48 protein-coding genes and 1 tRNA gene (1 of these 49 running past the window's edge) are annotated in these 56,576 nt (G+C 73.1%); 25 read left to right on the top strand and 24 right to left on the bottom strand.

The window, feature by feature from the left end; translation table 11 throughout:
• Positions 1-521, bottom strand: partial view of an acyl-CoA dehydrogenase family protein gene (locus ACZ4VF_RS09115; RefSeq protein WP_467924219.1) — the 5' portion only. Its footprint begins 463 nt before the window's first position; only the first 521 of its 984 coding nucleotides appear in the window; its start codon is at positions 519-521; the stop codon falls past the left edge of the window.
• The gene (locus ACZ4VF_RS09110; protein WP_467924217.1) at positions 521-1,660 is read right to left on the bottom strand and encodes an acyl-CoA dehydrogenase family protein; all 1,140 of its coding nucleotides are present in this window, start codon (positions 1,658-1,660) and stop codon (positions 521-523) included. The genes ACZ4VF_RS09115 and ACZ4VF_RS09110 overlap by 1 nt, the downstream gene beginning before the upstream one ends.
• Positions 1,661-1,712: 52 nt before the next feature.
• Here ACZ4VF_RS09110 and ACZ4VF_RS09105 point away from each other — a divergent pair, with 52 nt between their 5' ends.
• Genes ACZ4VF_RS09105 through ACZ4VF_RS09095 form a run of 3 tightly spaced genes read left to right on the top strand, consistent with a single transcriptional unit; the run spans position 1,713 to position 4,318 of the window.
• Entirely contained in the window at positions 1,713-2,498 is a 786-nt protein-coding gene (locus tag ACZ4VF_RS09105; RefSeq protein ID WP_467924215.1) for an SDR family oxidoreductase, read from the top strand.
• 26 nt (positions 2,499-2,524) lie between these two features.
• Positions 2,525-3,136 (top strand): TetR/AcrR family transcriptional regulator, encoded by a 612-nt coding sequence (locus ACZ4VF_RS09100; protein WP_467924213.1) that lies wholly within the window; start codon positions 2,525-2,527, stop codon positions 3,134-3,136.
• A 24-nt stretch (positions 3,137-3,160) separates the two neighbouring features.
• Complete coding sequence (locus ACZ4VF_RS09095; RefSeq protein ID WP_467924211.1) at positions 3,161-4,318, top strand: acetyl-CoA C-acetyltransferase; 1,158 nt, start codon at positions 3,161-3,163, stop codon at positions 4,316-4,318.
• 87 nt (positions 4,319-4,405) lie between these two features.
• On the opposite strand, the gene ACZ4VF_RS09090 is transcribed toward ACZ4VF_RS09095, so the two are convergent.
• From ACZ4VF_RS09090 to ACZ4VF_RS09075, 4 genes are read right to left on the bottom strand one after another with little or no spacing between them, the layout of a single operon-like run.
• A complete protein-coding gene (locus tag ACZ4VF_RS09090) occupies positions 4,406-5,464 on the bottom strand; it encodes an NAD(P)H-dependent flavin oxidoreductase (RefSeq protein WP_467924209.1) in 1,059 nt (352 codons plus the stop codon).
• Positions 5,464-6,204, bottom strand: coding sequence for a CoA-transferase subunit beta (locus ACZ4VF_RS09085; protein WP_467924207.1), 741 nt, complete (start codon positions 6,202-6,204; stop codon positions 5,464-5,466). Before ACZ4VF_RS09085 ends, ACZ4VF_RS09090 begins: the two co-directional genes overlap by 1 nt.
• Positions 6,201-7,052, bottom strand: a complete 852-nt coding sequence (locus ACZ4VF_RS09080) for a CoA transferase subunit A (RefSeq protein WP_467924206.1) — start codon at positions 7,050-7,052, stop codon at positions 6,201-6,203. Before ACZ4VF_RS09080 ends, ACZ4VF_RS09085 begins: the two co-directional genes overlap by 4 nt.
• Complete coding sequence (locus ACZ4VF_RS09075; protein WP_467924204.1) at positions 7,053-7,805, bottom strand: enoyl-CoA hydratase family protein; 753 nt, start codon at positions 7,803-7,805, stop codon at positions 7,053-7,055.
• 217 nt (positions 7,806-8,022) lie between these two features.
• Here ACZ4VF_RS09075 and ACZ4VF_RS09070 point away from each other — a divergent pair, with 217 nt between their 5' ends.
• The gene (locus tag ACZ4VF_RS09070) at positions 8,023-8,769 is read left to right on the top strand and encodes an SDR family oxidoreductase (protein WP_467925580.1); all 747 of its coding nucleotides are present in this window, start codon (positions 8,023-8,025) and stop codon (positions 8,767-8,769) included.
• Between the two features lies 1 nt (position 8,770).
• The gene (locus ACZ4VF_RS09065; RefSeq protein WP_467924202.1) at positions 8,771-9,676 is read left to right on the top strand and encodes an SDR family oxidoreductase; all 906 of its coding nucleotides are present in this window, start codon (positions 8,771-8,773) and stop codon (positions 9,674-9,676) included.
• Between the two features lie 236 nt (positions 9,677-9,912).
• On the opposite strand, the gene ACZ4VF_RS09060 is transcribed toward ACZ4VF_RS09065, so the two are convergent.
• Positions 9,913-10,812, bottom strand: a complete 900-nt coding sequence (locus ACZ4VF_RS09060; RefSeq protein ID WP_467924200.1) for a hypothetical protein — start codon at positions 10,810-10,812, stop codon at positions 9,913-9,915.
• Positions 10,813-10,879: 67 nt separating this feature from the next.
• The gene (locus tag ACZ4VF_RS09055; RefSeq protein ID WP_467924198.1) at positions 10,880-12,631 is read right to left on the bottom strand and encodes a glycoside hydrolase family 35 protein; all 1,752 of its coding nucleotides are present in this window, start codon (positions 12,629-12,631) and stop codon (positions 10,880-10,882) included.
• Between the two features lie 169 nt (positions 12,632-12,800).
• Between ACZ4VF_RS09055 and ACZ4VF_RS09050 the strand changes: the two genes are divergently transcribed.
• From ACZ4VF_RS09050 to ACZ4VF_RS09025, 6 genes are all read left to right on the top strand, one after another.
• Positions 12,801-13,691: a helix-turn-helix domain-containing protein gene (locus ACZ4VF_RS09050; RefSeq protein ID WP_467924196.1), complete on the top strand. Its 891-nt coding sequence runs from the start codon at positions 12,801-12,803 to the stop codon at positions 13,689-13,691.
• A 33-nt stretch (positions 13,692-13,724) separates the two neighbouring features.
• Complete coding sequence (locus ACZ4VF_RS09045) at positions 13,725-14,075, top strand: chorismate mutase (RefSeq protein WP_467924194.1); 351 nt, start codon at positions 13,725-13,727, stop codon at positions 14,073-14,075.
• A 245-nt stretch (positions 14,076-14,320) separates the two neighbouring features.
• Positions 14,321-16,813 (top strand): aminopeptidase N, encoded by a 2,493-nt coding sequence (gene pepN / locus ACZ4VF_RS09040; RefSeq protein ID WP_467924192.1) that lies wholly within the window; start codon positions 14,321-14,323, stop codon positions 16,811-16,813.
• Positions 16,814-16,921: 108 nt separating this feature from the next.
• Positions 16,922-17,746 carry an NAD(P)H-binding protein gene (locus ACZ4VF_RS09035; RefSeq protein WP_467924190.1) on the top strand — a complete coding sequence of 275 codons (825 nt, stop codon included), beginning with the start codon at positions 16,922-16,924 and terminating at the stop codon, positions 17,744-17,746.
• 173 nt (positions 17,747-17,919) lie between these two features.
• A complete protein-coding gene (locus tag ACZ4VF_RS09030) occupies positions 17,920-19,284 on the top strand; it encodes a pyridoxal phosphate-dependent decarboxylase family protein (protein ID WP_467924188.1) in 1,365 nt (454 codons plus the stop codon).
• Positions 19,281-20,684 carry a lysine N(6)-hydroxylase/L-ornithine N(5)-oxygenase family protein gene (locus ACZ4VF_RS09025; protein WP_467924186.1) on the top strand — a complete coding sequence of 468 codons (1,404 nt, stop codon included), beginning with the start codon at positions 19,281-19,283 and terminating at the stop codon, positions 20,682-20,684. The genes ACZ4VF_RS09030 and ACZ4VF_RS09025 overlap by 4 nt, the downstream gene beginning before the upstream one ends.
• 139 nt (positions 20,685-20,823) lie before the next feature.
• Here ACZ4VF_RS09025 and ACZ4VF_RS09020 read toward each other — a convergent pair whose 3' ends face one another.
• A complete protein-coding gene (locus tag ACZ4VF_RS09020; RefSeq protein WP_467924184.1) occupies positions 20,824-22,629 on the bottom strand; it encodes a bifunctional metallophosphatase/5'-nucleotidase in 1,806 nt (601 codons plus the stop codon).
• A 219-nt stretch (positions 22,630-22,848) separates the two neighbouring features.
• Between ACZ4VF_RS09020 and pyk the strand changes: the two genes are divergently transcribed.
• Positions 22,849-24,285, top strand: a complete 1,437-nt coding sequence (gene pyk / locus ACZ4VF_RS09015) for a pyruvate kinase (RefSeq protein ID WP_467924183.1) — start codon at positions 22,849-22,851, stop codon at positions 24,283-24,285.
• 85 nt (positions 24,286-24,370) lie between these two features.
• On the opposite strand, the gene ACZ4VF_RS09010 is transcribed toward pyk, so the two are convergent.
• Positions 24,371-24,454, bottom strand: a tRNA-Leu gene (locus tag ACZ4VF_RS09010).
• 94 nt (positions 24,455-24,548) lie between these two features.
• On the opposite strand from ACZ4VF_RS09010, the gene ACZ4VF_RS09005 reads away from it, so the two are divergent.
• Positions 24,549-25,208, top strand: a complete 660-nt coding sequence (locus ACZ4VF_RS09005; RefSeq protein WP_467924181.1) for an ANTAR domain-containing response regulator — start codon at positions 24,549-24,551, stop codon at positions 25,206-25,208.
• 69 nt (positions 25,209-25,277) lie between these two features.
• Here the strand turns inward: ACZ4VF_RS09005 and ACZ4VF_RS09000 are convergent, their stop codons facing one another.
• From ACZ4VF_RS09000 to ACZ4VF_RS08960, 9 genes are all read right to left on the bottom strand, one after another.
• A complete protein-coding gene (locus ACZ4VF_RS09000; RefSeq protein ID WP_208031676.1) occupies positions 25,278-25,994 on the bottom strand; it encodes an ABC transporter ATP-binding protein in 717 nt (238 codons plus the stop codon).
• Positions 25,991-27,082 carry an ABC transporter ATP-binding protein gene (locus ACZ4VF_RS08995; protein ID WP_467924178.1) on the bottom strand — a complete coding sequence of 364 codons (1,092 nt, stop codon included), beginning with the start codon at positions 27,080-27,082 and terminating at the stop codon, positions 25,991-25,993. The genes ACZ4VF_RS09000 and ACZ4VF_RS08995 overlap by 4 nt, the downstream gene beginning before the upstream one ends.
• A gap of 5 nt (positions 27,083-27,087) precedes the next feature.
• Positions 27,088-28,914: a branched-chain amino acid ABC transporter permease gene (locus ACZ4VF_RS08990; protein WP_467924176.1), complete on the bottom strand. Its 1,827-nt coding sequence runs from the start codon at positions 28,912-28,914 to the stop codon at positions 27,088-27,090.
• A 5-nt stretch (positions 28,915-28,919) separates the two neighbouring features.
• Positions 28,920-29,849: a branched-chain amino acid ABC transporter permease gene (locus ACZ4VF_RS08985; protein ID WP_467924174.1), complete on the bottom strand. Its 930-nt coding sequence runs from the start codon at positions 29,847-29,849 to the stop codon at positions 28,920-28,922.
• A 112-nt stretch (positions 29,850-29,961) separates the two neighbouring features.
• On the bottom strand, positions 29,962-31,197 hold the full coding sequence (locus ACZ4VF_RS08980; protein ID WP_467924172.1) for a branched-chain amino acid ABC transporter substrate-binding protein: 1,236 nt from the start codon (positions 31,195-31,197) through the stop codon (positions 29,962-29,964).
• A 290-nt stretch (positions 31,198-31,487) separates the two neighbouring features.
• Positions 31,488-32,135: a Tat pathway signal sequence domain protein gene (locus ACZ4VF_RS08975; RefSeq protein WP_467924170.1), complete on the bottom strand. Its 648-nt coding sequence runs from the start codon at positions 32,133-32,135 to the stop codon at positions 31,488-31,490.
• Positions 32,132-32,560 carry a hypothetical protein gene (locus ACZ4VF_RS08970; RefSeq protein ID WP_467924168.1) on the bottom strand — a complete coding sequence of 143 codons (429 nt, stop codon included), beginning with the start codon at positions 32,558-32,560 and terminating at the stop codon, positions 32,132-32,134. Before ACZ4VF_RS08970 ends, ACZ4VF_RS08975 begins: the two co-directional genes overlap by 4 nt.
• A gap of 230 nt (positions 32,561-32,790) precedes the next feature.
• Complete coding sequence (locus tag ACZ4VF_RS08965; protein WP_467924166.1) at positions 32,791-33,282, bottom strand: hotdog fold thioesterase; 492 nt, start codon at positions 33,280-33,282, stop codon at positions 32,791-32,793.
• 47 nt (positions 33,283-33,329) lie between these two features.
• Positions 33,330-35,642 carry an FdhF/YdeP family oxidoreductase gene (locus ACZ4VF_RS08960; RefSeq protein ID WP_467924164.1) on the bottom strand — a complete coding sequence of 771 codons (2,313 nt, stop codon included), beginning with the start codon at positions 35,640-35,642 and terminating at the stop codon, positions 33,330-33,332.
• Between the two features lie 510 nt (positions 35,643-36,152).
• On the opposite strand from ACZ4VF_RS08960, the gene polA reads away from it, so the two are divergent.
• Together polA and ACZ4VF_RS08950 are read left to right on the top strand one after the other, a co-directional pair.
• Positions 36,153-38,879, top strand: coding sequence for a DNA polymerase I (gene polA, locus ACZ4VF_RS08955; protein ID WP_467924162.1), 2,727 nt, complete (start codon positions 36,153-36,155; stop codon positions 38,877-38,879).
• Between the two features lie 587 nt (positions 38,880-39,466).
• Positions 39,467-39,943 (top strand): hypothetical protein, encoded by a 477-nt coding sequence (locus ACZ4VF_RS08950; RefSeq protein WP_467924160.1) that lies wholly within the window; start codon positions 39,467-39,469, stop codon positions 39,941-39,943.
• Here the strand turns inward: ACZ4VF_RS08950 and ACZ4VF_RS08945 are convergent.
• A complete protein-coding gene (locus ACZ4VF_RS08945) occupies positions 39,831-40,718 on the bottom strand; it encodes a DUF4184 family protein (protein WP_467924158.1) in 888 nt (295 codons plus the stop codon). The genes ACZ4VF_RS08950 and ACZ4VF_RS08945 overlap by 113 nt on opposite strands.
• A gap of 318 nt (positions 40,719-41,036) precedes the next feature.
• Between ACZ4VF_RS08945 and ACZ4VF_RS08940 the strand changes: the two genes are divergently transcribed.
• From ACZ4VF_RS08940 to pgfA, 3 genes are all read left to right on the top strand, one after another.
• Positions 41,037-42,812 (top strand): lytic transglycosylase domain-containing protein, encoded by a 1,776-nt coding sequence (locus tag ACZ4VF_RS08940; protein WP_467924156.1) that lies wholly within the window; start codon positions 41,037-41,039, stop codon positions 42,810-42,812.
• A gap of 182 nt (positions 42,813-42,994) precedes the next feature.
• Positions 42,995-43,129 carry an SPW_0924 family protein gene (locus tag ACZ4VF_RS08935; RefSeq protein ID WP_467924155.1) on the top strand — a complete coding sequence of 45 codons (135 nt, stop codon included), beginning with the start codon at positions 42,995-42,997 and terminating at the stop codon, positions 43,127-43,129.
• Between the two features lie 25 nt (positions 43,130-43,154).
• Positions 43,155-44,147: a cell envelope lipid trafficking protein PgfA gene (pgfA, locus tag ACZ4VF_RS08930; protein WP_467924153.1), complete on the top strand. Its 993-nt coding sequence runs from the start codon at positions 43,155-43,157 to the stop codon at positions 44,145-44,147.
• Here pgfA and ACZ4VF_RS08925 read toward each other — a convergent pair.
• Both ACZ4VF_RS08925 and ACZ4VF_RS08920 read right to left on the bottom strand, forming a co-directional pair.
• Positions 44,137-47,370: an ATP-dependent helicase C-terminal domain-containing protein gene (locus tag ACZ4VF_RS08925; RefSeq protein WP_467924151.1), complete on the bottom strand. Its 3,234-nt coding sequence runs from the start codon at positions 47,368-47,370 to the stop codon at positions 44,137-44,139. The genes pgfA and ACZ4VF_RS08925 overlap by 11 nt on opposite strands.
• Positions 47,371-47,431: 61 nt before the next feature.
• Positions 47,432-48,409: a class I SAM-dependent methyltransferase gene (locus tag ACZ4VF_RS08920; protein WP_467924149.1), complete on the bottom strand. Its 978-nt coding sequence runs from the start codon at positions 48,407-48,409 to the stop codon at positions 47,432-47,434.
• Positions 48,410-48,631: 222 nt separating this feature from the next.
• On the opposite strand from ACZ4VF_RS08920, the gene rpsA reads away from it, so the two are divergent.
• The 4 genes from rpsA (at position 48,632) to ACZ4VF_RS08900 (ending at position 52,541) form a co-directional block, all read left to right on the top strand.
• The gene (gene rpsA, locus ACZ4VF_RS08915) at positions 48,632-50,128 is read left to right on the top strand and encodes a 30S ribosomal protein S1 (RefSeq protein WP_467924147.1); all 1,497 of its coding nucleotides are present in this window, start codon (positions 48,632-48,634) and stop codon (positions 50,126-50,128) included.
• 381 nt (positions 50,129-50,509) lie between these two features.
• The gene (locus ACZ4VF_RS08910; protein WP_467924145.1) at positions 50,510-51,448 is read left to right on the top strand and encodes a PAC2 family protein; all 939 of its coding nucleotides are present in this window, start codon (positions 50,510-50,512) and stop codon (positions 51,446-51,448) included.
• Positions 51,449-51,493: 45 nt separating this feature from the next.
• The gene (gene coaE / locus ACZ4VF_RS08905) at positions 51,494-52,111 is read left to right on the top strand and encodes a dephospho-CoA kinase (RefSeq protein ID WP_467924143.1); all 618 of its coding nucleotides are present in this window, start codon (positions 51,494-51,496) and stop codon (positions 52,109-52,111) included.
• 49 nt (positions 52,112-52,160) lie between these two features.
• Entirely contained in the window at positions 52,161-52,541 is a 381-nt protein-coding gene (locus ACZ4VF_RS08900) for a tetratricopeptide repeat protein (protein WP_467924141.1), read from the top strand.
• 321 nt (positions 52,542-52,862) lie between these two features.
• Here ACZ4VF_RS08900 and ACZ4VF_RS08895 read toward each other — a convergent pair whose 3' ends face one another.
• Entirely contained in the window at positions 52,863-53,159 is a 297-nt protein-coding gene (locus ACZ4VF_RS08895; protein WP_467924139.1) for a DUF6343 family protein, read from the bottom strand.
• Between the two features lie 47 nt (positions 53,160-53,206).
• On the opposite strand from ACZ4VF_RS08895, the gene ACZ4VF_RS08890 reads away from it, so the two are divergent.
• Positions 53,207-54,115, top strand: coding sequence for an acyltransferase domain-containing protein (locus tag ACZ4VF_RS08890; RefSeq protein ID WP_467924137.1), 909 nt, complete (start codon positions 53,207-53,209; stop codon positions 54,113-54,115).
• 74 nt (positions 54,116-54,189) lie between these two features.
• Complete coding sequence (locus ACZ4VF_RS08885; protein ID WP_467924135.1) at positions 54,190-54,870, top strand: class I SAM-dependent methyltransferase; 681 nt, start codon at positions 54,190-54,192, stop codon at positions 54,868-54,870.
• Between the two features lie 82 nt (positions 54,871-54,952).
• Here ACZ4VF_RS08885 and ACZ4VF_RS08880 read toward each other — a convergent pair whose 3' ends face one another.
• Positions 54,953-55,726 (bottom strand): RNA-binding S4 domain-containing protein, encoded by a 774-nt coding sequence (locus ACZ4VF_RS08880; protein WP_467924133.1) that lies wholly within the window; start codon positions 55,724-55,726, stop codon positions 54,953-54,955.
• Between the two features lie 127 nt (positions 55,727-55,853).
• Here ACZ4VF_RS08880 and ACZ4VF_RS08875 point away from each other — a divergent pair, with 127 nt between their 5' ends.
• Entirely contained in the window at positions 55,854-56,549 is a 696-nt protein-coding gene (locus tag ACZ4VF_RS08875) for a uracil-DNA glycosylase (RefSeq protein WP_467924131.1), read from the top strand.
• Positions 56,550-56,576 lie beyond the last annotated feature (27 nt).

The raw sequence follows: 56,576 nt of genomic DNA, 5'->3' as shown, positions 1-56,576 counted from the left end.
GCGAGGAGTTCACCGGCGGGGGCGAGCCGGGTCAGCCGGCGGGCGGGGTCCAGGGAGCGGCGCACCGGGCCGGGGGCCGCCGTGGACAGGTGGAGACCGTCGGGGGAGGGGGACAGGCGCAGCGAAGAGGAGTCGCCGTCGAGGGCGTACCCGCCGGGTGCCGCCACCGTCGCCGCGTCCTTGCCGGCCGCGAGCCCGGGCAGGAAGCGTGCCGCCAGCGGAGGATCGCCGAGGAGTACGGCCGCCCCGACCGTCTCCGCGAGCGGACCGGGCACCGCGTGCCGGCCCAGCTCCACGAAGGCCACCACCAGCTCCACCGGGTGCGCTCCCGCTCCGCCGTACTCCTCCGGTATCGCGAGGCCGAACACCCCCGCCTCGGCGATCCGTGACCACAGCGCGCGCCCGCGCGCGTGGTCGCCGCGGCTCCAGGAGCGGATCACCGCGGGGGTGTCCGCGGCGGTGAGCATCGCGCGCAGCGCGTCGGCGAAGGCGCGCTGGCCGGGGTCGAGGAGGAAGCGCATCAGCGGCGTCCCTTCGGCAGGCCGAGCAGCCGCTCGGCGACGATGTCCCGCTGGATCTCGTTCGTGCCCGCGTAGATGGGTCCGGCCAGGGAGAAGACGTACCCCTCCGCCCAGGCGCCGTCGGCGAGTTCTCCCTCCGCGCCCAGCAGGTCGAGGGCCGTCTCGTGCAGCGCGAGGTCCAGCTCGGACCAGAACAGCTTGTTCATGCTGGACTCCGGGCCGAGCCGGGCGCCGTCCAGGACCCGGGAGGCGGCGGCGTACGTGAACAACTGGTAGGCGCGGGCCGCGATCAGGGCGTCGGCCACCCGGTCCCGGGCGTGCCCCGGCGACCCCTGGGCCCGCCACAGGTGCCACAGCCGGGCGGCGGAGGCCAGGAAGCGGCCCGGCGAGCGCAGGGTGAGCCCGCGCTCGTCGGCCGTCGTGGACATCGCGATCCGCCAGCCCTGGCCCGGCTCGCCGATCACGTCCTCGTCCGGGACGAACACGTCGTCCAGGAACAGCTCCGCGAAGGCCGGCCTGCCGTCGAGCCGGCCGATCGGACGGACGGTGACGCCGGGGGCCCGCAGGTCGAACATCAGGTAGGTGAGCCCCTGATGCGGCCTCTCGGTCTCCGGGTCGCTGCGGAACAGGCCGAAGGCCCGGTCGGCGAACGCGGCGCGCGAGGACCAGGTCTTCTGCCCGCGCAAGCGCCAGCCGCCGTCCGTGCGCACCGCCCGGGAGGTCAGCGCGGCGAGGTCCGAGCCCGCCCCCGGCTCGGACCAGGCCTGCGCCCAGACCACCTCGCCGCCGGCCATCGGGGGCAGCACGCGCGCGCGTTGCTCCTCCGTGCCGTACGCGAAGAGGGTCGGCGCGAGCAGGGCGATGCCGTTCTGGCCGACGCGGCCCGGCGCGCCCGCCGCCCAGTACTCCTCCTCGAACACCAGCCAGCGCAGCAGGCCGCAGTCCCGCCCGCCGTACCGCTCCGGCCACGACACCACCGACCAGCGGTCCGCGGCCAGTTCGGCCTCCCACGCGCGATGCGCCGCGAAGCCCTCCTCCGTCTCCAGGGACGGCAGCGGCGTGCGCGGGACGTGCGCGTCGAGCCAGGCCCGGGCCTGGCCGCGGAACTCCTCGTCGGCCGGGGAGTGGGTCAGATCCACGGTGACGTCACCGCCCTTCCCTAACAAGTGTTTGGTAGGTTAGCGTGGCCCCATGACAGGCGTCGAGAGCCCCGTCCCCGTCCCCGGGCACGGACTGCTGCGCGGCCGTACCGCCGTCGTCACCGCCGCGGCCGGCACCGGTATCGGCGGAGCCACCGCCCGCCGCTTCCTGGAGGAGGGCGCACGGGTGCTGATCAGCGACGCCCACCCGCGCCGGCTGAAGGAGCACGAGGCCGAACTGGGCCGCGAGTTCCCCGGCGCGGTCGTCGCGGCGCCGTGCGACGTCACCGACGAGGATCAGGTACGCGCCCTGTTCGAGACCGCCCTGGCCGCGCACGGACGGCTGGACGTCGTCGTCAACAACGCCGGACTGGGCGGCACGGCGGAGCTGGCCGACATGACCGACGAACAGTGGTCCCGGGTGCTGGACGTCACGCTGAACGGCACCTTCCGCTGCACCCGGGCCGCCCTGCGCGCCATGCGCCGGACCGGCGGCGGGGTGATCGTCAACAACGCCTCCGTCGCCGGCTGGCGCGCCCAGGCCGGGCAGGCGCACTACGCCGCCGCCAAGGCCGGCGTGATGGCGCTGACCCGGTGCGCGGCCATCGAGGCCGCCGCCTACGGCGTGCGCGTCAACGCCGTCGCCCCCAGCCTCGCCATGCACCCGCACCTGGAGAAGGTCACCTCCGCCGGCCTGCTCGCGGAACTGACGGAGCGGGAGGCGTACGGGCGGTACGCGGAGCCCTGGGAGGTGGCCAACGTCATCGTCTTCCTCGCCTCCGGCTACTCCTCCTACATGACCGGCGAGGTCGTCGCCGTCAGCAGCCAGCACCCCTGAGCAGCGGAGCAGACCACAATGGGTGCGTGCCGACCAAGAAAAAGCCCCAGGTGACCGCGGCAGCGGCCCGGCGCGGAGAACTCCTGAGCACCGCCGCCGAGGTCTTCGCCGAGCACGGCTACAACGCCACCACCGTCCGCAGGATCGCCGACCACGCCGGGATGCTCGCGGGCAGCCTCTACTACCACTTCGACTCCAAGGAGTCGATGCTGGAGGAGATCCTCCGGACCTTCCTCGACGAGCTGTGGGACGGCTACGACACCGTCCTCGCCTCCGGACTCGGGCCCCGGGAAACGCTTCAGGCTCTGGTCACCGAGTCCTTCCGGGAGATCGACCGGCACCGCGCGGCCGTCGCGATCTACCAGAAGGAGAGCAGGCAGCTCGTCGCCCAGGACCGCTTCGCCTTCCTCGCCGAGTCCCAGCGCCGGTTCGAGAAAGCGTGGCTCAGCACGCTGGAACGCGGCGTCGCAGAACAGGTCTTCCGCGCCGACCTGGACGTCCGGCTCACCTACCGGTTCGTCCGCGACACCGTGTGGGTCGCCGCCTCCTGGTACCGGCCCGGCGGCAAGCACAGCCCCGAGGAGATCGCCCGCCAGTACCTGTCGATGGTGCTGGACGGGATCGCCGTACGCGAATAGCCGTTCCCACCCGAGGGAGTTGCCATGGCCGAGGCCTACATCGTCGAAGCGGTTCGCACACCGGTCGGACGGCGCGGAGGAGGACTCGGCGCGGTCCACCCGGCCGACCTGGGCGCGCGGGTGCTGAGCGCGCTGGTGGAGCGCTCCGGGATCGACCCGGCCGCCGTGGACGACGTGGTCTTCGGCTGCCTCGACACGGTCGGGCCGCAGGCCGGCGACATCGCCCGCACCTGCTGGCTGGCCGCGGGCCTCCCCGAGGAGGTACCCGGCGTGACCGTCGACCGGCAGTGCGGCTCCTCCCAGCAGGCCGTGCACTTCGCCGCGCAGGCCGTGCTCTCCGGCACCCAGGACCTGGTGGTCGCGGGCGGCGTGCAGAACATGTCCCAGGTTCCCATCGCCTTCGCCTCCCGGCAGGCCGCCGTCCCCCTCGGCCTGACCGAGGGACCCTTCCTCGGCAGCACCGGCTGGCGCGCCCGGTACGGCGACCGGCCCGTCAACCAGTTCGCCGGCGCCGAGATGATCGCCGCCCAGTGGGGCATCTCCCGCGAGGAACAGGAGGAGTTCGCCCTGCGCTCGCACCGGCGCGCGCTCTGGGCGATCGACACCGGCCGCTTCTCCCGCGAGACCGTCCCCTACGGCGCGACCACCGTGGACGAGGGGCCGCGCCGGGACACCTCCCCGGAGAAGATGGCCGCGCTCGCGCCGGTCCTCGAGGGCGGCACCGTCACCGCGGCCTGCTCCTCCCAGGTCTCCGACGGAGCCGCGGCCCTGCTGCTCGCCTCCGAACGGGCGGTGCGCGACCACGGACTGCGCCCGCGCGCCCGGGTCCACCACCTCTCCGCGCGCGGTGAGGACCCCATCCGCATGCTCACCGCGCCCATCCCGGCCACCGCGCACGCCTTGAAGAAGACCGGCCTCACCCTCGACGCCATCGACCTCGTGGAGATCAACGAGGCCTTCGCACCGGTCGTCCTCGCCTGGCTGAAGGAGACCGGCGCCGACCCCGCCAAGGTCAACGTCAACGGCGGCGCGATCGCCCTCGGTCACCCGCTCGGCGCGACCGGCGCCCGGCTGATGACGACCCTGCTCCACGAACTGGAGCGCACCGGCGGCCGGTACGGCCTCCAGACCATGTGCGAGGGCGGCGGCCAGGCCAACGTGACGATCATCGAACGGCTGTGACCGGGGCTGTGACCGGGCACCGAACGGTGTGAGCGGTACGGCGAGCGGCTGCGAGCGGGCGGCACCGGCAGGGCGGCCGCTCGGCGCTCACCGGGCGGCCCCGGGTCCCGTCAGTCCGGTGAGCACCTCCTCCGCCTCCCGCATGATCCGCTCCACCAGCTCCGCGCAGGACGGCAGGTCGTCGATGACCCCGGCGACCTGCCCGGCCGCCATCACCCCCAGGTCCGTACGCCCGTCCACCATCGCCGACCTCAGCAGCACCGGCGTGTTCGCGGCGAGCAGCACCTGACTCCAGGACAGCTCCTTGCCGTGCCGGAGGGCGAGACCGTCGCGGACCAGCTGCCGCCAGGTGAGCCCCGACAGCCGCCGGAAGCCCGCCGCCCGCCGCACCGCGTGCCCGAAGGACCGTATCCGCCCCGACCGCTCCAGCGCCGCCACCAGGTCGGTGCGCAGCATCCGGTGCGGCAGGCCGTCCACCGCCCGGGTCACCGTGACGTCCCGGACCGTCGCCGCCAGATACCGGGCCTTCACCGCGTCCGGCACCGTCGAGTCGGAGGTGAGCAGGAACCGCGTGCCCATCGCCACCCCGGCCGCCCCGTACGCCAGCGCCGCCACCAGGCCCCGCCCGTCGAAGAAGCCGCCCGCCGCCACCACCGGTATCCGCACCGCGTCCACCACCTGCGGCAGCAGCACGCTCGTCGCCACCTCGCCGGTGTGACCGCCGCCCTCGCCGCCCTGCACGAGCACCGCGTCCGCGCCCCAGGCCGCCACCTTCTCGGCGTGCCGCCGGGCCCCGACGGACGGGATCACCACCACCCCGGCCGCCTTCAGCTCGGCGATCAGCTCGGCGGACGGGGCCAGCGCGAAGGAGGCCACCCGGACCCCCTCCTCCAGCAGGATCCGCACCCGGTCCGGCGCGTCGCCCGCGTCGGCCCGGAGGTTCACCCCGAACGGCGCGTCCGTCCGGGACCGCACCTCCCGTATCGCGTCGCGAAGCCGGTCGAGCGTCATCGTCGCGGAGGCCAGGACGCCGAGGGCGCCGGCGTTCGCCGCCGCGGAGACCAGGCGCGGCCCGGCCACCCAGCCCATCCCGGTCTGCACGATCGGATGGCGGACCCCGACCAGCCGGGTGAGCGCGGTCTCCATCAGCCCCCCGCCCCCTCCGGCACCTCGCGGGTGCGCGCCCCTTGCGGGTCCAGCACCTCGCGGAGCAGCCGCAGTTCGGCCGCCTCCGGCTCCCGGGTGCACGGCACCTCGTCCGGCACGGCCAGCGGGAACCCCGTCGCCTCCCGCACCTCCTCCACGCCCACCCCCGGGTGCACCGACACCAGGCGCATGGTGCGGTCGGGCGTGGCGAAGTCGAGCACGGCGAGGTCGGTGACGACCCGCGCGATGTGGTGGTAGCGGGCCGCGCCCCCCAGCTCCGCCGCCCGGTCGTACCCCACTCCGCACACCAGGTCCACCCGCTCCACGAACACCCGCCGGGAGTGTTTCGGCACCCAGTAACTCGTGCTGTTGTTCAGCGTGTTGAGCGGGGCCCCGCGCACCCCCAGCAGCTGTCTGCGGGGGTGCGCCCAGTCGCCGACGCAGGAGATGTTCTGGTTGCCGTACCGGTCGAGCTGGCTCGCGCCCATCATCACGTGCCGCCGGCCGCCCGCCACCAGCTCCAGGTGCTGCCGGTAGGGCAGCCAGCCCTCCGGGGTGCCGTCCGGCCGCACCAGCAGGGCCTCGCCGTCGGTCAGCAGCAGCTCCGGCGCGAAGGTGAGCCGGGCCAGCCGCGCGCCCAGCGACGGGATCAGGCCCATCGGGCTCGCCAGCACCTCACCGGCGCCCCGCCAGGCCTCCGCGCAGGCGATCACGCAGTACTCGGCGCGGGTGGCCCTCATCGCTCCCGCTCCTTCCGCCACCGCCGGACCGCCGACCGGTAGGCGGTCTCGTCGGCACCGAGGAACGTCGCGGCGAACTCGGGCCAGGGCGTGGTCGCGTACCGCCGCTGGAACTCCTCGTCCCGGCCGTACTCCGGCGCGCAGGAGGTGAAGTGCGCGCCGCCCGGCGCCTCCACCACCCCGGTCACCGCGAGCCGTTTCAGCAGCAGCGACTGCGGGGCCGCCTCCTCGGCCAGCTCCGCCGTGTCCACGATCCGTTCGCAGGAGACGTAGGCCGCGTCCGCCGCCTCGCAGAACAGGTCGTCGAAGTACGGATCCGGGCCCAGGTACTGGCCGTTGCCGAGCCGGTCGGCGCGGTTGACGTGCACCAGGGCCGCGTCCAGCCGCAGCGCGGGCATGGCCACCAGCGTCTCCCCGTCCGCGTACGGCGAGGTCACCGTCCTCAGCCCCGGGCCGACCCGCATGACGTCCGAGCCGATCCCCGCCCGCACCGGCAGGAAGGGCAGCCGCTGTGCCGCCGCGCGCAGCCCGCACTGGAGCATCCCCTCGTCCACCTCCGTCAGGGCGAGGCCGCCGCCCTCGCGCACCGCCCGGTAGTGCGGTTCCAGCGGGATGGAGTCGAGGGTGACGAACGCGGTGACCAGCCGGCGGATCCGGCCGGCGGCGGCCAGCATGCCGACGTCCGGGCCGCCGTAGGAGACGACCGTCAGATCGCCGACGCCGGACCGCAGCAGCGCCCGGACCAGCGCCATCGGCTTGCGGCGCGAGCCCCAGCCGCCGATGCCGAGGGTCATCCCGCTCGCCAGCCGGGACACCACCTCCTCGGCGGTCATCGTCTTGTCGGTCATCTACACCCCCTCCGTCGCGGACCCGCCGAACGTGTCGCGGACCCGGTCGGCCAGGCCGCTCAGGTTCGCTTCGAAGGTGAAGCCCTGCTCGAAGCGGTAGCTGCGGCGCACATCGACCGGATCGATGCCGTTCAGGGCGGACTTGGCCATGCGCAGCAGCCGTCCGTCCTTGGCGGCGATCTGCCGGGCCAGCTCCAGCGCCGCCGCCGGCAGCTGCGCGCGCGGCACCACCGCCCAGACCGAGCCGTGCCCGTGCAGCTCGGCGGCGCTCGCCGTGCGCCCGGTGTAGTACAGCGCGCGCATCAGGTGCTGCGGGACCAGCCGGCCCAGATGGGTCGCCGCGCCCAGTGCGCCCCGGTCCAGCTCGGGCAGCCCGAAGGCCGCGTCCTCGCTCGCCACCACCGCGTCCGCGTTGCCCGCCAACCCGATCCCGCCGCCCAGGCAGAAGCCGTGCACGGCGGCGACCACCGGGACCTCGCACTCGTAGACCGCGGCGAAGGCCTCCGCGCAGCCCTGGTTGGCGCCGATCAGGGCCTCGTGCCCGGCCGCCTGTATCTCCTTGATGTCCACGCCCGCGTTGAACCCCCGGCCCTCGGCGGCCAGGACGACGCACCGGATCCCCGGGTCCTGGCCGGCCGCGCGCACGGCCTCCGCCAGCGCGAACCAGCCGCGCACCGGCACCGCGTTGACCGGCGGATAGTCGACGGTGACCACGGAAATCCCCTTTTCCGGGGACGAACGGGAGACACCCATGGGCGCATCAGCTACCTTTCCACCAAACATTTGTTAGGTGTGAGGCTTCGAAGCTAGCAGTCGGCGCGGACAAGCGGGAGGCCCTGTGGACAACCGCCCTGTGGACAAAGGACCTGTGGGCAAAGGACCTGTTGACAGAGGACCCACGGGCAACGGACCTCCGGCCGGCGGACCTGCGGCCGACGGACCTCCGGCCTACGAACCTGCGGGCGACTCACTGCGCGGCACCACCGTCGTCGTCACCGGCGGCACCAGGGGAGTGGGCGCCGGGATCGCCCGGGCCTTCGCCGAGGCGGGCGCACGCGTGCTGGCCTGCGCCCGCCGGCCTCCGGAACAGCCCCTGCCCGGAGTCGAGTTCACCCCCCTCGACCTGCGCGACCCGCCCGCCGTCCGGGCCCTCTTCGCCGGACTGCCCCGGCTGGACGTGCTCGTCAACAACGCCGGCGGCACCCCGTACCGGCGTCTCGCCGACGCCGACGCCGAACGGCACGCCAAGGTCGTCGAGCTGAACCTGGTCACCCCGCTCACCGCGTCCCTCGCCGCCTACGACCACCTCCGGCGCAGCAGGGGCTCGATCGTGATGGTCGGCAGTGTCAGCGGGGTCCGCCCCTCACCCGGTTCGGCCGCCTACGGCGCGGCCAAGGCCGGGCTGGCCCACCTGGCCGCCTCCATGGCGGTGGAGTGGGCGCCGGAGGTCCGCGTCAACACCCTCGTCGTCGGCATGGTCCACACGGATCTGTCCCACCTCCACTACGGCGGTCCCGACGGCGTCGCCGCCGTCGCCCGCACCGTCCCGCTGGGCCGGCTGGCCCTCCCGGACGACGTCGGCGCCGCCGCCGTCTTCCTCGCCTCCGACGCCGCCGCCTACATCAGCGGGGCCAGCCTGCACGTGCACGGCGGCGGGGAACGGCCCGCCTTCCTCGATGCCGCGACCGCCGGCAAGACCGCCGACAAGGAGAGCTGAGATGGACGGAATCTGCGCGGGCCGGGTCGTCGTCGTCACCGGTGCCGGCCGCGGGCTGGGTCGTGCCCACGCCCTCGCCTTCGCCGCCGAGGGTGCCCGGGTCGTCGTCAACGACCTCGGCGTGGGGCTGGACGGGGCGCCGGGCGCGGACAGTCCGGCGGCGGCCGTCGTCGCGGAGATCCGGGCGGCGGGCGGCGAGGCGTCCGCGCACGGCGGGGACATCGCCACCGGCGCGGGGGCGGCGGACCTGATCCGCACCGCCGTGGAGACCTACGGCCGGCTCGACACCCTCGTCAGCAACGCCGGATTCCTCCGCGACCGCATGCTGGTCAACCTCGGTGAGGACGACTGGGACGCCGTGATCCGGGTGCATCTCAAGGGTCACTTCCTGCCGTTGAGGCACGCCGCCGCCCACTGGCGGGCCGAGGCCAGGGCCGGGCGTATCCCGGTGGCCCGGGTCGTCCACACCAGCAGCGGAGCGGGCCTGCTCGGCTCGGTCGGGCAGGCGAACTACAGCGCGGCCAAGGCCGGGATCGTCGGCCTCACCCTGGTCGCGGCGGCCGAACTGGCCCGGTACGGCGTCCAGGTCAACGCCGTCGCGCCGGCCGCCCGGACCCGCATGACGGAACGTGCGTTCGCCGCGGCCATGGCGGCGCCGGCCGCCGGTTTCGACGCCATGGCGCCCGAGAACGTCTCCCCGCTCGTGGTCTGGCTCGGCTCGGCCCGCAGCACCGGAGTGACCGGCCGGGTGTTCGAGGCGGAGGGAGGCCGGATCACCGTCATGGAGGGCTGGCGCCCCGGCCCCACCCTGGACAAGGGGGCCCGCTGGACCCCGGCCGAGGCGGGCGAGGCGGCCCGGGGACTGCTGGCGGAGGCGGAGCCCCCGGGGCGGGTGTACGGGGCGTAGCCTCCCGCGGCCCTCCCCGAGGGGAGCCGGGCGGCGGCGGCCCTGTGCCGCCGTTCCGCCGCCACGGCCAGGAAACCGGGCCGGGGCCACCGTCCACGGGCCGGGGCCACCGTCCACGGGCCGGGGCCACCGTCCACGGGCCGGGGCCACCGTCCACGGGCCGGGGCCACCGTCCACGGGCCGGGGCCCGGCCACGCGGGCTGACCCGGCGGCCCGCGGGCACAGCGGCAGCAGTGCTACGTGTCGCACTCCAGCACCGTCCGGCACAACCCGCACCGCGCCCGTACCCGCCCCTGCACCGGCACCCTGATCCGCTGGTGACAGGTCGGGCACGGGAAGCTCACCCGGAGCCGGCCGCCGCCGTCGGGGGTGAAGGAGTACGCGGCGGACGGCGGCGTGGGCGGGGCGTCCCGGTGCTCGTGGGCGTGGCGGCGGTCGTGGGCGTAGCGGCGGCGGCCCGCCCAGCCGGCCCCGCTCAGCGGCGGCTGCCGCCGGTCCCGGCGGGCCCGGTCCATGCCCTTGGCGTAGGCGGTGCAGGCCTGCGGGCTGGTGAACCACACGGACGGGTCCTCGCCGAAGAGCAGGGCCCGCTTGGCCAGGACGTACCCGAACTCCTCCGGGGTGAGGTAGCCCAGCTTCTGCGAGGAGACCCCGTCCTCCCGGTAGGCGTCCAGCAGCAGCCAGCCCGCGCCCAGGTAGGCCGTCGCCGTGTCCGTCAGGATCTCGTTCTCCGCCGTGGCGGGGAAGGAGAGGTCCAGGCGGTGCAGGTAGACGTGCGCCACCTCGTGGGCGAGGGCCGCGCCGATGTCCCTGCGGTGGGTGCGGAACCGGTCGTTCAGCTCGACGAAGTACTCCGGGCCCGCCGCCAGTTCCACGTTCGCCGCGTGGGTCATCTCCCGGAAGCCGACGATCAGCCGCGCGTCCGGCAGCCGGAAGTGCCGCACGATCTCCCGGGCCACGCGCTGCGCGCCCAGATGCAGGTCGTCGGTGTCGCGGAAGGCCACGTCGGCGGGGGTCACGCTGGCCGAGAACGTCTCGATCGTGTCCCGCGAGAGCCGCCGGTACAGGGCGGTGACGGCGGCCCGCACCGTCTCCAGGTGCGGGTAGCCGTGCTCGACCGGTACGCCGTTCGCCACCTCGGCACCCCCAAAGACGCCGGAACCCCCCTCCACTGTAGGCCGCGGGTCCGCGGCGGACGCCCGGTCACACGGGCAGCAGGCGCGGCGCCGACCCGTCCGCCCCGTCAGCGTCCAGCTCCAGCAGCCACACCTCGTTCTCGCCCTCCCGCAGCACCGGCCCGGGCACGTACAGCGACCGCTGGGGGCCCACCGACCAGTAACGGCCCAGCGCGAAGCCGTTGACCCAGACGAAGCCGCGCGTGTGGCCCGGCAGCTCCAGCCGGGCGTCGCCGGCCCCGCGCACCGTGACCGTGCCCCGGTACAGCCCCGGCGCCCCCCTCCCGGGCGGCCCGCCGAACGGCACCGCGGCCACACCGTCCGCGAACGCGTCCAGGTCCAGCCCGCGCGCGCGTACCCCGTGCAGGTACTGCCGCTCGTGCAGGACCCCGCCGGTCACGCCCTTCGTCTCGCCGAGCCGCGGCCCGTAGCTCACCCGCCCGAGCGACTCCACCCACAGCTCCACGCGCGCGGGACCCGCGACGGGCTCCTTCAGCACCGGCTCCTCCTCGGTGAGCACCCCGGCCCGCTCCCCGTCGACGTACACCACGGCGAGATCCCGCAGCCCGCGCACGGTCAGCGGGTACGGCCGGCGCGGCCCGGGCACGTCCAGCGCGTAGCGCACCAGCCCCCGGGTGACCCCCAGCTCCTCGAAGGTGGGCGGCACCGGGGCGGCCGTCTCCGGACCGCCGAGCGCCTCCAGCACGTCCGCCAGGGGCGCCCATCCGGTGAGCACGGCCTCCGCGGGGGCGCCCAGCGGAGCGGGCGGCGGCGGCAGGCCGGGCAGCGGGCCGGGCCGGTACGCGGCCAGCACCTCGCGGAAGTGGTGGAACTTCTCGGTGGGGCGCCCGTACTCGTCCACCGGCGCGTCGTAGTCGTACGAGGTCACGTCCGGCTCCAGCGGGCCCTCGTGCAGCGCGCCGCGGTTGGCGCCCGCCCAGCCCCCGAAACTCGTGCCGCCGTGCGCCATGTAGAGGTTCACCGACGCCCCGCACTCCAGGATCTCCCGCAGCGCTGCGGCGGCGTCGCCGGGATCCCGTTCGACGTGCTCGCCGGCCCAGTGGTCGAACCAGCCGCACCAGAACTCCGTGCACATCAGCGGGCCGTCGGGACGGTGGCGGCGCAGCGTCCCGAACGCCTCGCGCGCGCGTGAGCCGAAGTTCACCGTGGCGAGCACCCCGGGCAGCGAGCCGCCGGTCAGCATGTGGTCCTCGGGGCCGTCCGAGGTGAACAGCACGGCCGTGACCCCCTCCGCGCGCAGCAGGCCGGCCAGCTCCTGCAGATAGCCGGTGTCGCTGCCGTAGCTGCCGTACTCGTTCTCCACCTGGACCATGACCACGGGACCGCCGCGGTCCAGCTGGCGGGGCACGATCTCCCGCAGCAACCGGTGGAACCAGCTCCGCACAGGGGACAGGTAGCGCTCGTCACGCGTACGCGCGCGCGTGCCCGGCTCGCCCGTCAGCCACGCCGGCAGCCCGCCGTTCTCCCACTCGGCGCAGATGTACGGACCCGGCCGCACGATCGCCCACAGGCCCGCCTCCCGGACCGCGTCCAGGAACCGGCCGACCGCTTCCACGTCGCGGAAGGTCCCCGGACGGGGCTGGTGCAGATTCCACGGCACGTACGTCTCCACGCAGTTCAGGCCCATCGCCCGCAGCATCGCCAGCCGGTGCCCCCACTGGGCCTCGTGCACCCGGAAGTAGTGCAGCGCCCCCGACAGCAGCCGCACCGGCCGCCCGTCCAGCAGGAAGTCCGATTCCCCCACCGACAACACGCTCATACGCCCGCCCCCACCGTGCTCTCGTCCACGCGCCCCACCCTCGCCCCCTTCCGGTGACCGGCGCCATGGACGAAGATCGGCGCTGCTTGGACAAAAGGAGGACCGGCGCCGCCCGACCGACGACGCGCGCCGCGCGGAACGCGGAGGAGCGCCGGGAGGAGAAGCGCCGATGTACCAGACCTGGATGCGGTTCTTCAGCCCCGGCCCCGCCCACCACCGTCTCGGCCTCGTCTGCCTCGGCGTCGGCCTGCAGCACGGCGCGCTCCCCACGGTCGGGCCGCGCACCCTCGACCACCACGTGGCCGTCGTGGTCGGCTCGGGCGGCGGCTGGTACCGCGGCGCCGACGGCCGCCGTACGACCGTCACCGCGCCCGCCCTGCTGTGGCTCACCCCCGGTGTGCCCCACCACTACGCGCCCGACCCGGACACCGGCTGGGACGAGGGCTTCGTCGACTTCGCCGGGCCCGCCACCGCGGCCTACCGCGAACTCGGCTACATCGAACCCGACCGGCCCGTCGTCCCGCTCTCCGACGCCTCCGGCCCCCGCGCGGTCATCGCCCGCGTCGTCCGGGCCGCCCGCCGCGGCAACCCCCTGCTGGAGGTGGAGACCGCCGCCGCCGTCCACGAACTCCTCGTCGCCCTGCGCCGCGCCCGCGCCGACCTCGCGCCCGACGGCGAGCAGGTGCTGGCCGCCCTGGCCCGGGACGCCTGCACGCCGCTGAGCATCGCGGACCACGCCGCGCGGCACGGGATGACCACCGCCGAGCTGCGTACCGCGGTCCGCCGGGCGGCCGGGTGCACCCCGAAGGACTACCTGCTCGGCATCCGGCTCGCCCGGGCCAAGGAACTCCTCGCCGCCACCGGGCTGCCCGTCGCGGTCGTCGCCCGCCGCGTCGGCTACGACGACCCCGCCTACTTCTCCCGGCTGTTCACCCGGCGTGTCGGCCTCGCCCCCGTCCGGTTCCGCGCCCAGCAGAGCCGTACCGTCCCCGGCGGCTGGAGCGACCGCGTCCCGGACCCCGCCGATCCGCCGGTGATCCACTCCCCGGACACCTCCTGAGGCAGTCCGGCCCAGCGCATAAGGTTGGCCCTCATGACCACCAGCAACACCGGCCCCGGTGCCGTCGATCCCGAGGTCCGCCAGGAACTGGAGCGGCTGCGCGACAGCATCGACAACATCGACGCCGCCGTCGTCCACATGCTCGCCGAGCGCTTCAAGGCCACCCAGCAGGTCGGCCGCCTCAAGGCACTGCACCAGCTGCCGCCCGCCGACCCGGCCCGCGAGGCCCGGCAGATCGACCGGCTGCGCACCCTCGCCGAGAACGCCAAGCTCGACCCGGCGTTCGCCGAGAAATTCCTCAATTTCATCATCGCCGAGGTGATCCGGCACCACGAGCGGATCGCCGAGGACACCCACAGCGAGCACCCGGCGCACGACGCCTGAACACGACGCCGGAACGACGGACCGGCATGCGGCCGGCCCGGCGGCCGGCCCCCGGACCGGGATTCGGCCGGCCGGCGGACCGGGACACGGCCGACCGGCATACGACCGACCAGCCGCTGACCAGGAACGGGCCGGCGGCTCACGGGGGACCGCCCGGGCGGTCGGCCGGGGCGCGCACGACGGACAAAAGCCGTGTACCGATCCGCCCCTGTGCGCTGTCGGTCCCATCAGGCAGCATGGCGTGCATGTCCGTACTCACGCGCGACGAAGCGCAGCTCCGAGCACAGTTCCTCGACGTCCACCAGTACACGGTCGATCTGGACCTCACGACCGGTGCGGAGACCTTCGACTCCCGTACCGCGATCCGCTTCACCGCGCGGGCCGACGGGGACACGTTCGTCGAGCTGAAGCCCGCCGAGCTGCGCAGCGTCACGCTCGACGGACACCCCCTCGACCCCGAGTCGCTCAGCGAGAACCGGCTGCCGCTGAGGAACCTCACCGCCGGGGAGCACGAGCTGCGCGTCGACGCGGCCATGCGCTACTCCCGCACCGGCGAGGGGATGCACCGCTTCACCGACCCCAGCGACGGCGAGACGTACGTCTACACGCAGCTGTTCATGGACGACGTCCAGCGCGTCTTCGCCGCCTTCGACCAGCCCGACCTCAAGGCCGTCTTCGAGGTCTCGGTCAAGGCGCCCGAGAGCTGGACCGTCCTCGCCAACGGCGTCACCGCCCGCCGCGACGACGGCGCCTGGCAGGCCGCGCCCACCCCGCTGATCTCCACCTACCTGGTCGCCGTCGCCGCCGGCCCCTGGCACTCGGTGCGCACCGAACACCGCGGACTGCCCTTCGCCCTGCACTGCCGCCGCTCGCTCGCACCCCACCTCGACACCGACGCCGACGAGATCCTCGACGTCACGCGCGCGTGCTTCGACCGCTACCACGAGAAGTTCCAGGAGCCGTACCCCTTCGACTCCTACGACCAGGCGTTCGTGCCCGAGTTCAACGCGGGCGCCATGGAGAACCCCGGCCTGGTCACCTTCCGCGACGACTTCGTCTACCGCTCCGCCGTCACCGACACCGAGCGGCAGACCCGCGCCATGGTCATCGCGCACGAGATGGCCCACATGTGGTTCGGCGACCTCGTCACCCTCAAGTGGTGGGACGACATCTGGCTGAACGAGTCGTTCGCCGAGTACATGGGCTACCAGACCACCGCCGAGGCCACCCGGTTCACCGACCCGTGGACCGAGTTCGGCGTCACCCGCAAGGCCTGGGGCTACGACGCCGACCAGCGCCCCACCACCCACCCGGTCGCCCCCGAGAACGTCGACGACACGGCCTCCGCCCTGCTCAACTTCGACGGCATCTCCTACGCCAAGGGCGCCTCCGCGCTGCGCCAGCTGGCCGCCTGGCTCGGCGAGAAGGACTTCCTCGCCGGCATCAACACCCACTTCGAGCGGCACAAGTTCGCCAACGCCACCCTCGCCGACTTCATCGACTCCCTCGCCTCCGCCACCGACCGCGACGTGCACGCCTGGGCCGACAGCTGGCTGCGCACCACCGGCGTCGACACGCTCACCCCGGTGATCACCTCGACCGGCGGCACCTGCGCCCTGACCGCCGACCGCGCGGGCAGCCGCCCGCACCGCCTCAGCGCCGGCCTGTACGACCACGACATCGCCGACGAGGGGCGCCTGGTGCTGCGCGAGCGCGTGGACCTCGACGTCCCGCAGACCGCCCCGCAGCCCATCGGCAAGCGTCCCGCGCTGGTCCTCCTCAACGACGGCGACATCACCTACGCCAAGCTCCGCTTCGACGCCGACTCCTTCGAGACGGTCCGCACCGGCCTGTCCGGCCTGCCCGACCCGCTGACCCGCGCGGTCGTCTGGAACGCCCTGCGGGACGCCGTCCGCGACGGCGCGCTCCCGCCGGCCGCCTACCTGGACGCGGCCCGCGCCCACCTGCCGTACGAGACCGACCTGGCCGTCGCCCAGGGCGTCCTCGCCTTCGCCGCCGGCCAGCTCACCGAGCAGTACCTGACGCCCGAGGACCGGCCGGCCGCCCTGGCCACCCTCACCTCGCTCTGCCGCGACCTGCTGCGGCGCACCGAGGACGGCGACCACCCCGGCCTGCGGCTGATCGCCGTACGCCACCTGATCTCCGTGGCCGCCCACCCGGAGACCATCGCCGCCTGGCTCGCCGACGGCACGGTGCCCGGCGGTCCGGAACTCGACCCCGAGCTGCGCTGGCGCATCCTCGCCCGGCTCGCCGTGCTCGGCGCCACCGACGAGGACGCCATCGCCGCCGAGCTGGCGCGCGACCCCAGCGCCACCGGCCAGGAGGGCGCCGCCCGCTGCCGTGCCGCCCTGCCCGACCCGCAGGCCAAGCGGGCCGCCTGGGAGGCGATGTTCTCCGGCGACCACCTGTCCAACTACCTCTTCACGGCCACCGCCCAGGGCTTCTGGCAGCCCGAACAGGCCGACCTGGTACGGGAGTACGTGCCGCGCTTCTACCCGGACGCGGCCGCGCTCGCCGCCCGCCGCGGACCCGCCATCGCCGTCGCCGCCGGCCGCTGGTGCTTCCCGGCCCACGCCGTCGACGCCGAGAACCTGGCGCTCGGCGAGGCCTGCCTGCGCGACGGCGACCTCACCCCGGCGCTGCGCCGCACCCTCGCCGACCGCCTGGACGACCTGTCCCGAGCCCTGCGGGTACGGGCGGGACAGCGGACGGAGTAGGTCCTGCGGCCTAGGACGCGGCTGGTCCCCGCCGACGATGCGGGGACCGGCCGCCGGTTCCTAGGCTCGGACGGTCAGTTGTCGACCCAGCCCCCGAAAGGCGGCACCGTGATCGTAGTGACCGGCGCGACCGGCAACGTCGGCCGAGCCCTCGTCGACCGTCTCCTCGCCGCGGGACAGCCCGTCCGGGCCCTGACCCGCGACCCCGAGCGGGCGGCGCTGCCCGGACGGGCCGAGGTGGTGCGGTTCCGGCCGGACGACCCCGCCGCCCTGTTCACCGGCGCGACCAGTCTCTTCCTGTACGCGCTGCCCGACGCGGCACCGCTGCTGGCCGCGGCCCGCGAACACGGCGTACGGCACGTCGTCCTGCTCTCCAGCGCCATCGTCCGGGAGGGCGCCGACGAGACCCACCCCATCCACGTCATGCACGCGACCGCCGAGCGGCAGATCCGCGAGAGCGGACTCGCCTGGACCTTCCTGCGACCGGGTGCCTTCGCCACCAACGCCCTCCAGTACGCCCCGCAGATCCGCGCCGGCGACACCGTACGCGGCGTCTTCGCCGACGGGCTCTCCGCGCCCGTCCACGAGGACGACATCGCGGCCGTCGCCGAACGCGTCCTGCTCGACGACGGCCACGAGGGCGCCGTGCACCGGCTGACCGGGCCCGCCGCGGTCCGCAACGCCGAACAGGTCGCGGCGATCGGCGAGGCCCTCGGCCGCAAGCTGACGTTCGTGGAGACCGACCCGGCCGAGGCGGCCCCGGAGCTCTTCCCGCACGTCCCGCCGCAGATGCTCGAACGGCTGCTGCAGAGCTTCGCCGAGACCGTCGGCGTGCCCCCGGAGATCACCGGCACGGTGGAGCAGCTCACCGGCACCCCGGCCCGCACCTTCGCGCAGTGGGCACGGGACCACGCCGACGACTTCCGCGCATAGGCCCCGAGCACTCCCAACGGCTCCTCCGGGCCCGGCAGTACACACTTTCGGGTTCCGTTCGCCTGGCTTCCGGGACACGGGGCTCGCTTCCGGTACAAGCTGGAACACCACCCACAGCCGGAAGCCCGGGACCCGGAAGCCCACCGGACGTCCCCCTGCCCGGAGGAGAGCCCATGAGCCTGCCGCCCCTCGCCTCCGGCCCGTCCGGCCCCGAAGCCCTGCGCCCCCTGCTCGCCACCGTCCTCGACGCGCTCGCGGCCGGCGGGGCCGAGCGCGGCGGCCCCCTGCCCGCCGGCGGACCGCAGGCCGTCGCCGAACGCGTCGCCGACGCCCTCGGCGACGTCCTGCCCGACACCGGCGACCCGGACGCCCTGCGCACCCTCGTCCACCTCCTCGCCGCGGGCGCCGCCGACCCCGCCGACCCCCTGTGCGCGGCCCACCTGCACTGTCCGCCGCTCGCCGTGGCCACCGCCGCCGACCTCGCCGCGAGCGCCCTCAACCCCTCCCTCGACTCCTGGGACCAGGCCCCGGCCGCCTCCGCACTGGAGTCCGCCGTCGCCCGCACCCTCGCCCGCACCGCCGGCCTCGCCGACGCCCTCGTCACCACCGGCGGCACCGAGTCCAACCAGCTCGCCCTGCTCCTCGCCCGTGAGGCGCACGGCGGTGTGCGCCTGGTCTGCGGCGCGAGCGCCCACCACTCGCTGCCGCGCGCCGCCTGGCTGCTCGGCCTGCCCGACCCGGTCGTCCTCCCGACGCCCAACGGCACCCTGGACCCGGCCGCCCTCGACGAGGCCCTCACCACGCTCCCCGGCCCGCTGCTGGTCGCCGCCACCGCCGGCACCACCGACGCCGGCCTCATCGACCCGCTGCCCGAGATCGCCGGTCTGTGCACCGCCCACGGCGCCCGGCTGCACATCGACGCGGCCTACGGCGGCGGCCTGCTCTTCAGCGACCGGCACCGCGACAGACTCGCCGGCCTCGAAGCCGCCCACACCGTCACCCTCGACCTGCACAAACTCGGCTGGCAGCCCGTCGCCGCGGGGCTCCTCGCCGTGGCCCGCCCGCACGAACTCGCCGCACTCCACCAGCGCGCGGACTACCTCAACGCCGGCGACGACACCGAGGCCGGCCTCCCCGACCTGCTCGGCCGCTCCCTGCGCACCACCCGCCGCCCCGACATCCTGAAGATCGCCGTCACCCTGAAGACCCTGGGCCGCGGTGGTCTCGGCACCCTGGTCGACCAGGTCTGCGCCCGCGCCCGCGAGTTCGCTGCCCTCGTCCGCGAGCACCCCGGCTTCGAGCTGTACGACCGGCCCGTCATCAGCACCGTCCTGTTCCGCCCGGCCGGAGCCGACGACGACACCGTGGCCGCCGTACGCCGCGGCCTGCTGCACGAGGGCCGGGCCGTCCTCGGCCGCGCCCGGCTCGACGGCCGGCTCTGGCTCAAGGCCACCGTCCTCAACCCCCACACCCGGCCGGACGACCTGTCCCAGCTGCTCAAACTCGCCGAACTCGCCGAAGGAAACACCCCCGGATGACCCACCCACCAAGCCACGAGCCCGCCTCCCCACGCGACCTGGTCGGCATCGGCATCGGCCCCTGCAACCTCTCCCTCGCCGCCCTCGCCCACCCACTGCCCGAACTCGACGCCGTCTTCTACGAACAGCGCCCCGGCTTCGACTGGCACCCCGGGCTGCTCATCGAGGGCGCCACCATCCAAGTGCCCTTCCTGGCCGACCTGGTGACCCTCGCCGACCCCACCAGCCCGTGGAGCTTCCTCAACTACCTCAAGGACCGCGAGCGGCTCTTCCCCTTCTACTTCGCCGAGCACTTCCACATCCAGCGCGCCGAGTACGACGCCTACTGCCGCTGGGTCGCCGAGGCACTCCCCGGGCTGCACTTCCGCCACCAGGTCGACGCCGTCCGCTGGAACCCCGAACGGGACGTGTTCGAGGTCGACTTCACCCAGCTCGACGCCGAGGGCGAGGCCGAGGCCCTCGGCCGCACCCACACCCGCAACATCGTCCTCGGCATCGGCAGCGCCCCCTACGTGCCCGACCCCCTGCAGCCCTTGGTGGACGCGCCCGGCGTGCCCGTCGTCCACGCCGCCGACTACCTCGACCACCGCGACAGCCTCCTCGCCGCCGGCCACGTCACCGTCGTCGGCTCCGGACAGTCCGGCGCCGAGGTCTTCCTGGACCTGCTCCGGCACCGCCCGGCCGGCCGGGAGAAGCTGCACTGGATCGGCCGCACCGAGGCGTTCGCGCCGATGGAGTACTCCAAGCTGGGCCTGGAGCACTTCACCCCCGACTACACGCGCTACTTCCACGCCCTCCCCGAGCCCGTCCGCGACCGCTTGGTCACCGCCCAGTGGCAGCTGCACAAGGGCATCGACGCCGGCACCCTCGCCGCCATCCACGACGAGCTGTACCGCCGAAGCCTGCACGGCGGCTGGCCCGACGCCGTCCTCACCCCCGGTGTACGCGTCCGCACCGCAGGCCGGATCGCCACCACCCGGATCGAGCTGCACCTGGAACACCTCCAGCAGGGCAGCCGCTCCCGGCTCACCACCGACGCCGTCGTCCTCGCCACCGGCTACCGGGACCGCCCCCTCGGCCGCATCCTCGCCGGCCTCGACCCCTACATCCGCCGCGACAGCAGCGAGCGGCCCCGCGTCGACCAGGAGTACCGCCTGGTCCTCGACCCCTCGGTCACCGGCGCGGTCTACGTCCAGAACGCCGAGCTGCACACGCACGGCGTCGGCGCCCCCGACCTGGGCATGGCGGCCTGGCGCAGCGCCACCATCCTCAACTCCCTCACCGGCAAGGAGCCGTACCCGCTGCCGCCCCGGACGGCGTTCACCTCGTTCGGCCTGGAGGAGCCCCCGGCCAGGGTGCCGCAGGCCAGACAGCTCACCCCGCTCGTCGACGGACGGTGAGCGGCGGGAGACGGCCGGCGCGGGGGCGGAAGCCGACGCCGTCGACCTCGCTCCCGCGGCCGGAGGCGACCCGCCGGGCCGCGGAGGACCTACGCGCCGCGGGAGGACCTGCCAGTCCCTGGAAGACCGGCTTCCGGTCCTAGAAGACCGGCTTGCCGTCGCGGACCAGCTTCCAGTCCACCGACGCGAAGTCCTTCGGGTCCAGGACGCCCTTCGCGGTCACCCACTCCGCGATCCGGGTGCGGATCTCCGTCGACTCCGACCACAGCTCCTTCGCGGTGGCGACGTGCGGGAAGGCACCGCCGCCGTTCGCGCGGTAGTTGTTCACCGCGAACACGAACTGCTGGGCGTCGTCCAGCGCGGCCCCGCCGAAGGTCAGGTTCCTGATCCGCGAACCGGCCGGCCGGGCGATGTCGATGTCGTACGACAGGCCCGAGACGTAGTCGTAGTTGTAGTCCGGGCGGCCGCCGGCGTTGGTCAGCTTCTCCACGTCGATCGCGGCGCCGGCCGCCGTCTGGACGTAGTACTCCGCCGAGTACTCCAGGTAGGCGCGCACCTGGGCGCCCGTCAGCAGCTTGGCGACCAGCGTGTTGTCGTAGACGTACAGGCTCGACAGGTCCCGGATGGTCACGTCGCCGGCCGGGATCTCCGAGGTCCGGGAGAACGGCGAGGCCTGGGCGATCACCGGCAGCGAGGCGTACGCGGTGCCGGCGAGCGCCGCCTTGACCACGTCCTCCTGGACCTTGGTGATCAGGTCGATGATCGGGGCGTCCTTGTAGCGGGCCTCGACGGTCGTCAGGGTCTGCGTCGCCCGGCCCACGACCTGGTTGACGTACGCGACGACCTTCTTGTGCTCGTCGGTGAGCAGCTTGGTGATCTTCGGGTCGTCGGCGACCGTGTTGGAGTTGCGCAGCGAGGCGGAGACCGACTCGACCTCCCAGCGGCCCTTGCTGAACACCAGCTCGATGTCGAAGAGGGTGAGCCGCTCGGCGTAGCACAGCGGCTCGGACAGCACGACCGTCCTGCCGGTCTGCTCGTTGACGACCTTCAGCTCCGGGATCTCCACGTGCGCGTGGCCGACCAGGATCGCGTCGATGCCCGGCACCTGCCGGGCCACGTTGGCCGCCGCGTTCTCCACGTACGGCACCTGGTCGCCGTAGGACGAGGTGCCCGACGTCCCCGAGTGCGCCGAGACGACGACCACGTCGGCGCCCATGGACTTCAGCTTCGGCACCCACTTCGCGGCCTGCTCCTCCAGCCCCGGGAAGGCCAGCTTGCCCTGGACGTAGGCCTTGTCCCAGATCGCGATGCCCGGGTTGGTCAGACCGAGCACGGCGACCTTGACCGGCTTGGCGCCCGGCACGTGGAACGTCTTCATGAAGTACGGCGGGAAGGCCGGCCTCAGCGTCTTCGCGTCCACGGCGTTGGCGCCGAGCAGCGGGAAGCCGAGCTGGTCCTCGAACTTCCGGAGCGTCTCGATGCCGTAGTTGAACTCGTGGTTGCCGAGGGCCGCCGCGTCGTAGCCGATCGCGTTCATCGCCTGCGCCATCGGGTGCACCGGGCCGCCCTTGGCGGTGATCGGGTCGACCTTGGCGTAATAGTAGGTGAGCGGGGTGCCCTGGATGGTGTCACCGGCGTCCAGCAGCAGCGTGTTGCACCGGCCCTTCTCCTCGCGCACCTGCTCGACCAGGGTGGAGATCCGGGCGAGGCCCATGGCGTTGCCCGCCTTGTCGGCGTACTCCGCGTCCTTGAAGTAGTCCCAGTTGAAGACGTGACCGTGCAGGTCGGTGGTGCCCATGACGGTCAGGGCGTACCGCTTCACGGGGTGTGCGGGCTTCTTCGTCTCCGCCGCCTCGGCCGCCGGGGCCGCCGCCGCGCCGGCGATCGCCACTCCCGCTCCGGTGGCGGCGGACTTCTTCAGGAACTTCCGGCGGTTCAACGGCATGTCTCTCGGTCTCCTCGGCGAATGGTCAACAACGCGCGTAGATTCTGACCTGAGCATGACTTCCGGCAACAGGTCCGGGAGGTTGCGATCTGGTGACCATCGCTCATAGGAGCGAACCGCCGCACAATTCAACAGTTGTCAATAAGGCTTTGCCCAAAGTCTGTTGAGTAGTCATACGAGGCCAATTCTCTACCCGCGGGTAAGCCCTAGGCTCGACCCATGCGCCGAGCAAAAATCGTCTGCACTCTGGGGCCCGCCACCGACTCGTACGACCAGATCAAGGCACTGGTCGAGGCCGGAATGGACGTCGCCCGGTTCAACCTCAGCCACGGCACCCACGCCGAGCACGAGGAGCGGTACCAGCGCGTACGGAAGGCGGCCGACGAAACCGGCCGCAGTGTCGGTGTCCTCGCCGACCTTCAGGGTCCGAAGATCCGGCTCGGCCACTTCGCCGAGGGCCCCGTACTCCTTGAACGCGACGACACCTTCACCATCACCGTGGAGGACGGCGCCGAGGGCGACCGCCACCAGTGCGGCACCACCTACGCCGGTCTCGCCGCCGACGTCACGCCCGGCGAGCGCATCCTCGTCGACGACGGCAAGGTCTGTCTGGAGGTCACCGCCGTCGACGGCCCCCGCGTCCACACCCGGGTCCTCGAAGGCGGAGTCGTCTCCGACCACAAGGGCCTGAACCTCCCCGGCGTCGCCGTCTCCGTCCCCGCCCTCTCCAAGAAGGACGAGGACGACCTGCGCTGGGCGCTGCGCACCGGCTTCGACGTGATCGCCCTGTCCTTCGTCCGCAGCGGCGACGACGCCGCCGACGTGCACCGGATCATGGCCGAGCAGGGCCGACGCCTCCCGGTGATCGCCAAGGTCGAGAAGCCGCAGGCGGTGCAGAACCTCGACGGCATCGTCGCCGCCTTCGACGGGCTGATGGTCGCCCGCGGAGACCTGGGCGTCGAGATGCCGCTGGAGCAGGTCCCGATCGTCCAGAAGCGCGCGATCAAGCTCGCCAGGCGCAACGCCAAGCCCGTGATCGTCGCCACCCAGATGCTCGACTCGATGATCGAGAACTTCCGGCCCACCCGCGCCGAGGCCTCCGACGTCGCCAACGCGGTCCTCGACGGCACGGACGCGGTGATGCTCTCCGGCGAGACCAGCGTCGGCAAGTACCCGGTCGAGACCGTGCGCACCATGGCGAAGATCGTCGCGGCCGCGGAGCACGACATGCTCGCGGCGGGCCTGCCCCCGCTGACCGAGCGGAACAAACCGCGCACCCAGGGCGGCGCGGTCGCCCGGGCCGCCGCCGAGATGGGCGACTTCCTCGGCGCGAAGTTCCTCGTCGCGTTCACCCAGTCCGGAGACACCGCTCGCCGGCTCTCCCGCTACCGCTCGCCCATCCCGCTCCTCGCCTTCACGCCCGAGCCGGCCACCCGGTCCCAGCTCAGCCTCACCTGGGGCGCGGAGACCTTCCTCGGCCCGCACGTGGACTCCACGGACGCCATGGTCGACCAGGTGGACGAACTGCTCCTGAAGTACGGCCGCTGCCGGAAGGGGGACATCGTGGTCATCACGGCCGGCTCCCCGCCCGGCGTCTCCGGCTCGACCAACATGGTCCGGGTCCACCACATCGGCGAGGACGACAGCCCGCGGTGACGGCGTGAGCGCGTGACGTGGTCATCGCGCCCGTGAACAGCGGAAAGCGGAGGATCACGCGCGCGTGATCCTCCGCTTCGGAGAGTGCCGGGTGCGGGACTCGAACCCGCACGTCCTTTCGGACAGATGTGTTTGAGACATCAGCGTCTGCCTGTTCCGCCAACCCGGCGCGGCACTTCCGGGAGTGTACCGGTTCACCGCCGCTCACCGCAGCTAGGTACCCTGCTGGAAGCAGTGCCCTGCCCTGGACCAAGGAGCCCTCCGTGACCGCCCCCGAGTCGCCCCAGCCCGTAGACGTGTCCGACGACGACAAGTCGCACGTTCCTCCGCTGACGACCCGCGTCGTCATCGCCGAGGACGAGGCACTGATCCGGCTCGACCTGAAAGAGATGCTGGAGGAGGAGGGGTACACGGTCGTCGGCGAGGCCGGGGACGGTGAGCAGGCCGTCGAGCTGGCCCGCGAGCACCGGCCGGACCTGGTCATCCTGGACGTGAAGATGCCCAAGCTGGACGGCATCTCCGCGGCCGAGAAGATCGCCGAGGAGTCCATCGCGCCGGTCCTGATGCTCACCGCCTTCTCGCAGCGGGACCTCGTGGAGCGGGCCCGGGACGCCGGTGCCATGGCGTACCTGGTGAAGCCGTTCAGCAAGAGCGACGTCGTCCCGGCGATCGAGATGGCCGTCTCGCGGTTCACCGAGCTGAAGCAGCTGGAGAAGGAGGTCGCCGACCTCAGCCAGCGGCTGGAGACCCGCAAGCTGGTCGACCGCGCGAAGTCCATCCTCCAGACCGAGTACGGCCTGACCGAGCCGGCCGCGTTCCGCTGGATCCAGAAGACCTCGATGGACCGCCGCATGTCGATGCAGCAGGTCGCGGAGGCGGTCATCGCGGACAGCGAGGAGAAGAAGGCGGCCAAGAAGGGCTGAGACCTCTCGTACGACGAGGCCCGCGCCCCGGAGAAGGGGGCGCGGGCCTCGTCGTCGTCCACGGACGGGTCAGTCCTCGCCGAGGTACGCCTTGCGGACCGACTCGTCGTGCAGCAGGTCCTGTCCCGTTCCCGACAGGACGATGTTGCCGACCTCCATGACATGACCCTGGTCGGCGAGGGAGAGCGCCGCCTGGGCGTTCTGCTCGACCAGCAGGATCGTGGTGCCCTGGGCCTTCAGCTCGGCGATCGTCGCCATGATCTTCTGCATCATGATCGGCGACAGACCCATCGACGGCTCGTCCAGCATCAGCAGCTTCGGCTGGGACATCAGCGCCCTGCCCATCGCCAGCATCTGCTGCTCACCGCCCGAGAGGGTGCCCGCGGCCTGCTTGCGCCGCTCCCCGAGGATGGGGAAGAGGTCGTAGGCGCGCTGGATGTCCTTCTCGATGCCGGGCTTGTCGTTGCGCAGGAACGCGCCGAGGCGCAGGTTGTCCTCGATGCTCATGCGCGGGAAGATGTGCCGCCCTTCGGGGGAGTGGGCGAGGCCCAGGGAGACCACCTGGTGGGCGGGGACCTTCTTCAGCGACCTGCCGTTGAACCTGATCTGTCCGCCGACCGGCTTGAGCAGCCCGGACAGGGTGCGCAGGGTGGTGGTCTTGCCGGCGCCGTTGGTGCCGATGAGGGTGACGACCTGACCGGCCTCGACCTTGAAGGAGATGCCCTTGACGGCCTCGATCTTGCCGTAGGCGACCCTCAGGTCCTCGACTTCGAGCAGTGCGGTCATCGGTCGTTCTCCTTGCCGGTCGCGGCGTCGGTCGCGGCGTCGGTCGTGCTGTCCGTGCCCTCGGACGGGGCGTCCGTGCCCTCGGCCCTGGTGCCGGAGGCGTCGGCTGTGGCGCCGGAGCCCTCGGCCGTGGCGCCGGAGGCGTCGGCCGTCGTGCCGGTGCCGTCGGCCGTGGCCTCGGAGCCCTCGGCCGGGGTGCCGGCGGCTTCCTGGGCCGTGGCGGCGTGAGCCTCGGCGGCCTCCACCTCGGCCAGCTCCTCGGCGCCGGGCGCGTCCTCGAAGGGCTCGCCGAGGTAGGCCGCGACCACCCGCTCGTCGCCCTGGACGGTCGCGCTGTCGCCCTCGATCAGCTTCTCGCCCTGCACGAGCACGGCCACGCGGTCGCACAGGTTGAAGATGAACCGCATGTCGTGCTCGATGACGAGGACGGCGATGCCCATGTCCCGGATGGCGAAGACCAGTTCCTCGGTGGTCCGGGTCTCCTGCGGGTTCATGCCGGCCGTGGGCTCGTCGAGCAGCAGCAGGCCGGGCTCGCTGGCCAGGGCGCGGGCGATCTCCAGTTTGCGCTGCTCGCCGTAGGGGAGGTTGCGGGCGAGGTGCTCGGCCTTGTGGTCCAGGCCGACGAACCGGAGCAGTTCCATCGCCCGGTCCTTGGAGGCCTTCTCGGCCTTGTGGAAGCCGGGGCCGCGCAGGACGGCCGACCAGAAGCCCTCCTTGGTACGGGTGTGCCGGCCGACGAGCACGTTCTCCAGGACGGTCATGTTGGCGAACAGCCGGATGTTCTGGAAGGTGCGCGCGATACCGGCCGCGGTGACCTTGAAGGACTTGGGCGGCAGGACGGTGCCCTTGTAGCGGACCTCGCCCTCGGTGGGGACGTACAGGCCGGTCAGGCAGTTGAAGAAGGTCGTCTTCCCGGCGCCGTTGGGGCCGATGAGGCCGACGATCTCGCCGGCGCCGACGGTGAGGTCGACGCCGCGTACGGCGGTCAGGCCGCCGAAGCGCATGGTCACGCCTCGGGCGTCGAGGACGGTCTCGCCGGGCACGGCGGCGCCGGGGGCGGTGTCCTGGGTGGTGGTGTCGGTGGTCATGGTGGTCAGGCCCCCGCCTTCGTCAGGAGGGTGGGTGCTTCCGCCTCTTCGTGGAATTCGAGCTGGCGTCGGCGGTTGGGGATGAGGCCCTCGGGGCGGAAGCGCATCAGCAGGATGAGCGCGAGTCCGAAGGCGAAGAGCTGGTAGTTGCCCAGGAACTGGAGCTTGTTCGGGATGAGGAAGAGCAGGGCCGCTCCGATCAGCGGACCGCTGATGGTGCCCATGCCGCCGAGGACGACCGCGGCGAGCAGGAAGGCGGAGTTGGGCGGGATGGGGCCGGCGAACAGGTACTGCTCGGGCGTCACGGTGTAGGTGACGTGAGCCTGGACGGTGCCCGCGAGTCCGGCGAGGGAGGCGCCGACGGCGAAGGCGATGAGCTTGACCCGGAAGCCGTTGATGCCCATGGCGAGTGCGGCGGTCTCGTCCTCGCGGATGGCCACCCAGGCCCGTCCGATGCGGGAGTTGCCGCTGCGGCGGAAGACCAGCACCACGACCGCGGTGATGATCAGCATGAGGAAGAAGTAGTTGGCGAACCGGCCGATGGTGAAGCCGCCCATGTCGTGCTGGGCGCCGAAGTCGAAGCCGAGGACGTCGAGGTTCGGGATCGAGGAGATGCCGTTGGAGCCGTTGGTGAGGTCGGGTCCGGAGGTGCCGTCGAGGTTGTTGGCCGTGATGCGGAAGATCTCACCGAAGCCGAGGGTGACGATGGCGAGGTAGTCGCCGCGCAGCCGGAGCGTCGGGGCGCCGATGAGCACGCCGAAGACCAGGGAGGCGGCGGCGCCGACGAGGACGGCGGCCCAGAACGGGAAGTGCACGTCGAACGGCGAGCTGGGGGAGCCGGAGACCAGGGCCGCCGCGTAGGCGCCGACGCCGAGGAAGGCGACGTAACCGAGGTCGAGGAGGCCGGCGAGGCCGACGACGATGTTCAGACCGAGGGCGACGGTGGCGAAGATGAGGATGTAGACGCCGAGGGTCGCGTACTGGTCGTTGGTCTGGGTGAACGGGAACAACGCCGCCGCGACGAAGGCGCCGCAGATGGTGATGTTCGTGTGCCGGGAGGCGATCTGCGAGGCGCGGGCGATCAGACCGGCCTTGTTGAGCGCGGCGAAGCCGAGGCCGGCGGTGATCAGGAAGCCGATGAACAGCTCGTCGTACTCGGTGCCGATGCCGTAGGTGAAGACGACCAGGCCGAGCGCGAGCATCGCGACGATGACCAGGATCTCGGCGTACGACGGGAGGGCGGGCGCGGGCTTGGGCGCGCCGGCGGTGAAGACCGCCTTGGTGGTCTCCCACTTGTACGCGGCGCCGTGCTTGAACTTCTCCCAGCCGGTGTCGTCCGGGTCGATCGGCTCGGGCTCGGGCCGCTTGAACGGCAGGGCCAGGGCGCCGGCGAGGGCGGCGAGGCTGGCGACGGCGACGAGGAAGCCGCCGGGCTCCAGGTTGACGAGTCCGCCCAGGTCGACGGTGATCGCGAGGACCGTGTACCAGCTGGTGGCGAAGGTGGCCAGGGTGGCGAACTTCAGGGCCGCGTCGGGACCGGCGGGCGCCAGCCAGCGAAGGCCCCGCACGCCGTAGGAGGCCAGCGCGAACAGGGTGGCGAGGGCCGCGCCGATGAGGACGAGGACCTGCAGGCCGCCCGGGTAGCCGTAGACGGTCAGGTCGCCGGGGAAGGCGGCGGTCCAGGTCCAGGCGAGGAAGGTGGAGACGATGGTCAGCGCGCTGCCGCCGAGGGCGAGGGCGCGGGCGGCCTTCTCCGGCAGCGGCAGCAGGCCGGAGAGGGCGTCGGCCGTGCGGGCGCCGGAGGTCTCGGATGCGGTGGTCTGTGTGGTCATCGGTCTCACGCCCTGTCCGCGACGCGCTCGCCGAGCAGGCCCTGCGGCCTGAACAGCAGTACGAGGATGAGGAGTACGAAGGCCCAGACGTCGGCCCAGGACTGGCTGCCGAACTTGTCCATGCCCGGGATGTCGGCGATGTAGGCGGTGGCCAGGGTCTCGGCCACGCCGAGGACCACGCCGCCGATCATGGCGCCGTAGATGTTGCCGATACCGCCGAGGACGGCCGCGGTGAACGCCTTCAGACCGAGGATGAAGCCCATGCGGAAGTTGATCTCGCCGTACTTCAGGCCGTAGGCGACGGCCCCGACGGCGGCGAACGCGGCACCGAGCGCGAACGCGATCACGATGATGCGGTCGGTGTTGACGCCCATCAGCTTGGCGGTGTCCGGGTCCTGCGCGGTGGCCTGCATGCCGCGGCCGGTGCGGGTCTTCATCACGAACCAGGCGAGGACCGCCATGCTGATCGGGGCCGCGACGACGAGGAAGATGTCACCGGTCTGGATGGTGACGCTGCCGATCTCGAAGGGACCGCCCGCGATCTGCGGGAAGGTGCGCGCGGACTTCGCCTCCGGGTACCAGGCCCACACCGCCTGCTGGAGGGCGAGGGAGAGGCCGATGGCGGTGATCAGCGGCGCAAGGCGCGGTGCGGTGCGCAGGGGCCGGTAGGCGAACCGTTCCGCCCCGACGGCGATGGCGACGGCGACGATGACGGCACCGACGATCATCAGCGGCAGCGCGATCCACATGCTGGTGCCGCCGGGGAGCCAGAGCCAGACCGTGAGAGCGCCGAACGCTCCCGTCATGAATATCTCGCCGTGGGCGAAGTTGATGAGCTGGACGATGCCGTAGACCATTGTGTAGCCGATGGCGACGAGCCCGTACATGGATCCTAGGAGCAGGCCGTTGACCAGCTGCTGCGGCAGTTCGTTCACCGCATGTCCTCCGAGACGTTCGGAAAGTGCGAGGGATGTGGCCGGATGCGAGTCCGCGCGGGGCGCCAGTGGAACAGCGCCCCGCGCGGCTCGTGAGTGGGTCAGGCGTGGATCAGCCGGTGTAGGTACCGGACTTGACGGGAACCCAGGCACCGTTCTTCACGGCGTACACGGTGAGCTGCTTGTTGGTGGCGTCGCCGTACTCGTCGAAGGAGACCTTGCCGGTGACACCGTCGAAGGACACGTTCTGCATGGCCTCGGTGACCTTGGCGCGGGCGTCGGAGGGCAGCTTGCCGCCGTTGGCGTCGGCGACCTTCTTCACGGCCTCGATGATCGCCCAGGCGGAGTCGTAGGCGTAACCGCCGTAGGCCGAGTACCCCTCCTTGTAGCCGGCGCTCTTGTAGTCGGCCACGAACTGCTTGGCGGAGGGCAGGTCCTCGACCGGGGCGCCGACGGAGGTGGCCAGGTCGCCGGTGGCCTCGGCGCCCGCCAGCGTCATGAACGTGTCGTCCTTGATGCCGTCACCGCCGACCAGCGGGATCTTGGCACCGGCGGCCTTGATCTGCTTGCTGAGCGGGCCGGCCTGCGGGTACTCGCCGCCGTAGTAGATGACCTGGGCGCCCGAGTTCTTCACCTTGGTGGCGATCGCGGAGAAGTCCTTGGCGTCGGGGTTGATGTGCTCGGTGCCGACCACCTTGCCGCCGAGCTTCTTGAACTCCTCGGTGAAGGTCGCGGCGAGGCCGGAGCCGTAGGTCTTCTTGTCGTCGATGACGAAGACCTTCTTCTTCTTGGCGGTGTTGAAGACGTACTGGGCGGCGAACGGGCCCTGGATGGCGTCCGTGGTCGCGGTGCGGAAGTACGCCTTGTAGGGGCGGGCCTTCTTGTTCTGCCAGTCCTGGCCCTGGGTCAGCGCCGGGCCGGTGTTGGCCGGGGAGACCTGGACCAGCTTGGCGTCGTCGAAGACCTTCTGCATCGACTCGGCGACCGAGGAGTTCAGCGGGCCGACGACACCGAGAACCTCCTGCTCGGAAACGAATTTCGAGGCGTTCTGCTGGCCGGCTGACGGCTGCGCCTGGTCGTCGAGGGCCTCGATCTTGAAGGTGACGCCCTTGACGGTCTTCTGCTTGTTGGCCTTCTGGACGGCGAGGTCGGCCGAGTTCTTGATGCCGAGGCCCATGGCGGACAGGTCGCCGGTCAGCGGGGAGTCGACGCCGATGACGACGGTGGTGCCGCCACCGTCGCCGGAGTCCGAGCCCTTGTCGCCGCTGTCGCGCGAGCCGCAGGCGGTGAGGGTGAGCGCTCCCGCCGCCAGCGCGGCGGTGATGGCGATAAGCGAACGTTGACGCACGATCAGTCCTTTCCCCAGGCACAACCGCCTCCCCGTGGAAGCGGTCGAGTCGCGCGCCGCGCTGAATTGGACAATCCGAAGGCGCGGTGACTGGCCGTGACTCTAAGCGTGTGTGGGGAACGTGGAGGAGTGTCTGACCGAGGCTGTGACGCTCTTGTTATGACACGACGTAATGCAGAGCGGTACTGGGAGGGGTGGAAGGTGGAATTCAGGTGGATTCGCGCCGTCCACATTCTGAGAATGCGCAGGACCCGCCATGATCATTCCAGGTGTCTCGACGGTTTTGGTGATTACCGCGTTCCGTTGCCGCAAGCTACTTCCAAGGCGTGGGAGAGGTCCTGTGCGTAGCGGGGGCCGGGGATGAAGCTCTGCTCCTGTATTGCGCGCGCATTACGCAGAGTTACGTCCAGGAAAGGGAGTCCGGCGTCCCTGGGGACTTTTCCGCATTCGGTCACGTGCATCGTTATGGTGATCTTGTGGGCCGAATCCGCCCGGATCCGGAACGGAGCGGGTGGCTCCGTGGTCACGGACAGCCCCGCGTACGGCTGGATCACGCGGGTCACGGTGACCGGCGGCCCGGAGGCCACGCCGACCAGGACGTCGAAGCTGAAACTGTGCGGTGGGGCACCCGCCGGGGCGGTCCGGGCGTCGAGATAGGTCAGGTCCACCACCTGTGCGGGGTACGGCACTTGGGGGTGCGGAGGGCGCCTCGGGTGCGGGGTCGGCTGGTGCGGGCGGGTGGCGTAGAGGTAGCCGCCGCCCGACAGGAGGACGGCCGTGGCGGCGAGTGCGGCGGCGGTCCGCCGGCGGCGGGCGGACCAGGCGCCCACGGGCGCGGTGAGGCCCTTCACCCGCCGGCCGTCCCGGGCGCGCGTGCCCTCGCCGGGCAACAGCGGGCGTGTGCCTTCGCCGGGCTCCGGCGGACCGATGCCGCTCATGTCCAGGGACCTCCGCTCGGGGTCCCGCGGCGGTACCGCTCGGCGCACGCCGCAGACGACTGACGGGCAATCAATTGCGTTGCCGTCGAACCTCCTTGACGCCGCTTCACGGACCGTGCGGCGTCCACGACGTCCCTCAGGATCTGGTACTGGCCGTGGGACAGCCCCATCGACTGGTAGTCGCCGTAGGTGTCGCCGTCGAGGACCTCGCGCGCCCAGTAGGTGACGAGGCGGGTGCAGAGGTCGGCGTCGGACGTGGGGGTGGAGACGGGAGCGGGGGTGGGGGTGGAGGCGGTGAGGGAGGAGCGCGCGTGGCCGGGGGTGCGGCTCGGCCCGTCACAGCCCGTCGCGTACAGCAGGGCCGGCAGCGCCAGCCAGAACACCAGGAACCTCACCCCGCGACGGGGGTCTCCTCGCCGTCCCATGTGCCGAAGCTAAGGGGAGGGAGGGCGAGGGGCAACGCTCCGGCGGACCCGGGCTCGCCTTGGGGCGGACCCGGGCTCGACCGGCGGTGGGCCCGGGCTCGACCGGCGGCGGACCCGGGCCCGGCTTCCCGTGAGCCCTCGCTGCAGGCCCCTGGTCGGACCCGGGCGCGGCTCGCTTCGGACCCGGGCGCGGCTTGTGGGGAACAGGGAGCGGCTTCCGGGCCCCGGGCTCAGCTTGCGGCCGGCTCCGCGGGGGCGCCGTCGCCCGGGCGTACGTCCCGGAGCAGGCAGGTCAGCCGGGCGGTGCAGACCCGGCGGCCCTCCTCGTCGCTGATCACGACCTCGTACGTCGCCGTCGACCGCCCCCGGTGCACCGGCGTGGCCACGCCCGTCACCAGGCCCGAGCGGACCCCGCGGTGGTGGGTGCAGTTCAGGTCCACCCCGACAGCGATCTTCGAAGCGCCGCCGTGCAGCATGGAGCCGACCGAGCCCAGGGTCTCCGCCAGCACCGCGGAGGCGCCGCCGTGCAGCAGGCCGTACGGCTGGGTGTTGCCCTCCACGGGCATCGTCCCGACGACCCTCTCCGCCGAGGCCTCCAGGATCTGCACCCCCATCCGCGTGCCCAGATGCCCGGCCGAGAACAGGGCGGGCAGGTCCACACCGAGCGACGCGTACTCGTCGATGACCTCCTGCGGGAACTTCACTCGCTGCTGCTCACCCATGGACCCGGCTCCGTTCGTCGTCAGCTGTCGGCTCACTGAGCAAACGCTCAGTCGGTCGCCGATTGTTCCAGACGGCTCTCCGGGATCTCCGTGTGGTCTTCGAGCCGTACGACGACGGACTTGCTGGCCGGGGTGTTGCTGGTGTCGGCGGTGGCGTCCAGCGGCACCAGCACGTTCGTCTCGGGGTAGTACGCCGCCGCGCAGCCCCGGGCCGTCGGGTACAGCACGACCCGGAAGCCCGGCGCCCGCCGTTCCACCCCGTCCCGCCACTCGCTCACCAGGTCGACGTACGACCCCTCGGCGACACCGAGCGCGCGGGCGTCCTCCGGGTGCACCAGCACGACGCGGCGGCCGCCCGTGATGCCCCGGTAACGGTCGTCGAGGCCGTAGATCGTGGTGTTGTACTGGTCGTGCGAGCGCAGGGTCTGCAGGAGCAGCCGGCCCTCGGGCAGCGCCGGGTACTCCACCGGGGCCGCCGTGAAGTTCGCCTTGCCCGTGGCCGTCGGGAAGCGGCGTTCGTCGCGCGGGGCGTGCGGCAGCGTGAAGCCTCCGGGGCGGGCCACGCGCGCGTTGAAGTCCTCGAAACCGGGGACCACGCGCGCGATGCGGTCCCGGATCGTGGCGTAGTCCCTCGCGAACTCCTCCCACGGCACGACACTGCGCTCGCCGAGCACCCGGCGCGCGAGGGAGCAGATGATGGCCGGCTCGGACCGCAGCTGCGGGCTCGCCGGCTTCAGGCGCCCGCGCGAGGCGTGCACCATGCCCATGGAGTCCTCGACCGTCACGAACTGCTCACCGCTCGCCTGCTCATCGCGCTCGGTGCGGCCCAGGGTGGGCAGGATCAGCGCACGCGCGCCCGTGACCACGTGCGAGCGGTTCAGCTTGGTCGACACGTGCACGGTCAGCCGGGCCCGGCGCATCGCGGCCTCGGTGACCTCGGTGTCGGGGGAGGCGGAGACGAAGTTGCCGCCCATGGCGAAGAACACCTTCGCCTCGCCGTCGCGCAGCGCGCGGATGGCCCGTACGACGTCGAAGCCGTGCTCGCGCGGCGGCGTGAACCCGAACTCCTTCTCCAGGGCGTCCAGGAAGGCCGGGGCGGGCCGCTCGAAGATGCCCATCGTGCGGTCGCCCTGCACGTTGCTGTGCCCGCGCACCGGGCACACCCCCGCCCCCGGGCGGCCGATGTTGCCGCGCAGCAGCAGGAAGTTGACCACCTCGCGGATGGTCGGAACGGCGTGCTTGTGCTGGGTGAGGCCCATGGCCCAGCAGACGATCGTCCGCTGCGAGGCGAGGACCATGCCGAGGGCCCGCTCGATCTCCGCGCGCGTGAGGCCGGTCGCGGTCAGCGTCTCGTCCCAGTCGGCGGCGCGCGCGGCCGCGGCGAACTCCTCGAAGCCGTGCGTGTGCTCGGCTACGAACTCCTCGTCGACCGCGCCGTCCGTCTCCAGGATCAGCTTGTTGAGGAGCCGGAAGAGGGCCTGGTCGCCGCCGATGCGGATCTGCAGGAACAGATCGGTGAGGGCGGCGCCCTTGAGCAGGCCCTGGGGGGTCTGCGGGTTCTTGAAGCGCTCCAGGCCCGCCTCCGGCAGCGGGTTCACGCTGATGACCTTCGCGCCGTTCGCCTTGGCCTTCTCCAGCGCGGAGAGCATGCGCGGATGGTTCGTGCCCGGGTTCTGTCCCGCGACGATGATCAGGTCGGCCTGGTACAGGTCCTCCAGCAGGACGCTGCCCTTTCCGATGCCGATGGTCTCGCTGAGCGCCGACCCGGACGACTCGTGGCACATGTTCGAGCAGTCCGGCAGGTTGTTCGTGCCCAGCTCGCGCGCGAAGAGCTGGTACAGGAACGCGGCCTCGTTGCTGGTGCGGCCGGAGGTGTAGAAGACGGCCTCGTCCGGGGAGCCGAGGGCGGCGATCTCCTCGGCGATGATGTCGAAGGCCCGCTCCCAGGAGACCGGCTCGTAGTGCGTGCCGCCCTCCGGGAGGTACACGGGGTGCGTCAGCCGGCCCTGCTGGCCCAGCCAGTAGCCGCTGCGGCCGGACAGGTCCGCGACGGAGTGCGCGGCGAAGAACTCGGGCGTGACCCGGCGCAGGGTGGCCTCCTCCGCCACCGCCTTGGCGCCGTTCTCGCAGAACTCCGCCGCGTGCCGGTGGTCCGGCTCCGGCCAGGCGCAGCCAGGGCAGTCGAAGCCGTCCTTCTGGTTCACGCGCAGCAGGGTCAGGGCGGTGCGCCGCACACCCATCTGCCGCTGGGCGATGCGGAGGGTGTGGCCGATGGCCGGCAGCCCCGCCGCCGCGTGCTTCGGCTCGGCGACCTCCGGCGCGTCCTGAACCGGATCACCCTTGGGCGGCCTCGTCGCCATCGCACGGTCCCCTTCGACTGCGTGTGAGAAGTACGACGCCGATCCTCCCATGGGTCACCGGCGACGGTGCCGGTCGGGTCGGCGGGCGAGCGGGACCGCCGCCCGCTCCCGTCGGGCCGCCGGAAGCGGGATCGTCGCCGGCTTCCCGTCGGGCCGCCGGAAGCGGGACCGTCGCCGGCTTCCCGTCGGGCCGCCGGAAGCGGGATCGTCGCCGGCTTCCCGTCGGGAGGGCGGGAGGGGGACCGCCGTCCGCTTCGGGTCGGGCCGGCGGGAGGGGGGCTGTCCGCTTCGGGTCGGGCCGGCGGGAGGAGGACCGTCGTCCGCTTCGGGTCGGGCCGGCCGGTGGGAGGAGGACCGTCGTCCGCTTCGGGTCGGGCCGGCCGGTGGGAGGAGGACCGTCGTCCGCTTCCCCGGTCGCCCGCCGCTCCGGACCGGACCCGTGTGGCCGTGCTCACGCCCGCCGCGGGCGCGGGGCCCGGGTTGTCAGTGGCTCGTGGCAGGATCGGGGACGTGGCGAAGACAGCATCGAAGCAGACCGACAAGACCCCCGGCGGCACCCGTCCCCGGCTGATGCTCATGGACGGGCACTCGCTGGCCTACCGCGCGTTCTTCGCGCTGCCCGCGGAGAACTTCACGACCGCGACCGGCCAGCCGACGAACGCGATCTACGGCTTCGCGTCGATGCTGGCCAACACCCTGCGTGACGAGGCGCCCACGCACTTCGCGGTGGCCTTCGACGTCTCCCGCAAGACCTGGCGTTCCGAGCGGTTCACCGAGTACAAGGCGAACCGTTCCAAGACTCCCGACGAGTTCAAGGGACAGGTCGAGCTGATCGGCGAGCTGCTCGACGCGATGCACGCCCCGCGCTTCGCCGTCGAGGGGTTCGAGGCGGACGACGTCATCGCCACCCTCGCCACCCAGGCCGAGGCCGAGGGCTTCGAGGTGCTGATCGTCACCGGCGACCGCGACTCCTTCCAGCTGGTCACCGAGAACACCACCGTGCTCTACCCGACGAAGGGCGTCTCGGAGCTGACCCGGTTCACCCCGGAGAAGGTTTTCGAGAAGTACGGCTTGACGCCCGCCCAGTATCCGGACTTCGCGGCCCTGCGCGGCGACCCGTCCGACAACCTCCCCGGCATCCCCGGCGTCGGCGAGAAGACCGCCGCGAAGTGGATCAACCAGTTCGGCTCGTTCGGCGAGCTGGTCGAGCGGGTCGAGGAGGTCAAGGGCAAGGCCGGGCAGAACCTCCGGGACCACCTGGAGTCCGTCAAGCTCAACCGCGTCCTCACCGAGCTGGAGCGCCAGGTCGAGCTGCCGAAAACGGTCGCCGACCTGGAGCGGGCGCCGTACGACCGCAAGGCCGTCGCGATGGTCTTGGACACCCTGGAGATCCGCAACCCGTCCCTGCGCGAGCGCCTCTTCGCCGTCGACCCCGGCACGGAGGAGGCCGAGGTCACCCCGGTCACCACCGACGGCGTGGCGATCGACGGCAGGATCCTGCGCACCGGCGAGCTGGCCCCCTGGCTCGCCGGGCACGGGGCCGCGACCCTGGGCGTGGCCACGGTCGACACCTGGGCGCTGGGCACCGGCTCGGTCGCCGAGGTCGCCCTCGCCGAGGCCGGGGGAGCGGCGGCCTGGTTCGACCCGTCCGAGCTGGACGAGGCCGACGAGAACGCGTTCGCGGCCTGGCTGGCCGACGCGGACCGCCCCAAGGTGCTCCACAACGCCAAGGGCGCCATGCGCGTCTTCGCCGAGCACGGCTGGAGCGTCGAGGGCGTGCGCATGGACACCGCGCTCGCCGCCTACCTGGTCAAGCCCGGCCGCCGCTCCTTCGACCTGGACGCGCTGTCGATGGAGTACCTGCACCGCGAACTGGCCCCCGCCGCCACGGCCGACGGCCAGCTGGCCTTCGGCGCGGACGACGGCGCCGAGGCCGAGGCCCTGATGATCCAGGCCCGCGCCGTCCTGGACCTCGGCACGGCCTTCGAGGGCCGCCTCGAGGAGGTCGGCGCCGCCGACCTGCTCCGGGACATGGAGCTGCCCACGTCCGCGCTGCTCGCCCGCATGGAGCGGCACGGCATCGCGGCGGACCGGCCGCACCTCGAAGCGATGGAGCAGATGTTCGCGGGCGCGGTCCAGCAGGCCGTGAAGGAGGCGCACGCCGCGGCCGGCCACGAGTTCAACCTGGGCTCGCCCAAGCAGCTCCAGGAAGTCCTCTTCGGCGAGCTGGCGCTGCCGAAGACGAAGAAGACCAAGACCGGCTACACCACCGACGCCGACGCGCTGGCCTGGCTCGCCGGCCAGACGGACAACGAACTGCCGGTGATCATGCTCCGGCACCGGGAGCAGGCCAAGCTCCGGGTCACCGTCGAGGGCCTGATCAAGACCATCGCGGGCGACGGCCGTATCCACACCACCTTCAACCAGACGGTGGCCGCGACCGGCCGCCTCTCCTCCACGGACCCGAACCTGCAGAACATCCCGGTCCGCACGGACGAGGGCCGGGCGATCCGCCGCGGCTTCGTGGTCGGCGAGGGTTTCGAGTCCCTGATGACCGCGGACTACAGCCAGATCGAGCTGCGCGTGATGGCCCACCTCTCCGAGGACGAGGGCCTGATCCGGGCGTTCACCTCCGGCGAGGACCTGCACACCACCGCCGCCTCCCAGGTGTTCGGCGTCGAGCCCGGCGCGGTGGACGCGGAGATGCGCCGCAAGATCAAGGCGATGTCGTACGGCCTCGCGTACGGCCTGTCCGCGTTCGGCCTCTCCCAGCAGCTGAACATCGAGGCGGCCGAGGCCCGCGCCCTGATGGACGCCTACTTCGAGCGCTTCGGCGGGGTGCGGGACTACCTGCGCCGAGCGGTCGACGAGGCCCGGGCCACGGGCTACACGGCGACGCTCTTCGGTCGCCGCCGGTACCTGCCCGACCTCAACAGCGACAACCGCCAGCGCCGCGAGGCGGCCGAGCGCATGGCCCTCAACGCGCCCATCCAGGGCACGGCGGCGGACATCGTGAAGATCGCCATGCTCAAGGTGGACAGCGCCCTGCGGGAAGCGGACCTCAGGTCCCGCATGCTCCTCCAGGTCCACGACGAAATCGTCCTGGAGATCGCCCCCGGCGAGCGGGCGGCCGCCGAGGAGATCGTCCGCCGCGAGATGGCGGGCGCCGTGAACCTGCGCGCCCCGCTGGACGTCTCGGTGGGCGTGGGCCCGGACTGGGAATCGGCAGCCCACTAGGAGCCCGCGGCGCGGGGACGGAGGGGGCCGGGCCGAGCGGGGGAGCACCGCACCCCACGGGGAAGGCGGGCGCCGGCCGGACGAGGCCGACGCCCTCCCCCGGTCCTCCCCGGCCCGGCGCCCCTTGTCTGCGCCGTACCGGTGATCAAGCCTGCCGGCCCGCTCCGGCACCGTCGGCGCATCCCGGCGGCGCCGAACCTGGCCCGACCAGCGCGCTCCCGCACCGTCGGCCCATCCGGGCGCCCCTTGTCTGCGCCGTACCGGTGATCAAGCCTGCCGGCCCGCTCCGGCACCGTCGGCGCACCTCGGCGGCGCCGAACCTGCCCCGACCAGCGCGCTCCCGCACCGTCGGCCCATCCGGGCGCCCCTTGTCTGCGCCGTACCGGTGATCAAGCCCGCCGGCCCGCTCCGGCACCGTCGGCGCACCCCGGCGGCGCCGAACCCGCCCCGACCAGGGCGTCCCCGCCCCGATCAGCGCGCTCCCGCCACGCCCACACCGACCCACCCGCGCAGCACCCGCGGGGCCCGTCACTCTCGTGGCCCCCGCCAGAACGCCTCCCACCCCCCGCAGCCGCAACACTGCGGGCATGGGTATACGCATGCTTCATCGCCGGACGCCCGAGGCAGTCACCGGGCTCCGGGCGGACACCGCCTCGGCGCAGGCACTGCCCGCCGCGCCGGTCCCGGCCCTCGCGGCCGGCGCAAGCACCGCCCGCATCCCCGCCGACCCGACCGCGGCCCTCCGCACCGCCACCGAACGGTTCCGCAGCGGTCTCACCGGCCGTACGGCCCGCACCACCCACTGGCTCCGCGGCAGACTCGGCGGCCGTACGGCCCGCACCACCGACTGGCGCCAGTGGACCGACCTGGCCCGCGGATATCTCGCCCTCGTGCTCGCCCTGGTCCCCAGAGCCCGCCCCCGGCCCACCCTGACGGTCTTCGTCGCTTCCCTCACCGAGCGACCGGCCGCCGCCCCCGGCCGGCACCGGCCGGCTCGCCGGAACTCCCCGGACCTGCCGGACTCCCCGGCTCCCCGGGACCAGCGGCCGGACGCCAGACCCTGACCCAGGCGGCGTACAGCAGCAGCCCCAGGACCGTCCCCGCGCCCACCCCGAAGCACAGGGTGGGCACCAGCTCCCACGGCCCCGCCGCCCTGCCCTGCGCCCGCCACCGCGCCGTCCGCTGCGCCGCCCCGGCCAGCGCACAGCCGCCGATCAGCGCGAGCCCCCACCACCGGTCCCGCACGGACAGCGCCCGCACCCCCGCCGGCGCCCCGCCCGGCGCCCGCCGCAGCGCACGGACCACGAACACCGCGAGCACCACGGTCCCCGCCACCGACGACCCGTACTGCAACCAGGTGAACAGCGGCATCCCCCCGGCGCGCTCCCGCCCGATGGCCGGAACCAGTCGCGTACCCCACCGGTCGTGGTGCGTGAACGCGTCCCACACCACATGGGTGAGCGCGCCGAGCACCGCGGAGCCGTACCACCACCCCGCCGACGCGGCCCGTACACGCGCGCGTGGCGCACCGCAGCGCAGCAGCGCGGCCGGCCGCCCCTGCCAGGCCCGCGGCAGCAGCGCGAGCAACGGCTCCCGGACCAGCAGCCACAGCCCCACGAGGGCCCACGCGATGAGCACGTCGACCGTGACGACCCCGGTGAACGCGTGCGTGACCGCGCCGAACTCCATGCCGCCCGGCAGGACACCCGCCGCGTAGTACGGCATGTCCGGCGCGCAGGACCCCGCGACGAGCACCGCCGGCACCAGCCGGCCCCGGCCTCCGCCGTCCCGGCGGATCGCGGGCAGCACGGCCGCCGCATGACTGAGTGTGAACGGCAACAGAACCCCCGGGAGCGGCCGGCGGCCCGGATTCCGGTGCCGCTGATCAGTTCCGGCCAGTATGCGTGACCGCCGCCAGGACGCGCGCACGACGACGGCAGTCGGCCAACCGGCGAAAACGGGGCGCGAACGGGTGCCCGCTCCAAGCAAGTTGTCGTAGGGTCACCTGCGGCGCCGTGCCGGCGCACGGTCGCCCACACGCCCCAGGCAGCGAAGAGCGAAACAGGGGCAACCAGATCAGCGGGTCAACCGTCAGACCAGAGCGAGGCAGACAGACGGAGAAGGACGCACGGACGTCCACGGGAGGGGTTTCACTCTATGGCGGCGCATTTCGGCAGGCGGCTGCGCAAGGGAGCGGCGACCACCGCCGTGGCCGCGGCAGCGGTCGCGGCTCTCTCCGCGTCCCAGGCTCCGGGAGCGGCCGGCGAGGACCACGGCAGACAGGCGGCGGCCGGCGCCGCCGCCCCCGTACCGGACGGGCCCGTCGGCGGCGACGCCACCGGCAGCTCGCCCTACTACACGGACCTGCCGCCCCTCAAGAGCCCCAACCCCAGCCCCTCGTCCGGCAGCGGCACCCCCGTCGCCCGGGGCGCGGCGGAGGCCGGCATCCCGGCGACGGTCCTGGACGCCTACAAGAAGGCCGAGGCCGAACTGCGGTCCTCCAAGCCCGGCTGCAACCTGCCCTGGCAACTGCTCGCCGCCATCGGCAAGGTCGAGTCGGGCCACGCCCGCGGCGGCCGGGTCGACGCAGGCGGCACCACCGTGGGCCGGATCCTGGGCCCGCAGCTCGACGGCAACGGCTTCGCGCTCATCCCGGACACCGACCACGGCGCCTACGACGGCAACAGCACCTACGACCAGGCCGTCGGCCCCATGCAGTTCATCCCGTCCACCTGGGCCTGGGCGGGCCGCGACGGCAACGGGGACGGCCGGAAGGACCCCAACAACGTCTACGACGCGGCCCTCGCCGCGGGCCACTACCTGTGCCGCAACGACTGGGACCTGTCCACCGACAGCGGCCTGCACAGCGCGATCCTCAGCTACAACAACTCGCAGGACTACCTCGGCCTGGTCCTGAACTGGCTGGAGTACTACCGCAAGGGCAGCCACTCCATCCCCGACGGCACCGGCAGCGTCCCCGAGCACCGCAGCGACGGCGGCTCCCACCACACCACGCTCCCCAAGCCCTCGGACCCGCCGAGCAAGCCGGACCCGAAGCCCCACAAGCCGCACAAGCCCCACGACCCCGGCAACGGCGGCGGGGACGACGGCGGCAACGGCAACGGTGACAACGGGGGCGGGGGCACCGGTACGCCCGACCCCAAGCCGCCGACGCCGCCCGTCCCGCCGACGCCCCCGCAGACCCCCACCGACCTCGTGGACCACCTGCAGGGCGTGGGCACCGGAAAGCTCACCGCGACGGCCGGCGACGCCTTCACCGAGCCGGTCGGCGTCCGCGCCGAGACCAAGGTCGGCAAGTCCGTCGCCAAGGTCAGGATCAGGTTCACCGTCACCGGCGACACGGACGCCACTTTCGCGGGCGGTGAGACCGTCGCCACGGTCGTCACCGACGCCAAGGGCCTCGCGGTCGCCCCGGCGCTCCAGGCCGGCGAGAAGACCGGCGACTTCAAGGTCACCGCTGCCGTCGTGGGCCGCTCGGTCAAGGGGGTCGACTTCACCGCCACGGTCACCGCGCGCGCCGCCGACACCCTGGTCCGCACCAGCGACACCCCGCTGACCTGCACCCCGGGCGGGGAGTTCGCCGACCAGGTCCAGGTGAAGGCGACGTACAAGGGCGCCGCCGCGGACAAGGTCGCGGCCACCGCCACCCTGGTCAAGTCCACGACCGACGCCACGGAGAACGACAAGGGCCCGTCCTTCAAGGACGCCGACGGCAAGCCCTTGCGCACCCTGACCGGCCTCCTGACCGACGACAAGGGCCTGCTCACCCTGCCGAAGCTGTACGCGGACGACACCACCGGCACCTTCCTGCTCCGCATCACCACCACGGGCGGAGCGACGCTCACGGTGGAGCTGAAGGTGGCCGCGGCCGACACCTCGACGAGCCCGGCCCCGAGCGAGACCGCCCCCTGACGCAGCCCGGCGAACCGGCGCACAGGGCGCCCCCTCCGCTCCTGCGGGGAGGGCGCCCTTCTTCGTGCGTGCACCGCTGTTCTCATCTCGCCCGCCCGTTGCTACGGTGCCGAGAACCTGACGCTCCATCAGGAGGTCGTGGGAGCACAGACAGGACACCGACCGTCCGCCGGGAGGCCCGCATGCGCGCCCTGATCGCCGCCGCGACCGGTCTCGCCCTCGCGCTCGCCCTGGTCCTCGCGATCGGCGCGCTGGGCTCCCCGTCGGGCCGGACATCCCCCAAGCCGCTGCTGACGACGGTGCCCGCGCACCCGTAGCCGTACCCGTCCGGGAGGAGCCGGTATGCGCCGCACGGCAAGCCTGGTCCTGCTCGCCTGCGCCGTGTTCTGCGCGGCGCTGGCCCCGCTGCTGCGCTGGTACGCCTTCCCTCGCCTGGCCCGGATCCCCGCGAACCAGTACCAGGACATGGTCCTGGAGGCCCGCGACGCCACCCTCCTCGACTACGGCACCATGCGCGCGAAGAAGGTCCCCAAGGTCACCATCGTGCAGACCCTCAAGGGCGACGTGGAGGCCGCCGACAGGATCGGGAGGACGGCGGGGCGGCCCGTCGTCGTCTGGGACGGCCTCTCCTACGTCCAGGGCCCCGACGGCAGAATGGTCTCCAAGGTCCCCGAACGCTACATCTTCGACGCCCACAGCCAGGACCCCGTCCACGCCACCGGCGAGACGGTCGACGGCGAGCCGGTCAGGCGGGAGGGCATCGAGTTCAAGTGGCCCTTCCTGACGCAGAAACGGGACTACGAGTACTTCGACGCACAGACCCGCACCACCAGCCCCATCCACTACCGGGGCACCCGCACCTTCCGCGGCCTGACGGTCTACTGCTTCGAGCAGACCGTTCCCTGGACCAAGGTCCCCATGCCCCGGACCCTGCCCGTCCAGGGCATCACCCCGGAGTCGGTCGCCAGGACCGGCACGACCCGCTGGTACACCACGGTCCGCAGGTTCCGGGTCGAACCCGTCACCGGGGCACCCGTCTACGGCGAGGAGATCCACCGGGAGGAGCTGCGCGGCGGCACCCTCCTCGGCGGTCGCGCCAGGGTCACCGCGTTCGCCGGGCACGTGAAAATGCGCGAGGACTACGTCGAGCACACGGTCGCCCTGGTCAAGCACAACCGCACCCTCGTCCTGGCCCTCACCTCCCGCGTCCCCCTGGGCTCCCTCGGCCTCGGCCTGTTCCTCCTCGCCCTCGCCCTCTGGCTGGAGGCCCGCGCCCGCCGCCCCCGCGACCCCGCGCCCGCGCAGACGGAGGAGCCCGCGCCGGTCAGCGCCTGAGCCGCGCGTTGGTGTGCCGCGTGGGCTCCGCGGTCGCCGGGTCCTCCGGCCACGGATGCTTCGGGTACCGCCCGCGCAGCTCGCCCCGTACACCCCGGTAGCCGTCCCGCCAGAAGGAGGCGAGGTCGGCCGTGACGGCGGCGGGCCGCCCGGCGGGCGAGAGCAGGTGCACGAGCAGGGGCACGCCCGCGACGGCCGGTGTCTCCCGCAGCCCGAACATCTCCTGGAGCTTCACCGCGAGGACCGGCCGCTCGGGGTCCCGGTAGTCGATCCGGACCCTCGACCCGCTCGGCACGGTGATCCGCTCGGGCGCCAGCTCCTCCAGCCGGCCGGCCTCCCCGCTCGCCCAGGGCAGCAGCCGCGCGAGTGCCTGCCCGGCGTCGATCCGGGACAGATCGGCCCGCCGCCGGGCCCTGCTCAGCTCCGGCTCCAGCCATTCGTCCACGCGCGCGTGGAGCGCCTCGTCCGACACCTCCGGCCACGGCTCCCCGAGGTGCGTCCGCAGGAACGCCAGCCGCTGCCGCAGTCCCTCCGCCTCCGGCGACCAGCGCAGCAGCCCGAGCCCGTCCTCCCGGAGCCCGTCCAGCAGGGCGGCGCGTACGAGGACGGGGGCGGCGTCCTTCAGCGGCCGCACGGCCAGCTCGATCGCCCCCAGCCGTTCCACGTGCCGGGCCACGACGTCCCCGCCGGACCAGTGCACCTCGTCCCGCTCGGCGAGCAGCGCCCCGGCGGCGAGCCGCGCCACCTCCTCGTCCACGGCCGCCCCGAGCCGCACACGCGCGTGCCCCTTCCCCGCGGGCCGGTCGGCGACGGCGACGACGATCCAGGGAGCCCCCCGCAGCGCCGACCCCTCGGCCACCTCGGCCCGCGTCCCGGACGCCATGAGATACGACCCCCCGTCCAGCTTGGCGACCCGCTCGGGAGACGCGAGCCCCGCAACGACCCCGACAAGCCGGTCGCTCCCACCGGCCCCGGCCACAACCCCGGCCGGTCCGCCGTCCCCTCGGGCCCCGGCGCCGCCCCCGGCCGGCCCGTCGTCTCCACCGGCCCCGGCGCCGCCCCCGGCCGGCTTGTCGTCCCCACCGGCCCCGGCGCCCGGACGTCCCAGGCCGCCGTCCCCGCCGGTCCCGGCGTCGAGCCCGAGGCGCGGGTCCTGCCCGCCGGTCTCCGTGCCGGAGCGGGCGCGTGGTTTCTTGCCGTGAGGCCCGTCCTCGGCAACGGCCGGCTTGCGGCGTTCGCGGGCCCCGGCGTCGAGGGGCACGAGGCCGCCCTCCTCGCCGGTCGCCGCGTCGAGCCCGAGGCGCGGGTCCTGCCCGCCGGTCTCCGTGCCGGAGCGGGCGCGTGGTTCCTTGCCGCCAGGCCCGTCCCCGGCAACGGCCGGCTCGCGGCGTTCGCGGGCCCCGGCGTCGAGGGGCACGAGGCCGCCCTCCTCGCCGGTCGCCGCGTCGAGCCCGGCGTGCGGGCGCTCCTCGCCGGTCGCCGCGTCGAGCCCGGCGTGCGGGCGCTCCTCGCCGGTCGCCGTGCCGAGCCCGGCGTGCGGGTCCTCCCCGCCGGTCTCCGTGCCGGACCCGGCGCGCAGCCCCCTCCCCCCGGGCCCCGTGCCTGGCTCGGCGAGCCGGTCGGTCCCGTCGGGTCCGCTGCCGAGGGCGGCTGACTCGTCGTCTTCGGGGTGCGGCCCGGCCTGGACGGCCGCTTGCGTCCCACGGTCATGGGCGGGCGGACGGGCGAACTCCGTCGAAGCCCCCGCGGCCCGCAGCCGCCGCACCTCCGCGGCCCACCGCGCGGCGTAGGCGTCACCCCCGCGCCGCGCACGGCGCAACGCACCGGCAAGATCATCCCCGTAGTCCCGCGGCACTTCCTCGGAGAGCAGAGCGACGACCTCCGCCCCTCGGCCACCCGTGTCCAGCAACGCCCGCCCCAGCCGAGGATGCACTCCGAGCCGGCTCAGGCGCCCCCCGACCTCCGTGGCCCGGCCGGCGGAGTCCACCGCGCCCACCGCCGTCAGCGCGGAGCGCGCCGCCGCCATCGCTCCGCCCGGCGGCGGATCCAGCAACGCCAGCCCGGAGGCGTCCGGATCACCCCAGCACGCCGCCTGCAGGGCGAACGCGGTCAGATCGGCCACCTTGATCTCCGGCGCCGGGAACGCCGCCAACCGGCCGTCCTCGGCCTCCGCCCAGCACCGGTACACCGCCCCCGGCGCCTCACGCCCGGCCCGCCCCGCCCGCTGCCGCCCGGCCGCCCGCGACGCCCGTACGGTGGTCAGCCCGCTCAGCCCGCGCGCGTGATCCACCCGCGGCTCCCGCGCCAGCCCGGAGTCGACCACCACCCGCACCCCGGGCACGGTCAGCGACGACTCCGCCACAGACGTCGCCAGCACCACCCGGCGCCGCGCCCCGGGCGCCAGCACCGCGTCCTGCACCGCGGCCGGCGCCCGCCCGTGCACCTGGAGCACCTCGACCCCGCCGAGATCCCCCAGCAGACCCGCCACGCGCGCGATCTCGCCCACGCCGGGCAGGAAGCACAGCACGTCCCCGTCCCGCTCGGCCAGCGCCCGCCGCACCACCGACGCCACGTGCGCCAGCAGCGCCGGATCCACCCGCATCCCGTGCGGCGGCCGTACCGGACGCGCCGGCGGAGCCCACACGACCTCCACCGGATGGGCCACACCGGCCGCCTCGACCACCGGCGCCCCGCCGAGCAGCCGCGCCCACCCCTCCGCGTCCGTGGTCGCCGACGCGGCCACCAGCCGCAGCTCCGGCCGCAGCGCCTGCCGTACGTCCCACAGGAACGCGGCCACCGTGTCCGCGTCCAGATGCCGCTCGTGGCACTCGTCGAGGACGACCACGTCCACCCCGGCCAGCTCCTGGTCGCGCTGGAGCCGCTGCAGCAGGACACCCGTCGTCACGACCTCCACGCGCGTGTGCCGCCCCACGGACCGCTCACCGCGCACGGTGAAGCCGACGCTCCCGCCGGGCCGCTCGCCGAGCAGCCACGCCATGCGCCGGGCCGCCGCACGCGCCGCGATCCGCCGCGGCTCGGCCACCACGACCCGCCGCGCCGCACCGCCCCCGACCAGCCCCGCGAGCACCAGCGGCACCAGCGTCGTCTTGCCGGTTCCGGGCGGCGCCACCAGGACGGCGGTGCCGTCACCCTCCAGCGCGTCGGTCAGGGCGGGCAGGGCGGAGCGCACGGGGAGCGCGTCCAGGGCGTCGTAGCGGATCACGCCCCCAGTGTCGTACGACGGCGGGAACCGCCTCCACGCGCGCGTGCCCGGCCGGCAGACCTCAGTCCCGCTCGCACACGAAGATCGCCGTGCCCGGGATCAGGTTGCCGCGCAGCGGCGACCAGCCGCCCCACTCCGCGGTGTTCCAGGCCGGCCACTCCGGCTCCACCAGGTCCACCAGCCGGAAACCCGCGGCCACGACGTCCCGCACCCGGTCGCCGACCGTCCTGTGGTGCTCCACGTACACCGCACGGCCCTGCTCGTCCTGCTCGACGTAGGGCGTGCGGTCGAAGTACGACGAGGAGACCGACAGTCCCTCCGGACCGGGCTCGTCCGGGAACGCCCAGCGGATCGGATGCGTCACCGAGAACACGAACCGGCCGCCCGGCCGGAGCACCCGGCGCACCTCGCGCAGCACCAGCCGCGGATCGGCGACGAACGGCAGCGCTCCGTACGCGGAGCACGCCAGGTCGAACGAGCCGTCCCGGAACGGCAGCGCTCCGGCGTCGGCACAGACCAGCGGAAACGATCCGCCGATCCGCAGCGCGTGCTGCAGCTGGCGGTGCGAGAGGTCCAGCGCCACCGGCCGCGCCCCCTGGGCGGCCAGCCAGCGCGCGCACTGCGCAGCGCCCGCGCCGATCTCCAGGACCTCCTTGCCCTTCAGCTCCTCGACCGGGCCGAGCAGCTCCGCCTCCAGCTCGTCCAGCCCCTCCGGGCCCCACACGAAGCGGTCGTCGCCGAGGAACGTGCCGTGCTCGGTCTGGTACTCGTCCGCGTTGCGGTCCCACCAGCCCCGGTTCGCCCGGGCGCTCTCCGTGACGTCCGCGTCACGCCGGGTGGCCTGCGGCTCGAACCCCTCGAACCCCTCGGGTTCGTACGCTTCCGGCTCTTGGATGATCGGCTCCCTCGTCGTACTCTTCCGTCCACCGCCGGGGACCCGCGCGTAGGGATCCCATGGGCCCGCGTGGCCTGTTGGGACGTTTCTTCTGCCTGGAATGCGGTGATCCGTCCCGGGTGTGCGCCTTCGCGCATTGACCATGTCCGGCCGCCCCCGTATGCTACAAGTTGCGCTGCGGGCCTGCGCACCTCAGACGTAGCAGGCTGCGCTCGCATCTGTTGTATGTCCCCTCGGTTGTCGAGGCGCCATCACCAGTTTCCTGGTGGGGCGCTTCCTTGGCTGTCCGGCTTCTGCAGAGCGAAACGGGCTCCCGGCGTAAGCAGTACCTACGACTTCAATGTCCGTACCGGAGCCCTTTCCCACATGACGAGCAGCACCGAGACCACCGCCACCACCCCGCAGGTAGCGGTCAACGACATCGGTAACGAGGAAGCCTTCCTCGCCGCGATCGACGAGACGATCAAGTACTTCAACGACGGCGACATCGTCGACGGCGTCATCGTGAAGGTCGACCGGGACGAGGTCCTGCTCGACATCGGTTACAAGACCGAAGGCGTTATCCCGAGCCGCGAGCTCTCGATCAAGCACGACGTCGACCCCAACGAGGTCGTCGCCGTCGGTGACGAGATCGAGGCCCTGGTCCTCCAGAAGGAGGACAAGGAAGGCCGCCTGATCCTCTCGAAGAAGCGCGCCCAGTACGAGCGTGCCTGGGGCACCATCGAGAAGATCAAGGAAGAGGACGGGATCGTCACCGGTACCGTCATCGAGGTCGTCAAGGGTGGTCTCATCCTCGACATCGGCCTCCGTGGCTTCCTCCCGGCCTCGCTGGTCGAGATGCGCCGCGTCCGCGACCTCCAGCCCTACGTGGGCAAGGAGCTCGAGGCCAAGATCATCGAGCTGGACAAGAACCGCAACAACGTGGTCCTGTCCCGCCGTGCCTGGCTGGAGCAGACCCAGTCCGAGGTCCGCCAGACGTTCCTCACGACCCTCCAGAAGGGTCAGGTCCGCTCCGGCGTCGTCTCCTCGATCGTCAACTTCGGTGCCTTCGTGGACCTGGGTGGCGTCGACGGTCTGGTCCACGTTTCCGAGCTGTCCTGGAAGCACATCGACCACCCGTCCGAGGTTGTCGAGGTCGGCCAGGAGGTCACCGTCGAGGTCCTCGACGTCGACATGGACCGCGAGCGCGTCTCCCTGTCGCTGAAGGCGACCCAGGAAGACCCGTGGCAGCAGTTCGCCCGCACCCACCAGATCGGCCAGGTCGTGCCCGGCAAGGTCACGAAGCTGGTTCCGTTCGGTGCGTTCGTCCGCGTGGACGAGGGCATCGAGGGTCTGGTCCACATCTCCGAGCTGGCCGAGCGCCACGTGGAGATCCCGGAGCAGGTCGTCCAGGTCAACGACGAGATCTTCGTCAAGGTCATCGACATCGACCTCGAGCGTCGTCGCATCAGCCTCTCGCTGAAGCAGGCCAACGAGTCCTTCGGTGCCGACCCGTCGGCGGTCGAGTTCGACCCGACCCTGTACGGCATGGCCGCGTCCTACGACGACCAGGGCAACTACATCTACCCCGAGGGCTTCGACCCCGAGACCAACGACTGGCTCGAGGGTTACGAGAAGCAGCGCGAGGAGTGGGAGCGCCAGTACGCCGAGGCGCAGGCCCGCTTCGAGCAGCACCAGCAGCAGGTCATCAAGTCCCGCGAGGCGGACGCCCAGGCCGCTGCCGAGGGTGGCGACGCCGCCGGTGCGGCTCCGGTCACGGGTGGCGGTTCGTACTCCTCCGAGGGCGCCGACACCTCCGGTGCGCTGGCCTCGGACGAGGCGCTCGCCGCGCTGCGCGAGAAGCTGGCCGGCGGCCAGAGCTGATCGCCAGCCTCAGGGCTTAGCCGCTAGTCGGCTGAGGGGCCGTACCTTTCGAGGTACGGCCCCTCGGTGTTTTCCGGGGTGCGGGGCTTCTGTGAGGCGGGCTCCCGGGCGGCGGGGTTTTCGGACGGCGGCGTCTTCGGGCCAGGGGGGTGCTCGGGGCACGAAATGTCCGGGCCGGGTGTCCGGGACGGGTGTCCGGGACGGGTGTTCGGGCCGGGTGTTCGGGACGCGGGACGTTCGGGACACGGGGTGTGCGGGGTACGGGCCAGGTGACGGGTCGTCACCATGGGGCGGAAGAGATCGCTGATCAGCGGCGTGTCGCGGGAATTCCGCTGTTCCAGGGCGCGTTGTCCATGAGGAACACGAGGAGGAGCGGTCACAGTGCTTGATCCGCAGGGTTTGTACGCATGGGAGCCGAAGGGCCTCGCCGTGGTCGACATGGCGCTCGCCCAGGAGTCGGCCGGCCTTGTCATGCTCTACCACTTCGACGGATACATCGACGCGGGTGAGACCGGCGACCAGATCGTCGACCGGCTGCTCGACTCACTGCCCCACCAGCTCGTGGCCCGGTTCGACCACGACCGGCTCGTGGACTACCGGGCCCGCCGGCCCCTGCTGACCTTCAAGCGGGACCGCTGGACCGACTACGAAACCCCGGCCATCGAGGTCCGCCTCGTCCAGGACACCACCGGTGCCCCCTTCCTGCTGCTCTCCGGGCCCGAGCCGGACGTGGAGTGGGAGCGGTTCGCGGCGGCGGTGCGGCAGATAGTGGAGCGGCTCGGCGTGCGCCTCTCCGTGAACTTCCACGGCATCCCCATGGGCGTCCCGCACACCCGCCCGGTGGGCCTGACCCCGCACGGCAACCGCACCGACCTGGTCCCCGGCCACCGCAGCCCCTTCGAGGAGGCACAGGTACCGGGCAGCGCCGAGTCGCTGGTCGAGTACCGCCTGATGGAAGCCGGGCACGACGTCCTGGGTGTCGCCGCCCACGTCCCGCACTACATCGCCCGGTCCCCCTACCCGGACGCCGCGCTGACCGTCCTGGAGGCCATCACGGCCGCCACCGGCCTGGTCCTGCCCGGCGTCGCCCACTCCCTGCGCACCGACGCGCACCGCACCCAGACCGAGATCGACCGGCAGATCCAGGAGGGCGACGAGGAGCTGACCGCACTCGTCCAGGGCCTTGAGCACCAGTACGACGCCGCGGCCGGCGCCGACACCCGGGGCAACATGCTCGCCGAACCCGTGGAGATCCCCTCGGCCGACGAGATCGGGCAGGAGTTCGAGCGCTTCCTGGCGGAACGGGAAGGCGACAACTGACCTCCGCCGGTTCCGCCGGCGGAGACAGGGCCTAAGCTTCCGCTCATGCTGACAGTGGGCCTGACCGGCGGGATCGGCGCCGGCAAGAGCGAGGTGTCGCGGCTGCTCGTGGAGCACGGGGCCGTGCTGATCGACGCGGACCGCATCGCGCGCGAGGTCGTGGCGCCCGGCACACCCGGGCTCGCGGCCGTCGTCGATGCCTTCGGGACCGAGGTCCTCGCCGCCGACGGCAGCCTGGACCGGCCCCGGCTCGGCTCGATCGTCTTCACCGACCCCGAGAAGCTCGCCGTCCTGAACTCGATCGTGCACCCGCTGGTGGGCGCCCGGTCCCGCGAGCTGGAGAGCGCCGCGACCGAGGACGCCGTCGTCGTCCACGACGTGCCCCTGCTCACGGAGAACGGTCTCGCCCCGCTCTACGACGTCGTGATCGTCGTCGACGCCCGTCCCGAGACCCAGCTCGACCGGCTGGTGCGGCTGCGCGGGATGACCGAGGAGGACGCACGCGCGCGCATGGCCGCGCAGGCGACCCGCGAGCGGCGCCGGGAGATCGCGGACATCGTGATCGACAACGACGTACCCCTGGACGCGCTGAGGAAGCGCGTCGCCGAGGTGTGGGACGACCTCGTGCGCCGGGCGCGGAAGGACACCCCGGGCGCGGAATAGCTGTCCGTTGCGGGGCGTTGAACCGGTCCAGCAAGGGAAGGACTCAGCCGTGCCCGAGACCAGCGGTTCCACCGGACGTACGCCGGAAACGCATGTCATCGACTTCCGTGCGGCTGAGCAACTGCTCAACGCGCGGGACCCGCGGGGCGCGGTGAAACTGCTCGACGGAGTCATCGCCGCGCACCCCGAGAACACCGCCGCCCGGCTGCTGCGCGCCCGCGCCTTCTTCGCGGCGGCGCAACTGCGGCCCGCCGAGCTGGAATTCACCATCGTGCTGGAACGGGAACCGGACAACGCGTTCGCCCACTTCGCACTGGCCCGCACCTACGAGCGCCAGGGCCGCCCCGAGCAGGCCAAGCGCCACTTCCGGCTGGCGGCGGCCCTCGATCCGAACCCGGAGTACCTGAAGGCGGCACGCTTCGACACCTGACGGCGGGGCGGGGACGGTCAAACGGTGCGGTGGGACGGGGGCGGTCGGGCGGTGCGGTGCGACGGATGGCTTCACGCCCGTCGCCGGGCCGCCGGGCGTGCACGGCTCGCGGACCGGCCGCGCGGCGGATGGGCCGCGGCTCCCCGCCGGGCGGGGCGGCCGACGGACGGGCAGCCGATCGGCGCCGGCGTCGGCGCGGCGGATGCCGGCGGCCGGCGGTGCCACGGGCGGACGCGAGGCCGGTCGCGGGGCCGTCCGGCCGGTTGCCGGGGCCGCAGGCCGCACACCGCCGGCCGGCGACGCACGGCGGCGGCTCGCCGGTCATGGATGACGGTGCCTCGGCGGCCCCGGATACGGCGGTCCGTCCTCCGGTGGCCGGTACGGCGGTACGTCGCGGCCCGGCTGGTAGTGCGGGCCCTGGCGGATGTGCCGGAGGACCACGGCCATGTCGACGCTGACCAGCAGCCACAGCACCCCGCAGGCCGCCGCCCAGCCGGGGCGGCCCACCAGCGCGAACGCCACCGTGCCGAAGGCCGCCCAGAGCAGCCCCCACACACTCAGCCAGAACCGTGCCCGCAGCGCACTGCGCGCGGTCGCCGGTTCACTGCCCGTACGCATCCGGACCACCACTCCTCTCTCACAACGTACTCTCCCCTGGGGGTCATGTGCTGCCGGACACCGACGAGCTGGCCGAGGTCCTGCTCGACCTCGCGGTACCTCACGAGGACGTCAACGTCCTGGTACGGATGCGCCGCAGGGTGACGGACGACCCGGAGCTGCGACAGCTCCTGGAGGCGTCGGTCGGGCAGCTGGCCGACGCGGTGGGCCGGCTCGGGGGTGAGGTCGACCTGCCCGAACTGGACTGGGCGTCGGGCCCTCTCCAGCGCTGCTTCCCCGCGTACGTGTTCGTCGCGACGCTGCCGTACACGCGCGCGTACCATCGCGAACGCGGCATCCCGGCCGACGTCTCCCGGCGCACCCTCGCCGACCTGGGGCGCAACATGGCCGCGCATCGCAGGCAGTACGGCCGGGCGGGGGTGCAGGCTCCGCGGTGGCTCACCCGCCACTTCTGCGGGGAGCTGTACCAGCTGGGGCGGCTGCAGTTCGAACGGACGCGGCTACGCAAGTGGACGGCGGCCGCCCTCGCCCCGGCGGGGCTCCAGGCGGAGCCGGGCGCGTTCTCACTGACCCTGCACATCCCCGACTTCCTCGGGCCGCTCACCCCGGCAGCATGCGACCGGTCCCTCACACTGGCCCGGGACTTCTTCGCCCGGCACTATCCGGACGAGCGGTTCGAGTTCGCGACCTGCCACTCCTGGCTGCTCGACCCCCAGCTCAAGGAGTACCTGGCCGCCGACTCCCACATCCTGCTCTTCCAGGAGCGGTTCCGCATCGCCCGGCAGGACGCGGAACCGGCCGACACCGAGCCCGTCCGGTTCGTCTTCGGGGACCCGGACCTGCCGGTCGCCCAGCTGCCCCGGCGCACGTCCGTGGAACGGGCCATCGGCGACCACCTGCGGGCGGGCGGCCACTGGTACATCGGGCACGGATGGTTCCCGCTGCTGGAGAAATGACTCGAACGAGTGAACCAGGGCGGGAGGGGAACGGGCTTGCCACGGCCGTCCGTTGATCAGGCATGACGGTTGACATGCGTGAGGGACACGAGGGCACGGGGCCCGGTGCGATCACCCCGGACGGCTGCGCGGTCGAGCTGTACGCACGGCTGCCGGTCGGCGACGAACCGGACATCATCGCCGCGGCGGTACCGGCCGGGGCGCACATCCTGGAACTGGGCAGCGGGGTGGGCCGGGTGACCCACCCCCTGATCGAACGGGGCTTCACGGTCACGGCGGTGGACGAGTCCGCCGAGATGCTGGCCCGGGTCCGCGGAGCGCGCACGATATGCGGCCCCGTCGAAGACCTCGACCTGGGCGAGAAGTTCGACGTGGTGATGCTCGCGTCCTTCCTGGTGCACGCCGGTGACGAGGAGGTGCGCAGGGGCCTGCTGCGCACCTGTGTCCGGCATGTCGCCGACGGCGGCTGCGTGCTCATCCAGCGCGAGGGCCCGGACTACCACACCAACGTGCCCAGGGAACGGGTGGATCCGAGCGGCTTCACCGTGCGGATCGCCTCCGTGGAGCCGGCCGGGGAGGGGGTGAACTCGGTCCACGCGGAGTATGTGTTCCCGGACGCGGTCTGGACCCAGACGTTCCTGGCCAGACCCCTGACGAAGGACCAGTTCGAGTCGGCGCTGGCGGAGGCGGGGCTGGAAGTGGACGCGTATCTGACACCGGACGGGATGTGGGTGAGGGCGGTACCGATGGCGTAGGAGCACGCGCTCGTTCAGGACACGCCGACGACCGGCGGCGGGAAGTGCCGAGCCGACTCCAGCCCGGTGGCGGCGCGTCGGTTCACCGACCGCGGGACCGCCCACCGGAACCACCGGCCCCGAAGCCACCATGACCACCGGACCCACGGCGGCCACCGGAACCGCCGGAAGCCCGTCGTCCACCGCGTCCGCCTCGATCCCGGGACGCATCAGCCACGCCGGACGCACCAGGCCCGCCGGATCCACCAGCCCCGCCCGACCCGCCACGGCCGCCCGCCCCGGCGGAGCCGCCCGGGCCGCTGAAACCGGGGAGACCGGCGAAGCCTGTGGGGGTGCCGGGCCCGGCGAGGCCGCGGAGGCGTTCCAGCTCGCGGCGGTCCCGCTTGGTGGGGCGGCCGGTACCGCGGTCGCGCAGACCGACGGGGACGACGGCCTCGCGAGGCGGGGGCGGAGGGGAGTTGTCGATGTAGCACTGGACGGCCACGGGAGCGCCGACCCGTTTGCGGATCAGGCGCTTGACGATCACGACCCGTTCCCGGCCCTCGTGCCGGAGCCGTACCTCGTCGCCGATGCGCACGGAGTGGGCGGGCTTCACCCGCTCGCCGTTCACGTGCACATGCCCGCCCCGGCAGGCGGTGGCGCCGAGGGAACGGGTCTTGATCAGACGGACGGCCCAGATCCAGCTGTCGATGCGCACGGTCTCGCCGTCGGCGGGAGCGGCGGCCTCGGCGGCGGCCACCGCTGCGGCGATCTCGGGGGCGAGCGGCTGGTCGGCGGCGGGGCTCCTGCCACCCGGCGCGCCGGTTCCCTCGCCGGTCGCACGGCCCACGTTCTCGTCCGCATCCTCGGAAGCCATGTCCCGACCTTAACGCCCCGGGGCCACCGATCCGGAAGCGTTTTCGCGGCAGCCGCACGTCCCGCTCCCGTACATACCTCCCGCCCCCGCACAGGGGTCGACCACCTCCGGGGCATACCGTGGCCGTATGGACGACAGCAGTGCCCTCGCCCGGCTCGACCGGCGCGTCGCGGACTGCCGGGCCTGCCCCCGGTTGGTCGAGTGGCGCGAGGAGGTGGCCCGTACGAAGCGGGCCGCGTTCGCCGACTGGACGTACTGGGGGCGGCCGGTGCCCGGCTTCGGTCCGGCCGACGCCAGGCTGGTGATCATCGGGCTGGCCCCGGCGGCGCACGGCGGGAACCGTACCGGCCGCATGTTCACCGGCGACCGTTCGGGAGACGTGCTGTACCAGGCGCTGTACGACGTGGGGCTCGCCTCGCAGCCCACCGCCGTCACGGCCGATGACGGGCTGGAGTTGTACGGCGTGCGGGTCACCGCGCCCGTGCACTGTGCGCCGCCTGCCAATAAGCCCACCCCCGGGGAGCGCGACACCTGCCGCCCCTGGCTGGTCCAGGAGCTGACGCTGCTCCGGCCGACGCTGCGGGCCGCGGTCGTGCTCGGCGCCTTCGGCTGGCAGGCCGCGCTGCCCGCGTTCGCGGAGGCGGGCTGGACCGTGCCCCGCCCCCGCCCGGCCTTCGCCCACGGCACCCGGGTGGCACTCGACGGCCTGGACCTCTTCGGCTGCTTCCACGTCAGCCAGCGCAACACCTTCACCGGCCGGCTCACCGCCGACATGCTCCGTGAGGTGCTGCGCACGGCGGGGGAGGCGGCCGGGCTGTCGTAGGGCGCGCGGACGCGGGCGGGCCCGCCC

The organism is Streptomyces sp. NPDC029151, assembly GCF_055564315.1.
The sequence above is the reverse complement of the archived record's forward strand: the minus strand, read 5'-3'. Positions and strand labels throughout refer to the sequence as shown.

Excerpts from the sequence above, each read along its gene's own strand:
- ACZ4VF_RS09105 (WP_467924215.1), top strand. The coding sequence starts at position 1,713 with ATGACAGGCGTCGAGAGCCCCGTCCCCGTCCCCGGGCACGGACTGCTG.
- ACZ4VF_RS09095 (WP_467924211.1), top strand. The coding sequence starts at position 3,161 with ATGGCCGAGGCCTACATCGTCGAAGCGGTTCGCACACCGGTCGGACGG.
- ACZ4VF_RS09090 (WP_467924209.1), bottom strand. The coding sequence starts at position 5,464 with ATGGAGACCGCGCTCACCCGGCTGGTCGGGGTCCGCCATCCGATCGTG.
- ACZ4VF_RS09085 (WP_467924207.1), bottom strand. The coding sequence starts at position 6,204 with ATGAGGGCCACCCGCGCCGAGTACTGCGTGATCGCCTGCGCGGAGGCC.
- ACZ4VF_RS09080 (WP_467924206.1), bottom strand. The coding sequence starts at position 7,052 with ATGACCGACAAGACGATGACCGCCGAGGAGGTGGTGTCCCGGCTGGCG.
- ACZ4VF_RS09075 (WP_467924204.1), bottom strand. The coding sequence starts at position 7,805 with ATGGGTGTCTCCCGTTCGTCCCCGGAAAAGGGGATTTCCGTGGTCACC.
- ACZ4VF_RS09065 (WP_467924202.1), top strand. The coding sequence starts at position 8,771 with ATGGACGGAATCTGCGCGGGCCGGGTCGTCGTCGTCACCGGTGCCGGC.
- ACZ4VF_RS09055 (WP_467924198.1), bottom strand. The coding sequence starts at position 12,631 with ATGAGCGTGTTGTCGGTGGGGGAATCGGACTTCCTGCTGGACGGGCGG.
- ACZ4VF_RS09050 (WP_467924196.1), top strand. The coding sequence starts at position 12,801 with ATGTACCAGACCTGGATGCGGTTCTTCAGCCCCGGCCCCGCCCACCAC.
- ACZ4VF_RS09045 (WP_467924194.1), top strand. The coding sequence starts at position 13,725 with ATGACCACCAGCAACACCGGCCCCGGTGCCGTCGATCCCGAGGTCCGC.
- pepN (WP_467924192.1), top strand. The coding sequence starts at position 14,321 with ATGTCCGTACTCACGCGCGACGAAGCGCAGCTCCGAGCACAGTTCCTC.
- ACZ4VF_RS09030 (WP_467924188.1), top strand. The coding sequence starts at position 17,920 with ATGAGCCTGCCGCCCCTCGCCTCCGGCCCGTCCGGCCCCGAAGCCCTG.
- ACZ4VF_RS09025 (WP_467924186.1), top strand. The coding sequence starts at position 19,281 with ATGACCCACCCACCAAGCCACGAGCCCGCCTCCCCACGCGACCTGGTC.
- ACZ4VF_RS09020 (WP_467924184.1), bottom strand. The coding sequence starts at position 22,629 with ATGCCGTTGAACCGCCGGAAGTTCCTGAAGAAGTCCGCCGCCACCGGA.
- pyk (WP_467924183.1), top strand. The coding sequence starts at position 22,849 with ATGCGCCGAGCAAAAATCGTCTGCACTCTGGGGCCCGCCACCGACTCG.
- ACZ4VF_RS09000 (WP_208031676.1), bottom strand. The coding sequence starts at position 25,994 with ATGACCGCACTGCTCGAAGTCGAGGACCTGAGGGTCGCCTACGGCAAG.
- ACZ4VF_RS08995 (WP_467924178.1), bottom strand. The coding sequence starts at position 27,082 with ATGACCACCGACACCACCACCCAGGACACCGCCCCCGGCGCCGCCGTG.
- ACZ4VF_RS08990 (WP_467924176.1), bottom strand. The coding sequence starts at position 28,914 with ATGACCACACAGACCACCGCATCCGAGACCTCCGGCGCCCGCACGGCC.
- ACZ4VF_RS08975 (WP_467924170.1), bottom strand. The coding sequence starts at position 32,135 with ATGAGCGGCATCGGTCCGCCGGAGCCCGGCGAAGGCACACGCCCGCTG.
- ACZ4VF_RS08970 (WP_467924168.1), bottom strand. The coding sequence starts at position 32,560 with ATGGGACGGCGAGGAGACCCCCGTCGCGGGGTGAGGTTCCTGGTGTTC.
- ACZ4VF_RS08965 (WP_467924166.1), bottom strand. The coding sequence starts at position 33,282 with ATGGGTGAGCAGCAGCGAGTGAAGTTCCCGCAGGAGGTCATCGACGAG.
- ACZ4VF_RS08960 (WP_467924164.1), bottom strand. The coding sequence starts at position 35,642 with ATGGCGACGAGGCCGCCCAAGGGTGATCCGGTTCAGGACGCGCCGGAG.
- ACZ4VF_RS08950 (WP_467924160.1), top strand. The coding sequence starts at position 39,467 with ATGGGTATACGCATGCTTCATCGCCGGACGCCCGAGGCAGTCACCGGG.
- ACZ4VF_RS08940 (WP_467924156.1), top strand. The coding sequence starts at position 41,037 with ATGGCGGCGCATTTCGGCAGGCGGCTGCGCAAGGGAGCGGCGACCACC.
- ACZ4VF_RS08935 (WP_467924155.1), top strand. The coding sequence starts at position 42,995 with ATGCGCGCCCTGATCGCCGCCGCGACCGGTCTCGCCCTCGCGCTCGCC.
- pgfA (WP_467924153.1), top strand. The coding sequence starts at position 43,155 with ATGCGCCGCACGGCAAGCCTGGTCCTGCTCGCCTGCGCCGTGTTCTGC.
- ACZ4VF_RS08920 (WP_467924149.1), bottom strand. The coding sequence starts at position 48,409 with ATGGTCAATGCGCGAAGGCGCACACCCGGGACGGATCACCGCATTCCA.
- rpsA (WP_467924147.1), top strand. The coding sequence starts at position 48,632 with ATGACGAGCAGCACCGAGACCACCGCCACCACCCCGCAGGTAGCGGTC.
- coaE (WP_467924143.1), top strand. The coding sequence starts at position 51,494 with ATGCTGACAGTGGGCCTGACCGGCGGGATCGGCGCCGGCAAGAGCGAG.
- ACZ4VF_RS08895 (WP_467924139.1), bottom strand. The coding sequence starts at position 53,159 with ATGCGTACGGGCAGTGAACCGGCGACCGCGCGCAGTGCGCTGCGGGCA.
- ACZ4VF_RS08885 (WP_467924135.1), top strand. The coding sequence starts at position 54,190 with ATGCGTGAGGGACACGAGGGCACGGGGCCCGGTGCGATCACCCCGGAC.
- ACZ4VF_RS08880 (WP_467924133.1), bottom strand. The coding sequence starts at position 55,726 with ATGGCTTCCGAGGATGCGGACGAGAACGTGGGCCGTGCGACCGGCGAG.
- ACZ4VF_RS08875 (WP_467924131.1), top strand. The coding sequence starts at position 55,854 with ATGGACGACAGCAGTGCCCTCGCCCGGCTCGACCGGCGCGTCGCGGAC.